This window comes from Daejeonella rubra (assembly GCF_900103545.1).
Classification (GTDB): domain Bacteria; phylum Bacteroidota; class Bacteroidia; order Sphingobacteriales; family Sphingobacteriaceae; genus Daejeonella; species Daejeonella rubra.
Genome location: NZ_FNHH01000005.1, coordinates 115,344 through 173,014, shown reverse-complemented (window position 1 = coordinate 173,014; position 57,671 = coordinate 115,344). Strand labels below are relative to the sequence as shown.

General features: G+C 40.2%; 51 protein-coding genes (2 of these 51 cut by a window edge). 27 read left to right on the top strand and 24 right to left on the bottom strand.

What is annotated here, in order from left to right:
• Both BLR27_RS05550 and gltX read right to left on the bottom strand, forming a co-directional pair.
• Positions 1–877: the 5' portion of an amidohydrolase gene (locus BLR27_RS05550; RefSeq protein ID WP_221406297.1), read on the bottom strand. The gene continues 818 nt to the left of window position 1, outside the view; only the first 877 of its 1,695 coding nucleotides appear in the window; its start codon is at positions 875–877; its stop codon lies beyond the left edge, outside the window.
• Between the two features lie 259 nt (positions 878–1,136).
• Complete coding sequence (gltX, locus tag BLR27_RS05545) at positions 1,137–2,675, bottom strand: glutamate--tRNA ligase (RefSeq protein ID WP_090701560.1); 1,539 nt, start codon at positions 2,673–2,675, stop codon at positions 1,137–1,139.
• Between the two features lie 168 nt (positions 2,676–2,843).
• On the opposite strand from gltX, the gene BLR27_RS05540 reads away from it, so the two are divergent.
• Genes BLR27_RS05540 through BLR27_RS05530 form a run of 3 tightly spaced genes read left to right on the top strand, consistent with a single transcriptional unit; the run spans position 2,844 to position 4,976 of the window.
• Positions 2,844–4,070, top strand: coding sequence for a sensor histidine kinase (locus tag BLR27_RS05540; protein WP_090701557.1), 1,227 nt, complete (start codon positions 2,844–2,846; stop codon positions 4,068–4,070).
• Positions 4,051–4,557, top strand: a complete 507-nt coding sequence (locus BLR27_RS05535; protein ID WP_090701554.1) for a DinB family protein — start codon at positions 4,051–4,053, stop codon at positions 4,555–4,557. Before BLR27_RS05540 ends, BLR27_RS05535 begins: the two co-directional genes overlap by 20 nt.
• The gene (locus BLR27_RS05530; RefSeq protein ID WP_090701550.1) at positions 4,554–4,976 is read left to right on the top strand and encodes a hotdog fold thioesterase; all 423 of its coding nucleotides are present in this window, start codon (positions 4,554–4,556) and stop codon (positions 4,974–4,976) included. Before BLR27_RS05535 ends, BLR27_RS05530 begins: the two co-directional genes overlap by 4 nt.
• Positions 4,977–5,039: 63 nt before the next feature.
• Here the strand turns inward: BLR27_RS05530 and BLR27_RS05525 are convergent, their stop codons facing one another.
• Entirely contained in the window at positions 5,040–5,396 is a 357-nt protein-coding gene (locus BLR27_RS05525) for a DUF6249 domain-containing protein (RefSeq protein WP_090701547.1), read from the bottom strand.
• Between the two features lie 173 nt (positions 5,397–5,569).
• Here BLR27_RS05525 and BLR27_RS05520 point away from each other — a divergent pair, with 173 nt between their 5' ends.
• The 5 genes from BLR27_RS05520 (at position 5,570) to BLR27_RS05500 (ending at position 8,239) form a co-directional block, all read left to right on the top strand.
• Positions 5,570–6,151 carry an RNA polymerase sigma factor gene (locus BLR27_RS05520; protein WP_090701543.1) on the top strand — a complete coding sequence of 194 codons (582 nt, stop codon included), beginning with the start codon at positions 5,570–5,572 and terminating at the stop codon, positions 6,149–6,151.
• Complete coding sequence (locus BLR27_RS05515) at positions 6,148–6,648, top strand: anti-sigma factor (protein WP_090701540.1); 501 nt, start codon at positions 6,148–6,150, stop codon at positions 6,646–6,648. The genes BLR27_RS05520 and BLR27_RS05515 overlap by 4 nt, the downstream gene beginning before the upstream one ends.
• Positions 6,649–6,837: 189 nt before the next feature.
• Positions 6,838–7,314: an RNA polymerase sigma factor gene (locus BLR27_RS05510; protein WP_090701536.1), complete on the top strand. Its 477-nt coding sequence runs from the start codon at positions 6,838–6,840 to the stop codon at positions 7,312–7,314.
• A gap of 2 nt (positions 7,315–7,316) precedes the next feature.
• Positions 7,317–7,934, top strand: coding sequence for a hypothetical protein (locus BLR27_RS05505; protein WP_090701533.1), 618 nt, complete (start codon positions 7,317–7,319; stop codon positions 7,932–7,934).
• Between the two features lie 44 nt (positions 7,935–7,978).
• Positions 7,979–8,239, top strand: a complete 261-nt coding sequence (locus BLR27_RS05500; RefSeq protein WP_090701530.1) for a hypothetical protein — start codon at positions 7,979–7,981, stop codon at positions 8,237–8,239.
• Between the two features lie 43 nt (positions 8,240–8,282).
• Here the strand turns inward: BLR27_RS05500 and BLR27_RS05495 are convergent, their stop codons facing one another.
• The 8 genes from BLR27_RS05495 to BLR27_RS05460 form a co-directional block, all read right to left on the bottom strand.
• Positions 8,283–9,986, bottom strand: coding sequence for a sodium:solute symporter (locus BLR27_RS05495; RefSeq protein WP_090701526.1), 1,704 nt, complete (start codon positions 9,984–9,986; stop codon positions 8,283–8,285).
• A gap of 108 nt (positions 9,987–10,094) precedes the next feature.
• The gene (locus BLR27_RS05490; RefSeq protein ID WP_090701523.1) at positions 10,095–10,277 is read right to left on the bottom strand and encodes a hypothetical protein; all 183 of its coding nucleotides are present in this window, start codon (positions 10,275–10,277) and stop codon (positions 10,095–10,097) included.
• A 5-nt stretch (positions 10,278–10,282) separates the two neighbouring features.
• Positions 10,283–12,724 (bottom strand): PIG-L family deacetylase, encoded by a 2,442-nt coding sequence (locus BLR27_RS05485; protein WP_090701520.1) that lies wholly within the window; start codon positions 12,722–12,724, stop codon positions 10,283–10,285.
• A gap of 470 nt (positions 12,725–13,194) precedes the next feature.
• Positions 13,195–15,561: a S9 family peptidase gene (locus BLR27_RS05480; protein WP_090701517.1), complete on the bottom strand. Its 2,367-nt coding sequence runs from the start codon at positions 15,559–15,561 to the stop codon at positions 13,195–13,197.
• A gap of 107 nt (positions 15,562–15,668) precedes the next feature.
• Entirely contained in the window at positions 15,669–16,202 is a 534-nt protein-coding gene (locus BLR27_RS05475) for a hypothetical protein (RefSeq protein ID WP_090701513.1), read from the bottom strand.
• Positions 16,203–16,210: 8 nt separating this feature from the next.
• On the bottom strand, positions 16,211–17,947 hold the full coding sequence (locus BLR27_RS05470; RefSeq protein WP_090701510.1) for a M14 family metallopeptidase: 1,737 nt from the start codon (positions 17,945–17,947) through the stop codon (positions 16,211–16,213).
• 38 nt (positions 17,948–17,985) lie between these two features.
• Positions 17,986–19,629 (bottom strand): M14 family metallopeptidase, encoded by a 1,644-nt coding sequence (locus tag BLR27_RS05465; protein ID WP_090701507.1) that lies wholly within the window; start codon positions 19,627–19,629, stop codon positions 17,986–17,988.
• Positions 19,630–19,731: 102 nt separating this feature from the next.
• On the bottom strand, positions 19,732–22,443 hold the full coding sequence (locus BLR27_RS05460) for a M14 family metallopeptidase (protein WP_090701503.1): 2,712 nt from the start codon (positions 22,441–22,443) through the stop codon (positions 19,732–19,734).
• Positions 22,444–22,613: 170 nt separating this feature from the next.
• Between BLR27_RS05460 and BLR27_RS05455 the strand changes: the two genes are divergently transcribed.
• Positions 22,614–23,378, top strand: a complete 765-nt coding sequence (locus BLR27_RS05455) for an EcsC family protein (protein WP_090701499.1) — start codon at positions 22,614–22,616, stop codon at positions 23,376–23,378.
• A gap of 87 nt (positions 23,379–23,465) precedes the next feature.
• Here BLR27_RS05455 and BLR27_RS05450 read toward each other — a convergent pair whose 3' ends face one another.
• Positions 23,466–24,011 (bottom strand): DinB family protein, encoded by a 546-nt coding sequence (locus BLR27_RS05450; RefSeq protein WP_090701496.1) that lies wholly within the window; start codon positions 24,009–24,011, stop codon positions 23,466–23,468.
• Positions 24,012–24,037: 26 nt separating this feature from the next.
• Complete coding sequence (locus BLR27_RS05445; RefSeq protein WP_143007703.1) at positions 24,038–25,270, bottom strand: hypothetical protein; 1,233 nt, start codon at positions 25,268–25,270, stop codon at positions 24,038–24,040.
• A 71-nt stretch (positions 25,271–25,341) separates the two neighbouring features.
• Here BLR27_RS05445 and BLR27_RS05440 point away from each other — a divergent pair, with 71 nt between their 5' ends.
• Genes BLR27_RS05440 through BLR27_RS05425 form a run of 4 tightly spaced genes read left to right on the top strand, consistent with a single transcriptional unit; the run spans position 25,342 to position 29,822 of the window.
• Positions 25,342–27,015: an amidase gene (locus tag BLR27_RS05440; protein WP_090701490.1), complete on the top strand. Its 1,674-nt coding sequence runs from the start codon at positions 25,342–25,344 to the stop codon at positions 27,013–27,015.
• 41 nt (positions 27,016–27,056) lie between these two features.
• Complete coding sequence (locus tag BLR27_RS05435) at positions 27,057–28,454, top strand: aldehyde dehydrogenase family protein (RefSeq protein WP_090701483.1); 1,398 nt, start codon at positions 27,057–27,059, stop codon at positions 28,452–28,454.
• 4 nt (positions 28,455–28,458) lie between these two features.
• Positions 28,459–29,274, top strand: coding sequence for a maleylpyruvate isomerase N-terminal domain-containing protein (locus BLR27_RS05430; protein WP_090701480.1), 816 nt, complete (start codon positions 28,459–28,461; stop codon positions 29,272–29,274).
• Between the two features lie 11 nt (positions 29,275–29,285).
• Positions 29,286–29,822, top strand: coding sequence for a YfiT family bacillithiol transferase (locus BLR27_RS05425; protein ID WP_090701477.1), 537 nt, complete (start codon positions 29,286–29,288; stop codon positions 29,820–29,822).
• Positions 29,823–29,876: 54 nt separating this feature from the next.
• Here the strand turns inward: BLR27_RS05425 and BLR27_RS05420 are convergent, their stop codons facing one another.
• Complete coding sequence (locus BLR27_RS05420; RefSeq protein ID WP_176767614.1) at positions 29,877–30,557, bottom strand: OmpA family protein; 681 nt, start codon at positions 30,555–30,557, stop codon at positions 29,877–29,879.
• Positions 30,558–30,647: 90 nt separating this feature from the next.
• Here BLR27_RS05420 and BLR27_RS05415 point away from each other — a divergent pair, with 90 nt between their 5' ends.
• The 4 genes from BLR27_RS05415 to BLR27_RS05400 all read left to right on the top strand — a co-directional run bounded on the left by BLR27_RS05415 (position 30,648) and on the right by BLR27_RS05400 (position 33,970).
• The gene (locus tag BLR27_RS05415; protein ID WP_090701469.1) at positions 30,648–31,475 is read left to right on the top strand and encodes an SDR family oxidoreductase; all 828 of its coding nucleotides are present in this window, start codon (positions 30,648–30,650) and stop codon (positions 31,473–31,475) included.
• A 199-nt stretch (positions 31,476–31,674) separates the two neighbouring features.
• Positions 31,675–32,895, top strand: coding sequence for a C40 family peptidase (locus tag BLR27_RS05410; RefSeq protein ID WP_090701465.1), 1,221 nt, complete (start codon positions 31,675–31,677; stop codon positions 32,893–32,895).
• Between the two features lie 26 nt (positions 32,896–32,921).
• On the top strand, positions 32,922–33,182 hold the full coding sequence (locus BLR27_RS05405) for an RNA recognition motif domain-containing protein (protein WP_090701462.1): 261 nt from the start codon (positions 32,922–32,924) through the stop codon (positions 33,180–33,182).
• A gap of 395 nt (positions 33,183–33,577) precedes the next feature.
• Positions 33,578–33,970, top strand: a complete 393-nt coding sequence (locus BLR27_RS05400; RefSeq protein ID WP_090701459.1) for a DUF1573 domain-containing protein — start codon at positions 33,578–33,580, stop codon at positions 33,968–33,970.
• A gap of 69 nt (positions 33,971–34,039) precedes the next feature.
• Here BLR27_RS05400 and BLR27_RS05395 read toward each other — a convergent pair whose 3' ends face one another.
• The 6 genes from BLR27_RS05395 to cphA all read right to left on the bottom strand — a co-directional run bounded on the left by BLR27_RS05395 (position 34,040) and on the right by cphA (position 41,996).
• A complete protein-coding gene (locus BLR27_RS05395; RefSeq protein ID WP_090701456.1) occupies positions 34,040–34,975 on the bottom strand; it encodes an SMP-30/gluconolactonase/LRE family protein in 936 nt (311 codons plus the stop codon).
• A gap of 17 nt (positions 34,976–34,992) precedes the next feature.
• Entirely contained in the window at positions 34,993–35,778 is a 786-nt protein-coding gene (locus BLR27_RS05390) for an SDR family oxidoreductase (RefSeq protein ID WP_090701453.1), read from the bottom strand.
• A 23-nt stretch (positions 35,779–35,801) separates the two neighbouring features.
• A complete protein-coding gene (locus tag BLR27_RS05385; RefSeq protein ID WP_090701677.1) occupies positions 35,802–36,503 on the bottom strand; it encodes an ABC transporter ATP-binding protein in 702 nt (233 codons plus the stop codon).
• Position 36,504: 1 nt separating this feature from the next.
• Positions 36,505–37,977 (bottom strand): DUF5687 family protein, encoded by a 1,473-nt coding sequence (locus BLR27_RS05380; RefSeq protein ID WP_090701450.1) that lies wholly within the window; start codon positions 37,975–37,977, stop codon positions 36,505–36,507.
• A 52-nt stretch (positions 37,978–38,029) separates the two neighbouring features.
• Positions 38,030–39,310, bottom strand: coding sequence for a replication-associated recombination protein A (locus tag BLR27_RS05375; protein WP_090701448.1), 1,281 nt, complete (start codon positions 39,308–39,310; stop codon positions 38,030–38,032).
• A 70-nt stretch (positions 39,311–39,380) separates the two neighbouring features.
• Entirely contained in the window at positions 39,381–41,996 is a 2,616-nt protein-coding gene (gene cphA, locus BLR27_RS05370; RefSeq protein WP_090701445.1) for a cyanophycin synthetase, read from the bottom strand.
• 492 nt (positions 41,997–42,488) lie between these two features.
• Here cphA and BLR27_RS05365 point away from each other — a divergent pair, with 492 nt between their 5' ends.
• The 5 genes from BLR27_RS05365 to BLR27_RS05345 all read left to right on the top strand — a co-directional run bounded on the left by BLR27_RS05365 (position 42,489) and on the right by BLR27_RS05345 (position 50,308).
• Positions 42,489–43,403, top strand: coding sequence for a cyanophycinase (locus BLR27_RS05365; RefSeq protein ID WP_090701441.1), 915 nt, complete (start codon positions 42,489–42,491; stop codon positions 43,401–43,403).
• Positions 43,393–44,241: an isoaspartyl peptidase/L-asparaginase gene (locus BLR27_RS05360; protein WP_090701440.1), complete on the top strand. Its 849-nt coding sequence runs from the start codon at positions 43,393–43,395 to the stop codon at positions 44,239–44,241. Before BLR27_RS05365 ends, BLR27_RS05360 begins: the two co-directional genes overlap by 11 nt.
• 117 nt (positions 44,242–44,358) lie before the next feature.
• Positions 44,359–45,444 carry a tetratricopeptide repeat protein gene (locus BLR27_RS05355; RefSeq protein ID WP_090701438.1) on the top strand — a complete coding sequence of 362 codons (1,086 nt, stop codon included), beginning with the start codon at positions 44,359–44,361 and terminating at the stop codon, positions 45,442–45,444.
• A 161-nt stretch (positions 45,445–45,605) separates the two neighbouring features.
• Entirely contained in the window at positions 45,606–47,759 is a 2,154-nt protein-coding gene (locus tag BLR27_RS05350) for a carboxy terminal-processing peptidase (RefSeq protein ID WP_090701435.1), read from the top strand.
• A gap of 65 nt (positions 47,760–47,824) precedes the next feature.
• Positions 47,825–50,308: a ligase-associated DNA damage response DEXH box helicase gene (locus BLR27_RS05345; RefSeq protein ID WP_090701433.1), complete on the top strand. Its 2,484-nt coding sequence runs from the start codon at positions 47,825–47,827 to the stop codon at positions 50,306–50,308.
• On the opposite strand, the gene BLR27_RS05340 is transcribed toward BLR27_RS05345, so the two are convergent.
• Positions 50,305–51,237, bottom strand: a complete 933-nt coding sequence (locus BLR27_RS05340) for an SPFH domain-containing protein (RefSeq protein WP_090701429.1) — start codon at positions 51,235–51,237, stop codon at positions 50,305–50,307. The genes BLR27_RS05345 and BLR27_RS05340 overlap by 4 nt on opposite strands.
• A 156-nt stretch (positions 51,238–51,393) precedes the next feature.
• Here BLR27_RS05340 and BLR27_RS05335 point away from each other — a divergent pair, with 156 nt between their 5' ends.
• The gene (locus BLR27_RS05335; RefSeq protein ID WP_090701426.1) at positions 51,394–51,582 is read left to right on the top strand and encodes a hypothetical protein; all 189 of its coding nucleotides are present in this window, start codon (positions 51,394–51,396) and stop codon (positions 51,580–51,582) included.
• Positions 51,583–51,634: 52 nt separating this feature from the next.
• Here BLR27_RS05335 and BLR27_RS05330 read toward each other — a convergent pair whose 3' ends face one another.
• Positions 51,635–52,180 (bottom strand): C40 family peptidase, encoded by a 546-nt coding sequence (locus BLR27_RS05330; RefSeq protein ID WP_090701424.1) that lies wholly within the window; start codon positions 52,178–52,180, stop codon positions 51,635–51,637.
• 277 nt (positions 52,181–52,457) lie between these two features.
• Here BLR27_RS05330 and pdhA point away from each other — a divergent pair, with 277 nt between their 5' ends.
• Both pdhA and BLR27_RS05320 read left to right on the top strand, forming a co-directional pair.
• Positions 52,458–53,453 (top strand): pyruvate dehydrogenase (acetyl-transferring) E1 component subunit alpha, encoded by a 996-nt coding sequence (pdhA, locus tag BLR27_RS05325; protein ID WP_090701421.1) that lies wholly within the window; start codon positions 52,458–52,460, stop codon positions 53,451–53,453.
• A gap of 37 nt (positions 53,454–53,490) precedes the next feature.
• Entirely contained in the window at positions 53,491–55,170 is a 1,680-nt protein-coding gene (locus BLR27_RS05320; protein ID WP_090701416.1) for a pyruvate dehydrogenase complex dihydrolipoamide acetyltransferase, read from the top strand.
• Positions 55,171–55,322: 152 nt separating this feature from the next.
• Here BLR27_RS05320 and BLR27_RS05315 read toward each other — a convergent pair whose 3' ends face one another.
• Entirely contained in the window at positions 55,323–56,066 is a 744-nt protein-coding gene (locus BLR27_RS05315) for a DUF4197 domain-containing protein (RefSeq protein ID WP_090701413.1), read from the bottom strand.
• A 48-nt stretch (positions 56,067–56,114) separates the two neighbouring features.
• Positions 56,115–56,846, bottom strand: a complete 732-nt coding sequence (locus BLR27_RS05310) for a DUF4197 domain-containing protein (RefSeq protein WP_090701409.1) — start codon at positions 56,844–56,846, stop codon at positions 56,115–56,117.
• Between the two features lie 168 nt (positions 56,847–57,014).
• Here BLR27_RS05310 and BLR27_RS05305 point away from each other — a divergent pair, with 168 nt between their 5' ends.
• Entirely contained in the window at positions 57,015–57,590 is a 576-nt protein-coding gene (locus BLR27_RS05305; protein ID WP_245704442.1) for an RNA polymerase sigma factor, read from the top strand.
• Positions 57,583–57,671 carry the beginning of an energy transducer TonB gene (locus tag BLR27_RS05300; protein WP_090701405.1) on the top strand. 841 nt of this gene lie beyond the right edge of the window, so 89 of the gene's 930 nt are visible here — the first part of the coding sequence; its start codon is at positions 57,583–57,585; the stop codon falls past the right edge of the window. The genes BLR27_RS05305 and BLR27_RS05300 overlap by 8 nt, the downstream gene beginning before the upstream one ends.

Below are 57,671 nucleotides of genomic sequence, written 5' to 3'. Positions count from 1 at the left end.
TTAATTTTTTCCAGGAATCGAGCGGTACAACGGCGTATATCCTTGTCTGCAGACTATCTTTTTTTGCGGCCCTTCTGTACACTTCCAGATCATCCCAGGTACCCATACTTTGCACGGAAGTGACTCCATTTTCAGCAACATATTTCATGGAGGCTTTCAAAGCCCGATCCTTTAATTCATCGGAAGGATCTGAAACGTTTTTAAAGATCAGACCCATCGCATTATCTTTAAAAATACCAGCTGGTATTCCATTTTCGTCCCTGATCACAGTACCACCTTCCACATCTGCTGTTGCCTTGCTGATCTTTGATAGCTTCATGGCAGCAGAATTTGCCAGCCCCATATGCCCGTCAAGTCGCTGAACAAAAACAGGATGTTCAGCGGTAACTGAGTCGATCCATCTGGCTTCAGGAAGCTCTCCACCCCAGTTGGTATGATCCCAATCGCCATTGAGGATCCAGGTGCCTGGAGGTACAGTTTTGGCAAATGCCGCTATTCTGTTAATGAATTCCTGTTTTGTTTTGGCATCCCGTAATGAAACGGATGAAAGCCCGAATCCGCCATCCATAAAATGCACATGCGAATCATTGAATCCCGGAACAACCATTTGGTTCTTCGCATCGATCAGAAGAGAAGATTTCGACATCAGTTTTTCAACCTCAGCAGAAGAACCTACATAGAAGATCTTATCACCACTAATGGCCATTGCTTTGGCCCACGGCTGCTCAGAATCACCTGTCCAGATACGGGCATTGATAATGCCCATGGTGGCGGTTTCTGTACTTTTACAACCGGTAATAAATAGGAATAGGGCAAGCAGAAACAAGCAGGATACTGTTCTGAGTCTGGCAGATATGATTAGAAAGATAGTGTCCACTTTGAAGGATTAGGTTATCTAAATATAACCACTGTTATCCGGATAATTAAATAGTAAACCCAATTCAGGACAACAAAAAACCTGTAAACATATTTCAGGATTAAATAAAACCTGTAAACTTTTTTTAGGACGATACAAATTTCCCTGGCCGTCCAGTATCCACCGCTGGAATTAAAGGGGGTGGTTCTTTCTTTTAGTAAAAGCACACGCGATACGCATGCACCAGCATTAGCCGAACGAAAATCCTCCTTTCCTCTTTTTATTCTTCAGTAAAAGCAATCAGTGCTTTCTGAATCCTCCTGATCGTTTCATCTTTTCCAATAAGCACAGCAATATCAAATACCCCCGGACCGAATTTGCCGCCAACAAGCATGACCCTGAATGGTAGCATCAATTCTCCCGGTTTGATACCTTTTTCTTCAGCTAATGCTTTGAAAACAGTCTCCAGATTCACAGTTTCCCACTCTTCGGAACCCGAGATTGCCTCATAGGTTTTGATCAGCTCATTAAAGAATTCGGTTTTAGCTTCGGTCCATTTAGGCTTTACGGCATTCAGATCGTAGGTTGCGGGCTGTTCAAAGAAGAAAGATGCCTGCTCCCAGAAATCCTGAAGAAAGATCATCCGCTCTTTTACAGCCGAAAGCACTTTTTCAAAGTATTCATTATCAGATATTTGAATGCCTTTCTCTTTAAGAATATTGAAAACCAGATCCCTGATATCTGCTACTTCAGATCTCTTAATATATTCATGGTTAAACCATTTTGCCTTTTCAAAATCGAATTTCGCACCTGCCTTACTGACCCTTTCGATGCTGAATTTTTCAATCAGTTCATCCATACTGAAGATCTCCTGCTCCGTTCCGTCATTCCATCCCAAAAGAGCAAGCATATTCACGAATGCTTCAGGAAGGTAGCCCATTTCACGGAAACCGCGGGTTGTTTCTCCTGTTTTTGGATCTGTCCAGTTCATGGCATAAACCGGGAATCCAAGTCTGTCGCCATCGCGCTTGCTCAGTTTACCATTGCCATCGGGTTTAAGTATCAGCGGAAGGTGTACCCATTCCGGCATATCTGCTTTCCATCCTAGATATTCCCAGAGAAGGATATGTACTGGTGCTGAAGGAAGCCATTCTTCACCTCTGAAGGCATGGCTGATCTTCATAAGATAGTCATCAACAACCACCGCCAGATGGTAAGTTGGCATACCATCGGCTTTTAATAATACTTTATCATCAACCAGATTCGTGTCAAAGCTGACATCTCCTCGGATCATATCCACAAAATGCAGCGTTTCATCTGCAGGAACTTTGATGCGGATCACATGAGGAACTCCCTGATCAAGTAATTCCTTGGTTTCTTCTGCAGAAAGGTTCAATGAATTCCGCATAAAACTGCGGTTTTCATGCCCATAGCGAAAGTTTGGTGTTTTTTGCCTCTGTTCATCCAGCTCCTCTGTGGTATCAAATGCATAATAGGCATAGCCATCTCTGACTAGTTGTTCTGCATAGATCCTGTAATTTGCCTTGCGCTCGCTTTGGCGGTAAGGGGCAAAGGGACCACCATTTTTCGGGCCTTCATCCGGATTTAATCCGCACCATGCAAGACAATCTAAAATATATTGTTCTGCACCTTCAACATAACGGTTTTGGTCAGTATCTTCAATTCTCAGGATAAAGTCGCCGCCATGTTTACGGGCAAATAAATAATTAAATAACACAGTTCTAACTCCTCCCAGGTGTAATCCACCGGTAGGGCTTGGGGCAAATCGTACTCTTACTTTTTTAGTGATATCAGGCATGAGGCAAAGATAAAAGAATGTTATCAGTTGTTGGTTATGTGTTGTCAGTTCGGAGTAAATTAGTGGGATTTCAAATCCGACAGTTTAGACACAGTACATTTCAAATACCATTATTTTCGTCTGCTATGGTATTACAATTGCATTTCCTTTTGTAATTTGCTGAAATATATGAATCCATACGAAAGGAAACGCCGCTGGAAGTTTATTTTACTGGCATTTGCAACAATAATTGTTGGGGCATCGCTTTGGTACACCGATTATCTGGTAAGGAATATATCAACCGCGGAGCGTACCAGAGCTGAATTATGGGCAAAAAGTACCCGTAATATTATCGCAATGCCCGATGTGAATGATGAGTATATAACCTTTATCTACAGTATGCGGGATAGTTTGGCAGTTCCTGCAATTGTGGTGGATTCTGCTGAAAATATCATCACCTGGCGCGGGCTTGACAGTACAAAAACAAATTTTGATCTGGAAGCTGATTCTAAGAAAAAGTACGATCCCAAATATTTTAAATCTCAGCTGAAAGCGATGAAATCCCAGCATCCTCAGCCTATTGTTCTCGAATTAAACAATCGGAATAATGAAAAATGGTACGTCTACTATAAGGATTCTACCTTATTAACCCAGTTAAGGGCCTTTCCTTATGTACAGTTGTCGGTAATCGCTATCTTTCTGCTGGTTGCATATGGGGTTTTTAATTCCTCCAGAAAATCGGAACAGGATCAGGTTTGGGTAGGTCTGGCGAAGGAAACAGCTCATCAGTTAGGAACCCCGATCTCATCATTAATGGCCTGGGTAGAGCTTCTTAAATCAAAATTTAATGCCCCTGATGATCCTCTGATCATCGAAATGGAGAATGATGTCAAGCGACTTGAAATGGTCGCGGATAGATTTTCCAAGATCGGCTCAAAGCCAATTCTGCATAATCATGTGGTATATGAAGTAGTTGAAGAATTTGTCAATTATTTCAGGGTGAGAGTGAGTGATAAGATTGAGTTTATTCTTTCCGGCGATAAGCATGTTGAGGCACTGATCAATGTTCCCCTGTTTGACTGGGTTATCGAAAATATTCTAAAAAATGCTGTAAATGCCATTGAGGGTCAGGGAAGCATTAAAATTGAGATTAAAGAAAACCTCGTTAAGGAGCAGGTTTTCATTGATATCACAGATACAGGTGCGGGTATTCCCCGGCTTAAATTTGATACTGTTTTCCAGCCCGGATATACTACCAGAAAACGGGGTTGGGGACTTGGCCTTTCCCTGACCAAGAGAATTGTAGAAAATTACCATCAGGGCAGTGTTTTTGTTAAGGATTCCGAAATAGGGAAGGGTACAACCTTCCGGATAGTTTTAAAAAGTAATATGACCTATGAAGCGACCACAAGCTGAAGAATTTCCCCTTTTTTATAAAGGATATGTCGATACTGTAAGCGATGATGTTTTGTCAGAACTCGAACATCAAATCGATTCATTTACTGCTCTGTTAAAGAATATCCCTCAGGAAAAGGCTTCATTTGCCTATGCTGAAGGTAAGTGGACGATAAAGGAACTGGCAGGCCATGTGATTGACACTGAGCGAATAATGTCTTATCGTGCCTTACGCATTGCCCGTAATGATACTACTCCCTTGCCGGGATTTGATGAGAATAATTATGTATCAAATGCTCACTTTGAAGACAGGAGTTTGGAAAGCCTTGCAGATGAGTTTGCAGCTTTGCGAAAGGCAAATATGTATCTGATCAGATCCTTTAATGAGGCTGAGACCGATCGCTCCGGAGTTTCAAATGAAAAGCCCATCAGTGTGAGAGCTTTGATCTTCATTATGGCCGGACACGTAAACCATCACTCTGCTATTCTGAAGCAAAGATATTTATGATCTGGTCAAGAGAATATACGGTAGAAGAACTCAACGGGCGCCCCAAAGGCCATATTGGAGATCTTTTAGGAATTGAATTTACAGAGATTGGTCCTGATTCTGTTTCAGCCCGTATGCCTGTCAATGAAAAGACCCATCAGCCCTATGGCATCCTGCATGGAGGCGCTTCGGTAGTTCTGGCCGAATCATTAGGTAGTGTGGCTTCAAATATGGTCATCAATTCTGATAAATATATTGGAGTGGGTCTGGAGGTAAATGCAAATCACCTCCGGCCGGTAAAATCAGGCTTTGTAACAGGTATTTGTACACCCATTCATATCGGTGGTAAAACCCATGTCTGGGATATTAAACTGTATGACGACCGGGGTAAAATGAATTGTATCAGCAGGCTTACTGTGGCTATAATCCCTAAAACATAAGATTACAAGCCACTCAACCGGAATCAAATCCAGGGTGAATGACTTGTTATGCTCATTACAATTCTATTTTTCTTCGTTTGCTTTTTTCTCGATCAGATGTGAGATGAACAGGCCCAATCCACCGAATATGGCGATCAGTGAAAAATAAATAGCAGCATTTTCATCATTATTGCCTAAATCTCCATGATTAAAGTTCAAAACTGTGTTATCAAGCACAAATGCCAGAAACAGGCCAAGTCCTGAACCTATCATTAATAAGCCCGCCTTCAATGTGGTAAATGACTGACCTTTTGGCCTGCGCACACTGGGATCCATCCCATTCTGGATCATCAGCATGTTTTCTTTGTTCTGCAGATAACGGATTCCGAATAGGGCAGCGAATAGGCCAAGGCCCAGTAAAATTGGTATTAAAAATTCCATGACATTAAGTTTATACGGTTAAAAATTAAAAAATTTCTTTGCAGATCGTTGAATCTGAAAACTATGACAACCACTTTTCTGATCAGGTTACACGTTTGCCTGAAAAATTAATTTTATATTCATAAAAGATGATGTAACCTCTACCATTAAACTAGCGTCAGAGATGATGATCGATGCAGGAGAATAAATCAGATATAGAGTTAATTAGCAAAGTGCTGGAAGGTGATAAGCAGGCTTATGCCCAACTTATCAAGCGTCATCAGCGATTTGTATTCACACTTGCCCTGAGGTTTTCAAAAAGCCGTGAAGATGCTGAGGAAATTGCACAGGATTGCTTTATTAAAGCTTATCGCGCTTTACATACCTTTAAGCAGACCTCCAAATTCAGTACCTGGCTTTATAGTATTGTTTATACCACCTCCATGACATTCCTTAGGAAAAAGAGGCTCGATACTCAATCTATTGACGATGAATCAAGCCTTCTTCAACTGGAAAGCCAGGTTTCTGATCTGTCATCAAATGAGGTGGAACATAAATCGAAAATGGTTTTTGTGAATTTAGCGATCTCCCGTCTTTTGCCGGATGATGCCGCGATCATAACTCTTTTTTACCAGGGTGAACAATCACTGGAAGAGATTGGACAGACATTGGGAATGGAAGCTAATACGGTAAAAGTGAAACTGCACAGAGCGAGACATCGTTTGAAAGAAAAAATTGAAAATATATTACATCAGGAAGTGAGGGAATTAATATGAACAATCTTGAACAGAGGATCTGGGACTATCTGGATGGAACAGGAACAGATCAGGAAAGAGAATTTACCAAACAATTGATCGGATCGGATTCTGAATTCCGGGCCTTGTATGAAGAATTAAGGTCAATACATTTAAGTGTTTCTTCATTGGATCTGGATGAGCCATCTATGAGTTTCAGTAGAAATGTAATGGATAAGATCCAGTTGGAGCCTGTTCCGGGCTCGGTCAAGTCTCTGATCGATAAAAGGGTCATTTATGGAATTACAGCATTTTTTCTGATCACGATCACTGCTTTGCTTGGTGTTTTATTTTATCAGACCGACTGGACTCAGCAAAGTGGATTGGATATGCCTGAATATAAATTGCCTGAATTTGACACGTCCAACTATGTTAACAGCACCACAATAAATATCTTCTTTTTCACAGATATAATTATTGTCTTATATCTTTTTGATGGATTTTTAAGTAAGCGCCCGAATTCGAAGGCTAACCATTAAAGCAATAGTTACACAAAAATAAATTTTTTAAGCCTGCTGTCCTGATGGAACTTTCATTGGGTTAGCAGGCTTTTGAAATTATTTACGATCCTTTGTAATTTCCTCTGCATTTCTGTTACTTATTGTATAGTTGGCATTCGTATTTAATTCCATCTATTTAAATTTAATCTTGAATTAAAAAATTATACTGTGAGTGAAAATAGATTTTTAACTCTAATAAAGGAAAATCAGGGTATCATTTATAAGCTGGTTAGTATTTACGCCAATGATGCAGATGAAAAAAAGGATATGTACCAGGAGATACTCTTAAATGCATGGAAGGGCTGGCCTGCATTTCGTGGCGATTCTAAATTCAGTACCTGGCTTTACCGGATTTCACTGAATACACTGCTGACATTAAGAAGGAAGCCAAGCCGGATCGATTACATAGATTCATTGAATGACATCTCCCCGCTAACGGATACTAATTCGACATATAATGATGATTCAATGCGGCTACGGCAGGCAATCAGATTATTGTCTGAAACGAATAGGGCGATTGTTTCTATGCACCTGGATGGATATGAAAACAATGAAATAGCAGAATTTATGGGGATATCCAATAATCATGTTTCGGTAAAACTTCATCGTTGTAAAGAACAAATTTCAAACCTATTAAAACGATAAAAATGAACGCAGAACAAAACTGGAAGCAAATGAATTATTTGCAGGATAATGATCTTTCCTCCTTGCTCAATATTCCTGCAATAGGCGGGGTGCATTCAAATAATCCCTTGAAAATGATCAGAAGAAGCTTTTTCTACAATATGATGTGGGCTACTTTTTTTAACTGTCTGTATCTGGTATTATTTTTTATTATTGATTTCTGGCAAATTAAGGCAGGAATTATTATTCTATTGATCGTACACATCTGGGGAATCCTAAGTGCTTTCAAGCAGTATAAAAGTATTAATCTCTCGATCTCTGCTGATCAGTCAGTTTTGGAAGTGTTAAAAGCTCAGCACAACTCTGTTAAACTCTGGACTAAAACACACCTAAGGATGGGTTTACTTATTTATCCATTTAGTATTACCGGCAGTTTCATACTTGGAGGAGCACTTGGTTCCTCAAAATCAATTGAGGCTTTTATGGCCAGACCTTACATGCTACTGATCCTAATTGTTTTATTAGTTGTTTTTATACCTGCTTGCCATTATCTGGCTAAAATATTGGTAAAACATAGCTTTGGTAAGCATCTCATACTACTACAAAAAAACATTGCAGATCTGGAATCTGAAGAATTTTAATTCGGGTCATATTTTAACAAACAAGTACAGTACAAACAGAAGAGATGATACAAACTCCAAATTCAATAAAACCGGAAACAAGGAAACATAATAGATTAATCTATATTATTTTCCTGATGCTTGGAATTATTAATCTGATTAATAAAGATCTGACAGTAGCAATTATTTTTCTTGCTTTAGCGATGGGATTCGTTCCCTTTAATCTTAGTAATTTTTCTAATGGAATGCCACTTTACCAGAAGGCTCTTATGATATTACATGGCCTGGTTGTAATAGGGCTAACGATTCTATTACTTGCCGGTTGATTCTCCGGAACATAATCGTTCAATGGATTGATTGATCGGACTCTTAAAACGCGGGTTTTTCTAATGCCTTTTTTTGGAATCCCTGTAGTATCATGGCTATCAGAACAACTAGAACACATCCTACCACATTCAGCCATAGGAAAGCCATGATGTCCATCATCCAGCAACTGAATACGATCACTTCAGTGATGATGGCTGCAATGAATGTGGCAGAGCCTCCAATCTTTTTCAGGTAAAAAGCAACCACAAAAATTCCGAGTATCGTACCATAGAATAAGGAGCCTAAAATATTAACCGCTTCGAGGAGATTACCCATTTTACTCGCATATAATGCCATCAGGATGCTTAAGAATCCCCAGATAATGGTGACCCATCTGGATACTGAAAGATACTTTTCATCTGAAGCGTTTTGATTGATCAGTCGTTTGTAAATGTCCACAACAGTTGTTGAGGCCAGCGAATTTAAAGCACTGGCAGTTGAACCCATAGATGCCAGGAAGATGATCGCAATAAGTAATCCAATGAGTCCCTGTGGTAGATAGCGTGTTACAAAACTTAGAAAAACATAATTATTATCATTTGTTTCGGCTTCAGGGTCGTTCTTTTTCATCAAATCAACTGCCTGCTGCCGGATCGCTTTTGTTTTTTTATCCGCTGCTTCCAGAATGGTCCTTTGGGTATTAATGGCCGTCTCATCCTCAGCATCAAGTGCAAGTTCGAGCCGGTTTATCTCAGCCTGTTTCTCAACAAAGGCATTAGAATAATCTGTTTTGATCTTCTCAAGATCTTTTCCGTAAGCGCTTTTTTCTAATTTTCCTAATTCATAGCTATTGAAGAAAACTGGTGGCTGGTGGTACTGATAGAATGTAAAAACAAGCACTCCAATAAGCAGGATCAGGAACTGCATAGGGATCTTTACCAATCCATTCATCAATAATCCCAAACGGCTCTGACCTATAGATGAGCCAGTGAGATAACGACCCACCTGACTTTGGTCTGTTCCGAAATAAGATAACTGCAGGAAAAAACCGCCGATCAGGCCACTCCATACCGTATATTGATTATTCCAGTCGAAGGAAAAATCAATGGCATTGGTGCGTCCCATTTTACCCGCTATCTGAAGTGCTTTTCCAAATCCAACACTCTCAGGAAGCAGCTTAACGACTAAAATTCCAGCAATTAACAAGCCCGAAAATATGACGGTCATCTGGAGCATTTGAGTATAGGAAACCGCTTTTGTCCCCCCGTAAACGGTATAACTAATTACAAGTCCGCCGATGAAAAGTGTGGTATAAGTGGTATCAATATCCAGAATGGTTGATAGAATGATGGAGGGGGCGTAAATGGTAATTCCAGTCGAAAGGCCGCGTTGAACAAGAAACAGGAATGCGGTCAGAGCCCTTGTTTTTAGGTCAAAGCGTTTTTCCAGAAATTCGTAGGCAGTATAAACCTTTAGTTTATGAAAAATGGGCACGAACGTAATACAAAGCACGATCATAGCCAAAGGCAGTCCGAAATAAAATTGTACGAATGCCATCCCGGATGAAAATGCAAGTCCCGGAGCAGAAAGAAATGTAATTGCGCTGGCCTGAGTAGCCATCACAGAAAGGGTGACACTATACCATGGAAATGATTTATTCCCAAGCAGGTAACCATCGATATTCTCTGTCCCCCGGCTCTTATAAATGCCATAAGCGACAATTATAAAAAGGGTAGCAAAAAGCACTATCCAGTCTATACCGCTCATTCAAAAGTTTTAGTGAACAGATAAAAAGATACGATCAATAGTACCAGCCATATTATCAGAAGATAATAAAACTGGTTCCATGTCTTAACAAAAGGAATATGTTCCTGATCAGGCTTCTTCATTATGCTGAACAACATTGATCCAGAAACCGGCAGAGAGAAGTCCAAATACCGCTCCTAAAATGATATGGCCTATGGATCCCGATACCACGCATGCAGTTAAAACACCACATAATACAGCCGGAATAATGTAATAGATACTATTGCTTGTTGAAGTGTTTTCGGTTTTCATTTTTTTTATCTTTTTTTAGTGATCAAATTTACAAATAATCTGTATGCACCGGGTATTCCTGCGGGTAATTCCCTGAAAAATACAAGGGAGGTATAAACAAATCTCCCCTTGCCATAATCCGCTACCAGTAATGAGCCATCTTTTGCCGGTTCTCCAGGGTCGTTCATACTTAAAATACGACTGTATTTAGCATCAGCGTCTGTAGTGAAATATAAACCTCTTTCCTGAATCCAGCCATCAAAATCTTTTTGACTGATTTTATTCGGATAGTTCAGCACCGGATGGTCTTTTTCTAGAAATGTAACAGCTGCATTTTCTTCTGTCACCCTGTCGCGGGAGATTTTGAAAGGGTAGGGTCCGATATTTTGTACTAAAAGAGGGTTATTCACATTATACTGCACCAGGTATGTGCCACCATTGTTCACATAATCCATGAGTTTTGGCTGCATCAGATTTAACCGTTCATTGACGTTATATGCTCTTAAACCGCTAATAATAGCATCATACTGTGCCAGATCGGTGTTCATGATCTCTGCTTCTGTTAGAATACTGACCTGATAGCCAATCTGCTGCAAGGATTCTGGAATCAGATCGCCGGCACCTGTAAGATATCCGATTTTTTTTCCTCCTGTTAATAAGTCAACCCGTTCAATTCTGGCTTCAGCTAATGGGAATAATGTTTGAAGTGGGATATGCTCATAATTAATTACTCTGTTGCCGCGGTTAAAGTTTCCCTGTGATGTTTGGATATTAAGAGCAAATACCCCCGAAATAGAGCCATCACTTGGGGTTATTTTAAATTGAACTGCTTTTTCCTCACCCTTTTTTGCAAAGTTGAACTCAATTTTTTCAGGCTCAACTTTCCATCCTGCCGGTATGTTGGGAATGACGGTTCCTGTATTTTTATCGCGATAACTTTTTAGCTGAATCTGTATTAATTTAGCAGTATTTCCTGTAAAAACATAGGCCTTGTCTGCAATACTTGCCGTTACCGGAGGAGCAATGATCAGTGGCTGATATACCTCTCCACGAACCTGATCGGTATATTTAAAAACTGCAGGACGCTGGTAGGAGATCTCTTTTCCAGCGATATTGAAACTGAAATTTATCAGAACCGGAGCAGGGTTCTCGGGGTGACCAACCAAGTTCTGGTCACTGATCATGAACATCCCATTGGGATGCTTCTCTTTTAACCAATAGGGTTCTGTTATTGATTCTGCAATTATGCTTCCTTCAATACTTTTTGAAAAACCGTTCTTAAGATCTGCAGATTGGTATTTCCCTCCAACAGAAAGGAATCTGACAGGCAATCCTGACTGGATAAGAACCTCAGACCGAAGTTTTATACTATCACCCAATGAATGTACAGGCTGGGTAGCATAGGTTTCAAACCAAAGACCGGCAGCGCCTGCGATCAGATCCTTCAGCTCTTTTGATTTCAGCTCTTTCCAATAACCGTCAGGCAATTTTTCCAATGATTTCAGAATACTGATCATGGCCGGAACCGAGGCTGAAGGATTGTCTGCATTGAAATTCTTATCGGCAAGACCGATCATCTTTCCAATTTCTTCGCCTCCCGGAATCCGGTTCCAGTTTGAATTAATATTTTCGAAAAGATCTGCTTTTGCAGATATGCCTTTTGTATGAGAAAAATATTCAAATGACTGTCCGCGTTGTTTTGCGCTTCCAAAACCCTGACTTTTATGGTTTGTACGACTTTCAGCTGCAATTTCGCCATACCCTTTTCCAAGTAATGGGTTAAATGCTCCAACATCCAACTTTAGCTGATCATCGGAAGTGGTGTTTAATCCGCCAAAATTATAAGTGTTCCAAACGATGCGCTTTGCCGACCAGACCTGAACAAATTTCAGTTGTTCAGGAAAACGTTTTGGATCGGCTGCTGCTAAAAATGCCTCACGGGCGATGATGGCTGATGCGGCATGCTGTCCATGACCTGCACGTGCATCTTCAGGAAAGCGTGTAATAATAACATCAGGCCGGAATTTTCGGATTACCCAAACGGCATCTGCCAGAATTTGTTCTTTATCCCAGATACGAAAGGTCTCTTCCGAATTTTTGGAGAATCCAAAATCAATTGCCCGGGAGAAGAACTGTTCAGCACCATCAGTTCGCCTGGCTGCAAGTAATTCCTGGGTGCGAATCAGTCCCAGTAATTCAGATTGCTCATTTCCGATCAGATTTTGGCCCCCATCTCCTCTGGTAAGAGAAAGATAGCCGGTTCTATATTTTTTTTCTTTTGCCAGAAATGCCAGCAGTCTTGTGTTTTCATCATCAGGATGCGCCGCAATATATAATGCGGAACCCAGTACATTCAACTTTTTTAGTCCGAGTTTGATCTCTGCAGAGTTATACTGCGCTGAGGTTTGCCCGGAAACAATTAAGGGAATGAGGAGAAATATACTAAATCCTAATTGGCGAAAATTCATAATTTACGAAGAGTGAATTTCGAAAATAACCAAAAAAGAATGCTTAATCAGGATGACACAAAAAATTTACTTAACAGGGGGTAGATAATATTTCTGGTTATAACATATTTAATAAGTGAACACGCGATACGCGTGCACAAGCGATTTGGACTAAAAATCCTACCTGTCCGGAGAGTTTCAATTACTCTTAAATGAAAAAAGCGGTCAGATATTAACTATCTGACCGCTTCCCCCAAAAATTACAATTAAAAACTTGTATACCTTAAAGCTTTTATCCGTCTCTCAGAGTACAATCTCTGCATGACTGAAAGGCGTTTAACTATTCGTTGAACAAATGGCCTTAAGTTTGATTAACCTTTATTTTATAAAATTACAACTTTTCATTATTTTTCTCAAATAAGTTTTCCACATTTTTATTTTCATTTATCGCTTGTCTAGCCGCCTTAAATGTGCTTTTTAAGCAATTTCACCTATTTTTTTAATGTATTCTCAAATAATTTAAAGATGCGTTTATATTCATCGGTCCAGCTCGAAGGTTCAACAAATCCATGATCTTCAACCGGGTAAACAGCAAGTTCCCAATTATCCTTTTTAAGTTCTATCAGGCGCTGGGATAAACGGATAATGTCCTGAAAGTGGACATTCACATCCACCATTCCGTGAGCCATCAGCAGGTTTCCTTTCAGTCCTTCTGCGAAATAGATCGGCGAACTTCTTTTGTATGCCAGTTCGTCATTTGCTGGTTCATTGAGAATGTTTGCAGTATAACCATGATTGTAATGAGCCCAGTCGGTAACTGAACGTAAAGCACCACCGGATTTAAAAACTTCCGGGGTAGTAAATAAGCCCATCAGGGTCATAAAACCACCGTATGATCCTCCATAAATTCCAACATTCTCCGGATTAACACCATATTTTTCAACCAGCATTTTTACTCCGTCAACATTATCAGTGAGGTCTTTTCCTCCCATATGACGATAGATCCCTGTACGGTGATCACGACCATAGCCTGAACTGGCTGTATAGTCAATATCGATCACTGTATAGCCGTTATCGGCTAATAAGTTGTTGAACATATACTCCCTGAAGTATTGGCTCCACCAATAATGTACATTCTGCAGGTACCCGGCACCATGAACAAATACCACAGCCGGCTTAGATGGGGCCGGTTTTTCAGGCTTGTAAACACGTGCATAGACATCTGAGCCATAACGGTTGGTGAATTTTACCATTTCCGGCTCTCTCCAGGCATAAGATTTAAACTCTTCACTTGGTGAATTTGTGATCTGCTCAGGTTTTGCCCCGGCTTTATTTTCCTGGATAAAAAGCTCCCATGGTTTATTAGAAGAGGAATGTCTGATTGCCAGCCATTTTTCATCGGGAGAAAGGCTAACCTCATTGCCGCCCTTCATGGAAGTCAGTTTAACAGATGTTCCGCCTTGTACCGGGATCCTGTAAAAGTGGGTGATACCCGGATGCTCCATGTTCGCACTTAAGTAAAAGCTCTTCTTATCATTTGATAACTGGAGGCTCTGTACTTCATATTTCCCGGATGTGATCTGTTTTTTATCTCCAGTATTCACATTCAAAGTATAGATATGTGAATATCCTGTTGCTTCGCTCTGGAAATAAATGGTATTGCTGTCAAGCCATCCCAGATTGGCACCGCCAAAAAATCCGCCAATACCCGGACCACCAATCCATGCTTCATCACGCTGACGGTCTAACAGAGATAGTTTTCCGCTTTGCTGATCCAGTTTCATGATCCAGCGATCCTTATTGTCCAATGACGAAACAACCACTACAGCATGTGATCCGTCCGCATTCCAGAAGGGGCCATTGATCGAAACTTTACGGTCCTCATTCTTCTTGGTTCGTTCTTCGAGTTGTTTGGGATAGTCTTTTAAATAATCAGGCAGGTCCTTAATCCCAGGGATGTCCTTCGTTATGATCGGATAAATAGTATCTCTTTTTATATCGTACACATAACTTTCGTTAACTGCCAATGCATTACCAACCTTGGTGCGACCGTTGATATCTTCGGTATATCCGCTTTCGGTGATATAATTCGGAACTATTGTATTCTTGTTTCCTTCGGCACGTTTCATTAAACGGAAGGCGATATATTTTTCATCCGGACTCAGGCGAACGCTCATTAGAAAACTACGCTCATCCAGATAGAATTCTTTTGGACCCTTTACTGCATCGGCCTTGTTTTTTTCTTCCCTGTTCTTACGATCTTCCTCTCTTTTTTTGATGATCTCGAACTCATTGATCTGGTCTTGTCTTAGCCACTGATCCTGTTTGCTCAAAGCACTTTCCGGACGTTTCCTTGTACGGGTAAAGTTGCTCAGCTGAACAAGTGTGCCACCATTTACTGCCATACTGAACAGGTTGTCGCCACGCTGGAATAATACTTTGCTTTCATCTGCATTAAATACCGGATTATTTTCCCGTTCCAAAGTGCTGGTGAGGGTGTTTTCCTGTCCCGAGCTCACATTACGGATAAAAATATCTCCGTTTCGTTCAAAAAGCACTTTTGATCTGTCTTTTGAGTAGCTTATGGATCCTTTGTTTAAGGATCTCTTAAAATCATCCGATGTTTTTTGTGGTTTGCGGCTATCGATAGAGATCTGGTATAACGGATCCTCTTTTACGCTTTCCGGATTCCAGTTAAAATAAACAGTACGGCTGTTGTTATCCCATTGAATATTTGATGGAGAAACACCCATCCATTTAGGATCACGCATGATCTTTTCCACACTAAGGGTGCCCAGATCCTGTGCATTTGCAGATAGATAGCTGGCGATCAATAAGAAGATTAATAGTTTTTTCATCAGAATATAATTTGTTTTTTAATGGTTATGAAGCTTGCATGAGCTTATTCATTCCGGTTTGTGAGCGGTAAGCTCATGCAGGTTTCATATTTTGTTATATAAGCTTTTTAGTTTTCTAAATTAAATTCAGCCTTGAACCGAAGTATATTATTGCGTTCAAGGATATAGTAAAATTTCTTTTTATCGGGGCTAAATTCCATGATCCAGCGGTTTGTTGCTGCTGCAGGAAGAAGTTTTGCAGTAAATTCATCTGCCGGAAAATACTGCGCCAGTGCTGTGCTTATCTTTATGTCAGAATCTCCGCCATAATTAGTGATACTATCCGGACTTCCATCATCATGGCGATGGTCGTGCTTCAGCTGTATTCCATTTTTGGTTTTTGTGAGAATCCAGGTGCGAGATTTATTTTCACCAACTTGAAAGGGCATGCGCAGCTCAGATCTTTTATGCTGATTTACTTTGAAGCTTAATTTTTTACCCCAAAAATCATTCGCTTTTATGGTATCGGGCATATATATAGCCTTGCCATAAAAAGTTTTACCTTTCAATGCTTCCAAATCTTTAAAAAAGGCTTTATCAGCTTGTGCGAATATCAGACTACTGATCAATAGTAAAACGGTGGTGATGCTTATAGCTCTCATATCTTTTTCTAGTTAGATCTGCTGGCAATTCCGCCTTTTTTGCTGTCAACCTTAACAGAATATTTACCGGCATTCTGAATGATCCAGCGAACGGTAACCGTGCTGTTTCCCGGAATATTCGGAACTCTGATATTTTCCGCATCATTCTTTTGTTCAGAGGTGATATTAAGATCCCGGTTATTGACGATCATACCTGCGATCACTTTCGGACCGGTCAGGCTGATCATATCAGGCACTTCGATCTTATATTTCAGATCCTGACTGGAATGAGTTGGCATTAACCGCTTATTTGCAATCACCGCAGTTACCTCTTTTAAGCCTCCGCCAAGATCCTTTTCAGAGATCTCTTCTACCGAAAGCTTTGGAGTATGGTAGGCATGGTATAAAGTGAATGACATATTTCGGTGCGCATCACTCTCCAGAAGAAATCCCGGATGTAAACGGCCAAAGGATTTTTTAAATCCACCAATTTCAATATCTCCATATTGGTGGTGCTTAAATGCTTTCCAGTTCACAAATGCATCATTAAATAACAGGTTGCGGTCAAAGGAATATTGAGTTGCCTGTGAATTGCTATCTCCCGCTTTATTATACATCAGAAAGTTGGTCCAGAGTTCATTGGAAAATGTATAAATACCACGGCCTCCGTAGAACCAATCAAGTTCGCCGCCGAATACAGAGTACAGATCCTTGTAAACCACTAAATATTTATAGCCGGGGATCAGTTCTTCTCCTTTATTTCCCAAAGCATCGTAAACCTGAACATCCTGTGCATTGTAGGTGTCAAGATCTTCGAGAGCACCAGGTCCGCGCAAGATCATTCCACCATTATTATGGTATGACTGACCTGCAGCAATATTGGGATGCTTCATTACGAAATCAGCGATGGACCGGTTTTCAGGCAATGAAAATGGATATTTATAGGCTCCGCTCTGGATATAGTTTGGCTGCCAGTTCCATGCCCAATCACGATTAGGATCATAAAATCCTTCACCATCTTCATTTACATCTCCATCTCCATCGTTATCAATGCCTTCATAGCCCAATAATTCATATTCTCCCTGCTGATCAACGCCTACACTGATCATTCTTCTCGGATCATCCTGGTCAGCTATGAAACGACCATTCGGATTTTTTCGGCGCATGAAAACGATATGTCCATCGCCATCAAGGTCATCGTATCCGTCCTCATTTATAGAACCATCCCTGTCATTATCAACCGGGATCATGCCCGAGCGTGGTGAGTTTGCATTGTTTGCAGCATGGATGAAGTTATCACGTGCATCCGGATTAATGGTTGGAGCTATGTAAAAGGTTTTATCAGCCAGAAGTTCCTGAATGTGCTTTGTGTCTGCAAATGATTCGGCAAGGTACCAGGCAGTGTACAGGGCAAACTCACTGCCCTGAATTTCATTCGAGTGGATATTTCCGTCAATATACATGGCAGGCTTTTTTGAAGGGTCGCCGGTTTTAAAGTCGGAAATGGTCATTACCCACATCTCTTTTCCCATAAAAGACTTACCCATCGATTCCACTTTAACGAGATCAGGGTAGGCCTTTGCTAATTTCTTACAGACTTCAGTGATGGCTGCATAATCATTGTAGCGGTTCCAGCTCATTGGTACTTTTGGATTCGCCGGACTTCCCGATGCCTTCAAGATCTGTTCAGGCTGCTGTGCAAATAAGGCAATGGCCAATGACAGCAGGGGAAGGGTAAAAAATATTTTTTTTATGATAAGTTTCATGTTTTCTCTTTATTAATTGTGAAAGATCAAGTGGAATATTACAAAGCTAATTCAATGCTTTTTGAGCCACTTGTTGGGCTGCCCGCATCAATGCTTAGCTTTCCTGATCCTTTGATCAGCCAGGTCAGTGTTTTATTACCCTGTCCTTCAATTGCATCTATCATCTGGTTCTTTCGCCCACTGATAATACTTTGATTTGCTGAAGGAATTAACTTAACACTGATCTTTTTTACCCAATAACTGCGCTCCCCGACTTTGGTCTGCGTGGCCAGGGCTCCATTATTTATTAGTGTTGCAGTTACCCTTGTAAGCCCATCTCCCAATTTTTCTTTTTTAATATTAATCAGGTCGATTGAGGGTGCATTTTTACTTAATTCAAGAATAAAATCATGATGTTTTTTTACCAGTCCTTCAACCAGTTTATATGGAGGATTTATTAATACGAATGGATCAATTCCACCCAGCTCAACATTTTGTCCGGGGAAATCCGGATGATCGATCTTTTTCCATTCTGCAAAGCTGCCTTCGATCTTTTCGCTTTTTGCCCATCGCAAATAATTGGAGACCTGGTCTTCAATTTTAAGATCCTTTTCCTTTCTGGCAGTATCTGCTTTAGCTTTTGGAACCCACCAGCCCGGCGTACTGAAGCTGTTTCTTCCATAATGGAAATAGGCCCAATTTGCGAAATCGCCGCCAGTGGCACTGCTTTTAGGAGCATCTTTTAAACCTGTTACTTTATTATAGAGCTCAGAAACCTGTGCATTGGTCTTTGAATCTGCTTCATAGTACCCGCTAATTACTCTTTTTGCAACAGCCGGGGCATTGAATGTAACCGGCACAGAAAGGTTGTTATAGGGCCCGAAAGTAATTACGGAGTGGATATTGAACATTTCAAACAGGTTATCCAACAAGGCTCTGTTCTCATTTTCTGATACCATATGTTCTCCTGATCCGGGAACAAAATTAGGATAGGCATAGCTCATATTCTTGTTAAAATGAACGCCACCCTCACCGTCTTCGTTGAAATTTCCGTCTTTATCATTGTCTAAACCTTCAGAAAAGAGAAGATATTTACCGATTTCTCCTTTGGATGGATCTGCCAGGATCATGGAACGTGGATCTTCAGGATTGGATCTGTATTTTCCTGTTGCATCCTCAACACGGATCCAGTTAATTTTCCCGTCTTTATTGAGATCTTCAAAAGGGTCTTCGTTTATTTTCCCATCGCGATCATCATCTGTAGGGCGGGCATTGGAGCTTCGTGCATAGCGAACCTGTGAAAAATATTGTTCAGTGGCATCAGGGCTCATATTAGGGAAAACATAAAATGTATTTTTTGCTAAAAGAGCCTTGATGCTATCCTGGGATGAAGCATTTAATAGTTTTTCAGCAAATCCAAGAGCAAGCTCTGTACCCAAAAGGTGGGATCCCTCAACACCTCCAACAATGGCAATTGCAGGCTTTTGGTCAGTCTGCCCGCTGCCGATAGTGAGCATCCAGATATCTTTACCGCCAAATGTTTTGGTCAGTGATTTTACCCTGACCAGTCCGGGGTAAGATTTAGAAAGTGCGTTTATCCGCTGGGATACTTGTGCATAATTGCTGTAATCCTGGGCATTTGTTTCTCCGTAAAAGAGAAAAATACCCATCAGCAAAACAATGGTTTTGGAAATATTATTCATGAAATTGATCGGTTAGTTTCAGCCGATTAAATTACATAAATAATTTAATTCCTTTGATCTATTCAGATTTCCTGTCTATAACCTTACACAGTATGTTCAGCATTATTTTTCCGCACCTGAGTATAACTGGTTAAAAAGCAGCTTAAATGTGCCATGTGTTTGTGCTCTGAAGGTAATTTCCGGTCCGAAGGCATACAGTTTACCTTTACCAACTTTGGCTTCAAAGGCAGTTATTCCATCTCTCAGGTAAGCCTGTCCCCATGCCCATCCACTGCGCAATGGTGCAGAGGTAGAAAACCATAATATTGGTTTGATATCTCCTTTTAAAATATCATCAGTGGAGATTCTGAACACCGGACTATTATTAAAATAGACATCCGCTTTTTTCGGCATTCCCCATGCTGATGCCAGATCGTTATCAACGCTCACACTCAAAACACTTCCTGGTACATAGTATTTTTCAGCTGGTAACCTGCGTTCCTGACCGTCTTTTCCCATCTCAACGATCGCATTTCTGACCGGTAGATCCAGATGATAAGCCAGATTTGTACTGCTTCCAATCGTAACGATCTTCCCGCCCTGTTCCATGAATTTCTTTAGTTCAGGAATAGATTTGTCCTGACTGATCCGGCCTAACTGAGCTCTGAATTCCGCTGGTATTGTTTCAGGTTTAGGGTCTGACATTCCAGCAGAAGGAGTACGGGTAGAAATGGCCGGTATTGCACCCGGAACGAATATGATCACATCATATTTCGAATGAAGGTTACCAGCATCAATATCCTGTGGATAGATAAGCTTTGCTTTAAACCGATATTGTTCCATTAATAACCTTACCCAGCCCGAAGACATAGAGCCTCCATAGGTATCCCATAATGCTATTCGTAATTCTGAAAGTTTGATAGTATTCTTAGGTATCTGTGAAGTGCCTCTAACCTCCAGCCCCGGATTTGAAACCATATCCTGAAGAATTTTTCTTGCTTTTGTACTACCCGGAATGAAAAAGTCACCTTTATTTTCGCCTTCACTGATCCTGAATATATTTTCTTTAGCCTGTAAAAGTTCGTTGACTGCTGTAAATGCGTTGTTTGCTTCTGCATTGATCAGATAGCCTTTTTCTGAAGCAATCGCTCTTTCTTCAGTACTTTGAAGTTCGCCATAAGGAATACGCTGGAAGGGTCCGTTAAAATCTTCCTGGAAGCGATCGAACTCAACATTCATCAAATACGCCAATGTCCATCCGGCTGCATCATATGGAGCAATTGGAGGGCCACCTTCATATTGAAAATCATTTGGGTGGTCTTGTGGTTCAAACATGTCCAGAACATGTGGCCTGAATGCCTGATTCGTTTTTACAATAAAAGAGCCTTTAGGGTATTTTTTATCATTCAGGATAAAATCTTCGCTTGCTTTATGTACAAGAATACCTGAACGGATCAAGGCGTTGACAAACTTAGTGGCAGTTTGAAAATCGGCCTGTCCTGCCGGTATGATATAACCTCTTGCATCTCTTTTTGCAGGGTCATGCATTACCTGGTCAAAATATTTTGTTGGGATAGTCTGTTTTCCGGATGTTCTGGTCCCTCCAAGATCTTTTTGATGAGCATCTTTAATGGCTTCAATCTTATTTGGTGACAGCCCCCAGGTATCTTTACTGCCTTTTTCGATAGAATTCTTTCCCATCAGGTAAATATTATAAAGCAATTCATCGCGGTGTCTCTGGGCATAGTTTAAAACCGCATAATTCATGGAAATGGAATAATCTATTGACTGCCTAAAATGCCATTTTTGAGGTGTCACCGGAAAGGTTGTTCCCGCATTCGGAATTAACCTTTCAGGAACCAGCGTGATCTCTGATGGAGTGGGTCCTCCTATAGTTTCAGTCAGCAATCCTACCATATTATGAAAATAGGTGATCGTTCTTAAGCCTCCATTATACCAGGTAGAGAATACTGATCCGTTCTTTTGGGTATAACCGGGTTTATTTTCAGTATTTAGCCTGCTGTTCATCGCTGCTCCAACCGCATCAAGGCTGGTCATCAGAATAGGATCGAAAACATAGTTGAAAGGATCACGGTAAGGTGCACCTGCCACAACTGAGCCTTCAGGGCCTCTCTGATGGTGATTATACATGATCTGCGGTAACCACTCAATAAATAATTGATTGCTGATATTTTGTGTCTCCTTCAGGTTCATCATGAAGAAATCACGATTGTTATCATGCCCCGCATACTTCTCATATAAACGCGGCAGATGTTGTAGTGAACGCTTTTCAGGTGTTTTTTCGCGCATATACCAGTCACTAACCAGCTCATGTCCATCGGGATTTGCATGCGTCATCAGGATGATGGTATTTTCAAGGATGCGCAAAGTCTCGGGATCTTTGCGGCTGGCAAGATTCCAGGCAGTTTCAATGAGTTGGTGGATCCCCAGAGTTTCAGTTGAATGTAAGCCTCCGTCAATCCAGACTATTGCTTTTCCTTTTTCTGCTAAATCCCTGGCTTCCTGTTCAGAAAGTCCCTCAACACGTGCCAGTTTTTGTGATATTTCTTTGTAATAGTCGAGTTTTTTTAAATTCTCAGGTGATGAAATGATCATCATGGGATGAGTGCGTCCTTCTTCTGTCTTTCCTATACCGAGTAGTTTTACACGGTCTGAGCTTGCAGCCAGTTTTTTAAAATACTCTTCGGTTTGAGTAAAATTGGCAAGCTGATAATCATCGCCGATAGTAAAACCGAAATGTTCTTTTGGAGATACCTGAGCAAATAAATTGCTTATCAGAAACAGACTGATGAGCAGAAAAGAAAGTTTACGCATGTTCATTGGTTTGGTTAATGCAAGTTAGTAAGTTCTGCATCAATTGAAAGCCATTGATTTTGGTATTTCATTCAAAGAAAAATGGCAGATTCAAATTTTATAGATTGAATATTCTGACAGATAATTTCAGTAAATTGCTTGAATTGGCCTAATCTTGAATATATAAGCAGATGCTACCTTACGAAATCAAAGCCTATAAGGAACTCGAACACTGGAAACTGAAGATTCAAAAAAAGCCTTCAATTCTGGATAAGCTCGCCAAGGGTATGCAAAGCCGTCTTAATAATCTGATCCCGGAGAAAGTTCATAATGCAATTACTATTGCGATTGAAAAGATGGTCAAAGCAGTTCTTTTTGGTGCAAAATATATCACTAAAGAGGCAAGGGAAGATAGTTCATTACAGCTTAGAGAAGCTTTTGTGAAGGAAAGGATTGAGTTTTACAGAAAAACAGCCTCAGCCGAAGGAGCTGTGACAGGTGCAGGTGGTTTTTTGCTTGGTCTTGCTGAATTTCCAATTCTGATCGGCATAAAAATGAAACTCTTATTTGACATTGCAGCCTTATATGGTTACGATGTGAAGGATTATAAGGAACGTTTGTACATTCTGCATATTTTCCAGCTCGCCTTCTCAAGTCAGCAGGGCAGGAATCAGGTGTTTAAGCGGATGTCAGACTGGGATTCCTATGTTAAGTCGCTCCCGGAGGATGTGGAGCATTTCGACTGGCGTACCTTTCAGCAGGAATACAGGGATTATATTGATCTGGCAAAAATGGCTCAGCTTATACCTGTTATCGGAGCAGCAGTTGGTGCCATCGTCAACTATAAACTGATCAACAAACTCGGTGAAACTGCTATGAATTGTTACCGGATGAGGAAGGTTAGCCCCTTGAAAATTTTAAATTCTGGAAATAAAAATCTTACACGAAACAGGTGATATATATCTCAGCTGCAAGAGTTGAACTAATCATCTGATAAGATTATTCGAACAGAAAAAATTTAATAAGGCAATGTATTCCTATTATCAGAATAATTTTTCATTGGGTGGCTTGATACCTTTTAATCTAAGATAGATCGTTGTTTGTGCACGGTGGTGGGTTTGATGTTCAAAGGCTTTATTCAACCATCCAAACTGGTCTGTCTCATAATTCCCCCTTTTTACCAAATTGTCCATTTTTGATGCATCCATATTCTTTATAGATTCAATGGCATAATCATAGCATTCAAGAACAACCCTGGTCAAAGCTGTTTTATTTTTATACTCATCCATTTTTTCAAGGACTTTCCCCTGGAAGATAGGCTCAGCCCCGGTTCCGATAGAGATTATACCAATTGTTCCCTGCGACATATGGAGCATTTGCTCTGCGAAACTGCGGATATCTGCCATAGGTTTAAAATTAATACCATCCTCTGGCATGGCATCAAGATATTCTTTGGTATAGGCTTTTGCTCTTTCCCAGTCAATGATCATGTTCGCTTTAACGACCTCATTGTTAAGGCCCTGTGCAATCAGAGAGTTACTGATAAGCAGTATCCCAAAGAAAAATAAAAGTGTTTTTAAGCTTTTCATAATTTCTTCTTTGAATTTTTAATAGATCAGCGTAATAAATTCCCGGATATATCCACTCGTATGTTATAGGGTTGAAGATATTTATCGGCCAGAATACCAAATTCTTTTCTGCTAATATTTCTTTTGGGATCATAGACACTGTTCAGTTTAAAGCTTACCTTCCAGCCTTCTTCTATCTCCTTATTGAGCTCATTCCCGCGGTTAGCAATGAATTTGAACAGACTGATCGCATCATCAATAGTTAAAGTATCTTTTTTATTATCCGCAAACCAAAGCTGACTTCTTGTGTAGAATTCTCTCATGGAGCTTCGTAGGTCTTCAGCTTTTACAAACCCGGCAGTGTCAAAATGTATCTTGCCATTTGTTAAACCTGATTTTATAAGTCCGCTAAGACCCAGGCGCTGAAAAGTGAGAAAATTAGGGTCTTTCAGCTCAATATCCGAATAAGGGATAAGTATTGCATCAAATGCCAGTAACTCGCCCTGTACTACCCGCACATTTATGTTTTTTGTGCTTGTATTGAAGAAAGCACAATAGGATGCAATGGTGCCTGCAGCTTGTCCCGCAGACATTTTTGATAGCTTTATTTTGCCGGTCTGTTTAGGAATGATGATGAAATTTTCTACTGCCTGAGGGATCAATGAACCCATAGGAATCGTAAAAGGGGAACTATCCTCCAGGTATCCAAGGGCTACCGAACTTCTGTAAAGTTTATTTTCAAAAGGATTAGTACTGTTGCCGGTGATGACCATAGTTTTTTTCACATCTATCTTAAGCATAGACGCAATAGAAAGATTTTCGGTTGCATCAACTACCACATCAGCCTTTATCTTCTGACCGCCTTTTAATCTTATTTCCCAGCCTTTCCCGTCTTTTTTGATATCATCAACTGCATTGTTATTATTAATAGTCAGGTTTTTAACAGAATCACTGATGCTTTTAATCAGATTAGAGGCCTGTTTAAGAATAACAGGTAAGGCAATGATCGAGTCTGTGGCTTTTGATCTCCTTCTTTCTTTCAGAGAATAATGATTTCTAATATTCTTTATAAAAGGCAGATCCTCTTCAGAAAATATTGCATTAAGGGATAAGGATTGAGTCAGATACATGGTCTTTGCACCTGATCGGGCAGATTGTATAGATGCCGCAACTGCTGTGGGTGTATTACCGATTACCAAAACACCAGTTTTTGTGGTTTGTGCCTGCAAGGAAATACAGGTACCCATTAGTATAAATAAGATGGAAAGTCGACGTGTCATATAAATATTATCTGAGGGCTTAATTTACTGTTTCTTTCATTAAATTTATGCTCAACCATAAATAACATCCTATGAAACTCATTACCCGCCGAAATAGTATCATTGCTATGCTTTGCCTTTTAAGTTTTACGCTTGGTGGTTTTATCACCCAAAAGGCAGAAGAAGAAAAGATCAGCATTTCTCTGGTTAAACAAGCTCAAAAAATCATGGGACTTGATTTTACGGATGTTGAGGCTGACTCTATGCTTACAGATCTGGAAGGACAGCGAAAAAGCTTGGTAGCAATACGCAAATTAAATATTCCTAATTCTGTTTCGCCGGCCTTGAATTTCAATCCGCTTCCGGTAGCGTACCAGTTCCCGGACAAGGCAAACTATTTTAAAGCATCATCCGAGCTGAATTTGAAAATGCCTGCAACAAAAGATGATCTTGCCTTTTTTACTGTCAGACAATTAGCTGAACTGATCCGTACCAGACAAATATCTTCTGTTGAATTGACCCGCTTTTTTATTGACCGGATCAAAAAATATGATCCGAAATTACTATTTGCAATAACAATTACTGAAGAGCGTGCCATGAGGAATGCAAAAAAGGCTGATGCCGAGATCGCTTCCGGTAAATACAGGGGATTATTACATGGAATTCCTTTTGGAGCAAAAGACCTTCTGGCAGTAAAGGAATACAAAACTACCTGGGGATCAGTTCCTTATAAGGATCAGAATATTGATGTGGATGCAACCGTTATTACCAAATTGGAGAGTGCCGGTGCTATACTGATCGCAAAAATGACTTTAGGCGAATTAGCTATGGGTGATGTGTGGTTTGGTGGCAAAACTAAAAATCCATGGGATCTTAACCGAGGCTCCAGCGGCTCTTCAGCAGGATCTGCATCAGCGGTGGCTGCCGGATGTATGCCCTTTGCTATCGGATCTGAAACTCTTGGATCTATTGTTTCACCTTCCTCAGAATGTGGCACAACCGGACTCCGTCCGAGCTTTGGCAGGATCAGTAAATATGGTGCAATGGCCTTAAGCTGGAGTATGGATAAGCTTGGCCCTATAACCAGAAGTGTGGAAGATTGTGCCATCGTATTCAACGCTATTCAAGGGGCAGATGATAAAGACCTGAGCCTGATTTCAGCGCCTTTCAACTATAGTTCACCCATTGGATCAAGTCTGAAGGGAATTCGGATCGGGTATATCAAGTCCGAATTCAGCAGAAAGTATGCAAATTCAGCAAATGACAGTTTAAGTATCCTAAAATTAAAAGAAATGGGGGCTGAGATGGTTTCGCTGGAACTTCCTGAATTGCCTTACAGAGATATGCTGATCGTTCTTTCCGCTGAGTCAGGAGCTGCTTTTGAGGAGCTGACTTTGTCGAATCGTGACGACCTGATGGTGAAACAGGATAAAAATGCCTGGCCAAGTGGTTTCAGGTCTGCTCATTTTATACCAGCTATAGATTATATTCAGGCCAACAGGGCAAGAACGATGCTAATTGAGCAGCTGAATAAAAAAATGAAGGGTATCGATGTTTTTATTGCACCTGCATTTGGGCAAAATTTGCTGGCTACAAATTTAAGTGGTCATCCCTGTGTAGTTTTACCCAATGGTTTCAGAAATGGCTTGCCTGCAAGCATTACCTTTACCGGACAGTTGTTTGGCGAGGGTAAATTATTGAAAATCGCACAGGCCTATCAAAAGGCAACAAACTTTAATCAGAAACATCCGGCAATGAATTTTTAGAAATCAGTACACCTGCTTAAAAGCTGGATTTATTCTCCATTATGCAAGAAAATCTCAACCAAATATTTGAGCTGCAAAGGGCTCATAGCTTAATTTTAAGAAATACCACTGCTTATGAAAGGAAGGAAAAGCTCAAAAAGCTAAAATTTCTGATTCAGGAGAATGAAAGGCTGATCTTTGATGCACTGGAGAAAGATTTGCGCAAGTGTGAATTTGAAGCTGCATTAACAGAGGTTTACTTTGTTTACGCTGAAATCGATTTTGCAATAAAGAATCTTTCCTCCTGGATGAAGCCCAGAAGGGTTTCTGCAAGTATGAGTAGTTTGTTCACAAAAAATCGAATATACTATGAGCCTAAGGGCGTTTCTTTGATCATTGCCCCATGGAATTATCCCTTTCAGCTTCTCATAGCCCCCCTGGTTTCTGCAATTGCTGCCGGGAATACAGCTATGCTCAAACCCTCCGAACTAAGTAGCGCGACCGCTGCCCTTGCCACAAAATTGATCAATGATCATTTTGAAAGCAGGGAAGCTGCCTGTTTTGAAGGTGATGCCACTTTATCTGAAGCGCTTTTAAAATTACCATTCGACCATATCTTTTTTACCGGAAGTCCGAAGATCGGTAAGGTTATAATGGAAGCTGCGGCTAAGCATTTGAGCTCGGTAACGCTGGAGTTAGGAGGAAAATCACCGGCAATTATTGCCGAAGATGCGAACCTGGAGAAAGCAGCAGAAAAGATAGTTTGGGGTAAGTTTATGAACTCCGGGCAGACCTGTATTGCCCCTGATTATGTTTTAGTTAAAACAGAACAGGAGCAGGAGTTTCTCAGGCTTGCATCAGAGAAGATCGATCAGTTATACCGTAAAAACAATATGCTTGATCGATCAAGTTATGGAAAGATCATTAGCTCAGGGCATTACAATCGGTTAAAGGATCTTAGGAATAAGGCTATTGAGGAGGGTGCAGTCATTGTGAAAGGGGGTACAGATAGCGATGAAGATCAAACTCTTGAACCAACTATTTTAAACAGGGTATCTCTTTCATCGGCAATTATGCAGGAAGAGATATTCGGTCCATTATTACCGGTAATTACCTATTCCTCTATTCAGGAAGCGATCGATCTGGTCAACCAAAGAGCAAAACCATTGGCCTTATATATTTTTTCAGGTTCAGATTCAATAGTTCAGGATACGATCAGGCAAACTTCTGCCGGCGGAACTTGTGTAAATGATGTGGTTTTGCATATTTCTAATCCCAACCTCCCCTTTGGCGGCATTGGCAACAGCGGGAATGGCAGCTGTCATGGTTTCTATGGATTTAAGGCTTTTTCTCATGAACGAGGGGTAATGTTTCAGTCAACCATGGATTTCAGTAAATTCGCATATCCTCCATATGGAAATAAAGGCGGATTGTTAAAATGGTTTAAAAAGATCCTCTGATCATATGATTGATGTCTTACCACTCTTTCCCCAACTTGATTCTTCACTGATTGAGGTTCTGTCTGGCTTAAGTCCGCAGCAATGGAATAATGATACCATTTGTAAGAAATGGAGAGTGAAAGATATAGTGGCACATTTACTTGATGGGGCAATAAGAAGATTATCCATCGGCCGTGATGGCTATAAGATGACTGTTGCTGAGATAAATAACCAGGCCGAATTACTTGATTACCTTAATAATTTAAACGCCGGATGGGTTAGTGCTTTTGAAAGAGTTAGCCCCATGATCCTAGTTGCTCAATTAAAAATAATTCAGGAGGAATTATACCTTTATCTGAAAGGTTTGGATCCTGACGATAATGCGATATTTCCGGTCTCCTGGGCAGGTGATGAAATTTCTGATAATCGTTTTGACATTGCCAGAGAATTTACTGAAAGGTGGTTACATCAACAGCAGATCAGGCAGGCTGTGGGTGCCCGCTTATTGCTGGACCGACACCTCTATAACCCATTTTTGGAGATATGTATGAAGGCTTTGCCCCATCACTTCAGAGACCTCCATCCTGTTGTCAACACGATAATTTCTGTGGAGATCGTTGGTGATGCCGGTGGGGTATGGACAATAATCAGGCGGGATAATAAATGGGAATTTACTCTTACAGAAGGGCCGTCAGATGCGCATGTTTATATTGATCAGAATATAGCATGGATGTTATTCTCTAAAGGAATTGACATTTATGAGGCCGGCCAGTATTGGCAGGTAACAGGTGATCAGGACTTAGGTCGCCATGCACTATTAATGCGGTCATTCATGGTTTAAAAATAATTAATATGAGTACAGATCTTGAAAAACTAAAATACCCTATTGGCAAGTTTACCTACAGGGAGCTTGAAGATGATGAGTATGCGATCCTGATTGACAGACTCGCTGAATTGCCGTCTAAAATCCGCCTGGCAGTTTCCAATCTGGATGATGTGCAGCTGGATACTCCATACAGAGAAGGAGGCTGGACCCTCAGGCAGGTTTTACATCATCTTCCCGACAGTCATGCAAATGCTTATATACGTTTCAAATTAGCATTCACTGAAGACAATCCTACGATCAGATTGTATCATGAAGAACGCTGGGCTGAATGTGAGGAGGCTAAGTACAGTCCGGTTGAAGATTCTCTTGACCTTCTGGATAGCCTTCACAGAAGGTGGGTTTCTTTTATAAGAACATTCAAACCTCAGGATTTCGCCAAAACTTATTATCACCCTGAACGGGGTAGAAATTATTCTCTGGCCGAAGTGCTAAGTATGTATGTCTGGCATGGAGAGCATCATCTTGCACATATAACAGAGACGAAGAAGTACAGAGCCTGGTAAATAAAAAAGCCGCATTGGAGTAATCCAATGCGGCTTTTTTAAAAAAATTATTATTTATTGAACACTTGATTTTGCTTCTTGTTTCATTGTTTCATTAGCAACGATCACGATCTCAACACGACGGTTTAAAGCTCTGCCCTCTTCAGTTGTGTTATCTGCGATTGCTTCACTTTCACCTCTTCCTTCAGTTGTTAAACGTGATGCAGTGATTCCCTGAGCAATAGTATAAGATCTAACTGCTGCTGCACGACGTTCTGAAAGTTTCAGGTTGTATGCATCTGTACCAGTAGCATCGGTATGTCCAACAATTAAAATTGTTGTTTCCGGATTGTTTTTAAGTGACGTTGCAAGACTCTCGATATTAGAACGTGCATTTGTTTTCAGGGTATTTTGGTTTACATCAAATAATATACCTGAGTCAAATTTTACAATAATACCTTCACCTTCACGGATAACTTCTGCATTTGGAATTGATTGTTTAATTTCTTCAGCCTGGCGATCCATTTTACGACCTATTAATGCACCCGCTGTACCACCGATTGCACCACCGATGATTGCTCCAACAGCTGTATTACCAGCTTTCTTACCAATTATGGCACCAAGTGTACCACCTGTTGCTGCACCAATTACTGCACCTTTTTGTGTTTTTGTGGCAGTTGCACAGCCTTGAAACAGCAATGTTGATGTAGCGATGGCTAATCCGAATGTTGCTATTCTTAAATTTGTTCTTTTCATGATGATCTGTTTATTTCTACCAGAATTGTTTCAAACCTAATGCCAAAAGCAGATTAAGGATTAATCGATGTACATTTGACATGAAAATAAATGGAAAATAAAGGAACAATAAGTCTATTGGGATGCGGATGGCTAGGTTTTCCGCTGGCTCTCAACCTTATTTCAAGGGGGTTTAAGGTTAAAGGAAGCACCACAAGTCCGGATAAACTAGCGATCTTTAAGGAGTCTGGTATTGACCCATATTTAGTACAATTTGATACAGTAAGCAATAATCCTGATCTGCATGACTTCCTGGATGCAGATATACTAATCGTTTCTGTTCCACCAGGACGAGGAAGCATTGATGGCATGGCTAATTATCGGAAAATGGCTGAAACTATTAAAGATCAATTAGTTAATAGCAGAGTATCCAGACTGATCTTCATAAGTTCCACATCAGTTTATCCCGATTCCAATTCTATACTCACAGAATTTTCATCTATAGATCCGGAAACTGAATCCGGAATTGTTTTAGCAGAAACAGAGGCCTTATTATCAAGCTTAAACATGAAGGTAATCCTGCTAAGATTATCCGGATTGATCGGCCCAAAGAGAATGCCAGGGAGGTTTTTTGCGGGGAAAACAAATATTCCAAACGGCTTGGCGCCTGTAAACATGATCCATCAGGATGATGTAATAAGTCTGATCAATTGCCTGATAGATTTTGAAACCGCAGAAGGGGTATATATTGGTTGTTCTCCATCTCATCCCAGTAAGGAAGAGTTTTATACCCTTGCTGCAAGTTCAGAGCAATTGAACCCTCCAACTTTCATCTCCGAAAAACTCAGGTGGAAACTCATTTCCAGTGAAAGAACTAATAGAGAATTGAATTTTACCTATAAATATCCATCCTTAATGGATTGGCTTAGGAAAATTTAGTCTCCAGTGCTGCTCTTTCTCAATCTTTGAACTTTTAGATCCTGTAATTCAAATGCTTAAAATTCAGGTTTACAAAAAGGTAACAACCCCGTATTTTTAATACTTATTTCATATTCTTTGTTTAAATTTATGAATTATATGAAATTGGGATATGTATCGTTCAGATTGAACAACATCCAATTTTCGACTTATTTGTTATATGAAGAAACTTTTTTTAATTGCGCTGATCCTATTTATCAGTTCGTCTATAGAAGCGGCCCTGCCTGATTCAACCCTTATCAGGAGAGTTAACGAGTTATCAGCTCAGATTCAAAAAAAATATGCTCCTGATAAAAGAACAGAATTTTTTCAGCTCAAACTTGAAACATCAGAACCTTTAGCATTCAATTTACAGGTGAGTAAGCCGGAAGCAATTCAGGAATTTAAAGCTCTATTAAAAGCAGAAAACATATCGGTGATCATCAATGATGAGATTTTACCTGCTAAGAATCTGGCGGAAAAGATCTATGGTGTTGCCAACCTTTCAGTGATTAATACCCGATACGCACCAAATCATGCGGCAGAGATGGCTACTCAGGCCACCTTAGGAACCCCGGTTAAAATTTTAAAAAAGGAAAAAGGTCATTTTTTTGTTCGTACTCCTGATAATTATTTATCCTGGACTGAAACAGGGGGAGTTACTCCTATGAATAAGGCAGATTTTGAAAACTGGCAGGCTGCAGAGAAAGTAGTTTATACTGATTTATTTGGATTCGCATATTCGGAGGCTTCTGAATCATCCCTGCCGGTTTCTGATCTTGTAGCGGGCAATATTTTACAGGTCTTATCTGAAGCAAACGGATTTTACAAAGTTTCTTTTCCCGATAAACGTATCGCCTATATTTCTATTAAAAAGGCTCAATCTTTTGATCAGTGGAAAAACCGCCCTGATCCTACTGCCGAGCAAATATTGAAAACAGCACGTAATTTTCTTGGCATTCCTTATTTATGGGGAGGGACATCTGTTAAAGGAATGGATTGTAGTGGGTTCACCAAAACCAGCTACCTGCTCAATGGGATAGTGCTTCCTAGAGATGCTTCACAGCAGGCCTTAGTTGGTGATAAAGTAGATATTCATGATAATGATACGCTAAGTATTTCAAAGGCATTGAAGAATTTGAAGCCTGGTGACCATTTGTTCTTCGCCGGTGATAAGCGGAATATGAGAGTAACCCATACTGCACTATATATTGGTAATGGTGAATTTATTCAGGCCGCAGGACTAGTCAGAATCAATAGCATGATCAGCGGATCAAAGAATTATGATGATTTTCAATCCAGAACGCTGGTTGGTGCCCGACGTGTATTAACAGCTATAGGTGGTCCTGAAATTACCAGGATCGACAAACACCCATATTACCAGGGGATGGTAAATCAATAAATAGAAACTAAACAATTAATAAACATATGAATATTTTCGTTGGAGGCCTTCCATTTAAAGTAGATGAAAGGGAGTTAAGAGAAATTTTTGAAAAATACGGTGAACCTACTTCTGTGAAGCTGATCATCGATAAACAAAGTGGCCGAAGTAAAGGCTTTGGCTTTGTCGAAATGGATGATGAAGCAGCCGGACAGCAAGCCATTGAAGCACTTGACGGAACCGAATTATATGGCCGGAAAATTGGTGTGCGGGTTTCTGAAGATAAAAAACCGGAACGACGTTTCTAAAACTTCATTTTTTAATATCCTTTACCTCTGAAAAGGGGGTAAAGGTTATGGCTGATATTTAAAAGAAATATCTGGAATTGTTTTATTACCACCTGATTTTAATGATATCTTGCTGTAGAGCATGATAAATTCTTTGTGCTTTGGCAATGTCTCAGGTAACATTTGAATAACAATTGTTGTTTATTTGATTTCTAATCACCTAAATTATTAATTTTGTTGATATTAGCTAACCCCGCTTTCTTTTAATCTGATTCGAATAGTATTCGGATTAGGGAAAACGTAAAACCAAAACCGTTTAATAATTATGAAACCTGCATGAGCTTATTGCTCGTATAACGAATTAGATATAAAAGCTAATGCAAGCTTCATTACCCTTAAAAAACAATTAAATTATTATGAAAAAGTTAATCATTCTTTGCAGCGTAGTATTTTTATTTGCGTCTGTAACAGCATTTAAAGTTGAAGAAAAAGCTGAATTCAAGTTTGAAAAGGAAACTCATGATTTTGGAAAGATCCCACAGGGTAAACCAGTAAGTGTTGAGTTTAAGTTTACAAACACTGGAGATGAGCCATTGATAATAAGTAATATAGAAAGCGTTTGTGGTTGTACTGTTCCAAAATACACGAATACACCTGTGTTAAAAGGTCAGTCTGGTACTATTACAGTTACCTATAACGCTGCTGCACTTGCTCCTTTCAGTAAGGGCTTAACCATCAGGTCAAATGCAAAAACACCGATTAAAGTAATTTACATCAAAGGTGAAGTGGTTGCAGCTCCTGCTGAATAAATAGATCTAAAAGTATTAAAAAAAGCCCTTTGAGTTAATCTTGAAGGGCTTTTTTGTGGATGAGCTTTTTTAAATACCCTTTACCCTCATTTGTAATGTGTACACAGATGTGCTTGAAGTCATGAACAGTACATCTCTGTTCTTTCCGCTGAAACAGACATTGGCTGTCCATCCCGGAATATCTATATGCTCAATTTGTTTACCTGAAGAATTAAAAACAGTTACACCCCGGCCGGTTAGATACAAGTTACCCTTGTTATCAAGTGTAAGTCCGTCAGAGCCCATTTCTGCAAACAATGTTCTGTTTATTAATGTTCCGTTTTTAGCGATACCGTATTTATAGGTTTTCTTGTCGCCTATATCGGCAACAAATAAGCTTTTTCCATCTGCTGACCCTACAATGCCGTTCGGTTTTACCAGGTTACTATCAACAATGACAGGAATTTTTTTGCCTTTTGCTAAATAATAAACATACTGTCCATCTAATTCAGTTTTCTTTCTTTCCCAATAGGGCCGCTGATAATAGGGATCTGTAAAATAGATACCTCCTTTGGAGTCGATCCACAGATCATTGGGCCCATTGAAAAGCTTTCCCTGATAGTTATCTAAAAGAACTGTTGTTTTTTTATCAGCACTGATCGACCAGAGTTCGTTTTTCTCATCTGCAGCAGTAATAAGATTGCCTTTCTTGTCGAAATACATTCCGTTGGAACGACCGGTTTTGTCAAGAAAGACAGTTAATTGTCCATCGGTACTGTATTTCCAAATTTTATCATTCGGCTGATCGGTAAAAAATACATTGCCTTTTTTATCAACCGCAGGTCCTTCGGTAAACTTGAACTGGTTTGAAATTAGCTTTAGTTTTGCGTTTTCAGCAATTATTTTAGTTTCAGTATCCTGATACCTTGGAGGTGAATTTAAATGTAATGGAGATACCCCTGCTAAAGTAAAACAGGCCGAAATTGGAATCAAAATGCTTAACTGGATTATTTTAAGTGTATTCATGGTTAATGAATTAAGATTTACAATGAAGGAGTTTTTCCGCCATCTACAGGAACATTGATTCCATTAATATAAGATGCTGCAGGGCTGGCAAGAAAAGCTATTGCTGCTGCAACCTCTGTGGCATCTGCAATTCTTCCAGCAGGGATAGTGCTTACCATTTCATTTTTTACTGCCTCAGTACTTTTGCCTTCCTTTTCTGCGATGGAATTGATCAGGAATTCCAGTCTCCCGGTCATGGTAAATCCCGGTAAAACATTGTTGACAGTAATTCCAAATGGGCCTAGTTCCAGTGCCAGGGTCTTTGCCCAGCTTGCAACCGCCCCACGGATAGTATTGGATACACCCAGTCCTTTTAATGGAGTTTTTACAGAGGTCGATATGATATTAATGATCCTCCCAAATTGATTTTTCTTCATTCCTGGGACAATTGCCTGAACAAGTATCTGATTGCAGATCAAATGCATGTTAAATGCATTGATAAATTCTTCCGTAGCGGCATCTATAGCTTGGCCGCCTGCTGGTCCGCCAGTGTTATTGATCAGAATGTCGACACTATTTTTTGTTGTATAATTTTCGATGATACTTTTAAGCAGCGTGGGATCTGTAAAATCAGCAATTAATAGATCATGTTCCTGACCTTTCTGAATAGGCAGTTCTTCTAAAACTAGCCGAAGTTTTTCTTCATTTCGTGCAAGCAGGGTGACATTTGCTCCCAATAGAGCAAGTTCAATTGCTGTGGCTTTTCCAATTCCCTGAGTACTTCCGCAAACCAGTGCTCTTTTTCCTGTCAGATCTAAATTCATTGTTAAAATGCTTCAATTAAATGCTAAGATAATACAGAAAAGTATTGTTCCAGCTCCTGAAGTGTATTTGAATTTGTAGCAATGTCCTTGATTATCTTTCCCTTTTCCATCAATAGTATGCGATCGCACACTTCAGTGACATGGTTCAGGTCATGGCTGGAAACAATGGTAGTGATCTGTTTTTCTCTGCTTAATTCCTTCACTATGTTTTTTAGACGGATCTGTGTGCTTGGGTCAATATTGGCGAAAGGCTCATCCAGCATCAAAACTTGCGGATTCTGTATCAGGCTTGCAGCAACACCAACTTTTGTTTGATTTCCCTTGGATAGGTCACGGATGTATTTTCCTTTTTTTAAGATCTCCCCATTGAAAAATTCAGTAAACTGCACTAGTTCTGAATCGATCTGTGCCTTGTTTTTATTGTGGAGTCCACCTATAAAATGAAAATATTCTTCAGGGGTAAGATAGTCGATCAAAAAACCTTCATCCAGATAGGAGGCAGTATAATCTTTCCATTCTTCATTATCAGCAACGTTTTTCTCTTTAGACAATACCTCACCTGCATCCGGTCTGATCAGGTCGAGCATCATGCGAAAGAGTGTTGTTTTTCCGGCACCGTTATTTCCCACCAGACCAATTGATTCGCCTTTTTTAATATTCAGCTGAGGGATGTTCACAACCGTTACCCCATTATATCCTTTTTTTAAATTTTTTATCTCAATCATATTATTCATTTCTAAATCCTTCAGCAATCGTGTAACGTTTTTCCTGAAATTGTAAAATTAGTTTGTTCATCCAAAACTCTCTGCTTAGGATAAATAGCAATCCTATGAGGCCTATTGTTGCAAGCCCTGCTTCTGGATAATCCAGCAGATTAAATGGCAGGTAAATAATGAAAGGCCCTAATAATAATGGAATAGATAATATCCATTGAGATGCACCAACCCCTTCCCAGTTAAATGCTGCCCCTTTACTGAGATCAATTCTTCGGTAATTCCGGTTCGCAAAAAATAAAACGAGAAGCGTATTTACACCAAGGTTCCAGGTGAACATAATGAAATGTATGACCAGGACCCTCCAGCCAAAATAAACATAGGGGATAGTCAGCAGAAAGCTTAATGTTGAGAACATAGTGAACAGCAAAAACTTGGCTTTGAAAAAATCTTTTGCTCTTACTTTGCTAACCAGGATACCATCAAAATGTGCGCTTTGCCAGCTAAACATGAACTGACCATAATTTATAATGAAAATTCCGGTCATAAACATGCCGCAAAATATGATCGGATAGGCCGAAAAATCAGGCCTGTTATAGAAAATCAGTCCGTAAAACATAAAAAACAAACTCATCGTGATCACCGAGCGTGGTCGTTTATTTCGAAGGATCAGTTTCAGCTCATTCGCAGCCAGATCACCAGCCATGCCGAATCTTCCTAAAAATGGAATCTCTGTGCTTGACTTATGCGAAACATCCGCAGAATGCAGTTCTTCCAGGTACAAATTACTCTTCAAATATCTGTAATTGATCAGGTAAATGATACCTGCAGCCAAAAGGAAAATAATACAATATAGGGGTGCAGCTATCAGTGAATTGAAGATCCGTGCGGATAGTGCAGAAATTGAAAAGAGGTTGAAATAAAAATCCAGAGAAACAAAAAGGATTAGTGTTCCAAAGAATATCAGCATCCACACAGCATTAAGATTAACCTTACGCTTTAGCCAGAGGCTGAAAAAATGATTCGTAAGGGTCAGTCCGATAATGGCTATAATATAAGCCGAGATCCCTGCAGGACCATGTTCAGGAAGTATGATCTTGATCAGGAATGGCAAGGTTAAGAGTAGTGGGGTGAGGTTAAATGCTGTTCCAAGTGATGTTAGTGAAAGGTAATTGATCAGCTGATTTTTATTGATGCGAAGGTGCAGATATGGCCTTACAGCAAGGGTTGGTAATTCCTGCATTTGGAAACGCATCAGTAGGTCAATTAAAAAATAATAGAGCAGCAGACTATTGAATGACTGGATGATCTCCTGATTCGGATAAGTCTTTTCAAGTATCCTGTCCATGAAGAACGCGACCACTAATACATTTAACAGAAGGTATAGGATCAGGATTCCCATGACTATACGCATGGCGATGCTTTTACCTGTATTTTTCGACCGCCAGAAGGCTTTAGACTGATGTATCAGGAATGTTAAAGTCATATTTAAAAATGAAATTTATTTAACTGGTGATTAATGTATGATTTCTCAGAGGTCAATATTTATATTTTCCCTTCCACAGAAATTTTAAGCGTTCCCGAATTTTTTCTTCTGCAGGGTTTTTCCCCGGATCATATAAAAGGGTTCCGCTTAGGTTTTCAGGGAGATATTCCTGCTCCGAAAAATTATTTTCATGCATATGTGAATACTCATATTCCTTGCCATACCCGATGTTTTTCATCAGTTTGGTTGGGGCATTTCGTAAATGAAGCGGAACAGATTGATCGCCTGTTCTGGCAACCAGCTCCTGAGCTTTAGCAATTGCTTCATAGCTTGCATTGCTTTTTGCAGAGGAGGCCAGATAGGTCACAGCCTGGGATAATATAATTCTGGATTCCGGCCATCCGATAACATTGACTGCCTGAAAACAGTTATTAGCTAAAAGCAGGGCATTCGGATTTGCGTTGCCGATATCCTCTGAAGCTAAAATCAGTAATCTTCTTGCGATGAATAATGGGTCTTCCCCACCTGCTATCATGCGCGCAAGCCAGTATACTGCGGCATTGGGGTCGCTACCCCTGATAGATTTGATAAATGCCGAGATAATATCGTAATGCTGCTCTCCTGCTTTATCATAGATCGCCATATTCTGCTGCACATGCTTCAGAACCAATTCATTGCTGATGATCACTTCAGCCTTATTCACCGCATTTACAACTAGTTCAAGTACATTCAGCAGTTTTCTTGCATCACCTCCCGAAAGACGCAGCAGGGCTTCATGCTCTTTAATGGTGATCTTCTTTTCCCGTAAATAACTATCCTGGGCTATTGCCTTATGCAATAATTCAAGCAGGTCATCTTCCGATAGATTTTGAAGAATATATACCTGGCTTCTTGAAAGTAATGCCGATATCACCTCAAAAGAAGGGTTTTCTGTAGTTGCACCGATCAGGGTAACCAAGCCGCGTTCTACCGCACCCAGGAGGGAATCCTGCTGTGATTTTGAAAAGCGGTGAATCTCGTCGATGAATAAGATCGGAAGATTTTCATTTTCCTGCTTTAGTAAAGCGGATTTTTCGATTACCTCGCGAATATCCTTTACACCCGAATTGATAGCGCTCAGACTGAAGAACGGGCGGTTTAACTGTCTGGAAATGATAAATGCCAATGTAGTTTTTCCTACACCGGGAGGTCCCCAAAGAATTAAGGACGGAAGTCTTCCATTTTCGATAGCGATGCGTAATATAGCGTCCTTGCCAACAAGATGCTTTTGTCCGACATAGTCGTCAAGCGTCTGCGGACGCATCCGTTCTGCCAATGGGGGTATTGTTGCCATTTAATTCTTTTTACTGTTTAGGCTGATGAAGCATGATCAATCAGACAGATCATGCTTCATTCCGCTTAAATTAAATGCCTATCTCTTTATCCTGATAATCCTGAACTAATTCTACTGCATTTGAAACAGAATCACCAATAATAGTTACAAATGAACCTGGTATAATATGTTTGACTGCATGATTAAATGCATCCTTACCTTTGTTAATTATTTGGATATCAATTTCAGGTTTTACTTCTTTTAGTCCTTCAATGATGAGTTTTACAATCTCATCTCTATCACGGCCACGGAGGTATTTTTCCTGACAGATGATCACATTGTCGAACATTTCAGCAGAGATTCGGCCTATCTCACGCAAGTCCTCATCTCTCCGGTCACCTGTACCTGAGATAATTCCTGTACTTCGCTTGATATCAAGAGTGGAAAGAAAATCTTTAATTCCTCTCAGCCCATCAGGGTTATGAGCAAAATCAACCATGATCTTGCATTCTTTAAGTTCAAAAATATTCATCCTGCCCGGGGTTTGTGCCGCGGAGGGAATGAAAGTTTCAAGCGATAAACGGATATCTTCAATCTTAAAGCCCCAAACAAAGGTTGCAAGACTTGCTGCAAGCACATTCTGGGTCATAAAGCCTACTGTACCATTAAAAGTAATCGGAATATGGGTCACTTTTTCAATTCTGATCTTCCAGTCGCCTTTTTTGATCGTTACAAACCCATTTTCATAGACTGCCGCTATACCTCCTTTGCGACAGTGTTCTTTTACTACCGGATTTTTTTCATCCATAGTAAAGTAAGCTACATTGCAATGCACATCTTTGCCGATCTTAACGCAATGTTTATTATCAGCATTTAAAATTGCCCAGCCATCATTTTTTACCGAGTTAACCACCACCTGTTTTACCCTAGCAAGATCTTCAAGTGTATGGATATCTGAAATACCTAAATGATCTTCCTGTATGTTAGTTATTACCGCAATGTCGCAAAGTCCAAAGCCGAGGCCGGATCTGAGAATACCTCCACGTGCAGTTTCCAGAACAGCAAATTCAACTGTTGGATCCTTCAGGACAAATTCTGCGCTTATTGGTCCGGTGGTATCTCCTTTTAGGAGCATGGAATTCTGGATATAAACACCATCTGAAGTGGTAAAGCCAACCCTGAATCCATTGTTTTTTACAATATGAGCAATTAGTCGGGTTGTAGTTGTTTTCCCATTGGTGCCTGTAACGGCAATGATCGGTATCCTTGCAGACTTGCCCGGAGGGTAAAGCATGTCAATAACCGGAGCAGCTACGTTTCTCGGGAGACCTTCGCTTGGTGCAAGGTGCATCCTGAAACCCGGAGCAGCATTTACTTCCAGAACAACCCCGCCATTCTCTGTAAGGAGTTCTGTTAAATTCTTTGCCATGATGTCAATTCCGCAAATATCAAGTCCTATGACCCTTGCAATACGCTCGCACATAAATACGTTCTGCGGATGAACCATGTCAGTCACATCAATTGATGTTCCGCCGGTACTCAGATTAGCAGTCGATTTCAGGTAAACGATCTCTGATTTAGGCGGAACTGTTTCCAAAGTATACCCTTTTTTATCTAACAGATCGAGGGTATCTCTGTCCACCGTGATTTCTGTCAATACATTTTCATGTCCATAACCACGGCGCGGATCACTATTCTCAATGTCTATTAATTTCTGAATGCTATTGGAACCATCGCCAACAACATTGGCAGGAACACGCTGAGCGGCAGCAACCATACGGTTATCGATCACCAATATTCTGAAATCATGCCCTGTGATGAATCGCTCCAGAATCACTCTGTGTGAATATTTCTGAGCATAGGCAAATGCTTCAATTGCCTCTTCACGTGTTTTTACGTTGATCGTTGCGCCTTTCCCGTGATTGCCGTTCAGGGGTTTGAATACCAGCGGGAACCCAATTTGGGTCAGTGCAATTTCAAGATCTTCATCAGACGAGATGGTCATTCCTTTGGCCACTGGAATAGCCTGCTCCTGCAGGATGCGTTTTGTTTCATCTTTATTACCAGCTATATCAACTGCAATGCTGCTGGTCTTATCTGTCATGGTGGCTCTAAACCTAACCTGATTCACACCATAGCCAAGCTGAACCAGAGAACTTCTGTTCAGTCTGATAAAAGGGATCTTGCGGGCTACAGCTTCATCAACAATGGAGGCTGTACTCGGACCAAAACGCTCACGTTCGCGCATTTTTTTCATCGTCATGATATCATTTTCAATATCATACTCATCGCCTGAAATTATTGCTTCTGCTATCCGGACCGATGCTTCGGCAGCATAAACACCTACAGTTTCTTCGATATAATTGAAAACTACATTATAAGTTCCAGGGGTCTTGGTCTCGCGGGTACGTCCAAAACCTGTTTCCATTCCGGCAAGCGATTGAAGCTCCAGGGCAATATGCTCAATAACATGTCCCATCCAGGTGCCTTCTTCCACACGCTCAAAGAAGCCTCCTTCATAGCCCGGTGAACATCTATGGGTAAATAGTGAGGGCATCAGCTTCTCTATTCTTTCTCTGAATCCTTCAATTTTATTTGTTGGGCGTTGCTCCAGATCTTCCAGATCGAGACGCATCTGAATCAGTTTTTTCCTTCTGGTCGACCAGATATTTGGTCCCTTTAATACCTGTATGCCTAATATTTTCATTTGATTATTTTTTGATTTTATAGTAATGAATCTTGCTTGAGCATTAGGCTAATGCTAGTTTCATTGTTAATGTTTTTTGTTGGTTACGAACCTGAATGAACAGGCAATGCATGCAATTCCGAATATTATATCTTGAGGGCTGTACTATTTCTTCAAGCTATCATAAATTTCTTTTAATGAAAACTATGAATATTAGAGGAAAAATACTTTTATATACCTTCAATGTAAACTGTTTATCTTAATTCAGAATTGATAACTTATTTAATTAGATCGACCATCTATTCTAAACGCTTATCAAAACATGTTCCACATGGAAAGTTTATCAATTTATTAAATTTTTATACCATATAATAATGTGATATGGAAGATAATACAAATTTGATAAAGCCCTTTCAATCTTCAATATGTGGATAAGTTTAGTAAGTTAAGTCTAAACTTATTATTGAGGTAATATATATTTGGTTTTCAAGTGTTGTAAAGATATTAATTACTATGATTCCAAAGGGTAAACTTATTATAATAGGAGGTGCGGTTGATCTGGGAAGTTCTCTGAACTTTAATGAAGATATTAGCCATCCTAATTATATTAAATTCTTTGAGCAGGGGATACTCAAGAGGATTATTCTGGAATCTGCCAAGGCCGAAAACTCCGTTGTTGAAGTTATAACTACTGCCTCTCAGGTTGCAGATCTTGTTAGTGAAGAGTATATCAAATCATTCAATCAGCTGCAGGTTAATAATGTCAGGGTAATGGATATCAGATCAAGAACTGATGTCGATACCAAAGAATACCTGGAGCGATTAAGCCAGGCAGATGTGATCATGTTCACTGGTGGCGATCAATTACGATTGAGTTCAATATTCGGTGGTACAGCTTTTTTAAGATTATTAAAGAAACGCTACCATGAGGATGATTTTTTAATTGCGGGGACTTCTGCAGGAGCGGCTGCAGCCTCATCTAACATGATCTATCGGGGTAGCAGCAGTGAGGCGCTGATCAAAGGCCATGTTCAGATGACTGCAGGTTTAGGCTTTATTGACTCTGTAATTGTGGATACTCATTTTGTTCAGCGTGGCAGAATCGGCCGTTTGTTTTATGCAGTAGCCAGTAATCCAGGGATGCTGGGGATTGGTCTTGGTGAGGATGCTGGTTTATTAATAACCGAAGGCTATTGCATGGAAGCAATAGGCTCCGGTTTAACTATTTTAGTTGATGGACGACATATCAGGGAAACCAGTATTTATGAGGTTGAAATGGGATCTCCTGTATCAATAGATGGTTTGAGAGTGCATGTAATGTCTTTATTTGACAAGTATGATCTTGATAAGCATGAACTTATCATTAAAAAGGTGGTAAAAGCAGAAAAGGGTATAAACCTTAAAGAAAAGGATATTAATGGGTCCTAAAATAATAATCCATGGAGGTTTTTTCAGTGAGTCCGGAACAAATTCGGAGATCAAACTGGCAAAACAAGAGGCCCTTACTGAAATTGTAAAAAAATCCTATTCTTATTTAGAATCCCATTCTGCACTTGATACTTCGGTGTATGCAGTTTCACTTCTTGAAGATTGTGAATTATTTAATGCCGGAATTGGCTCACAAATTCAAAGCGATGGCAAGATACGTCTTAGCGCCGGTTTAATGGATGGAAGCAGCGGCAAGTTCTCCGGTGTGATCAATATTCAGGATGTGAAGAACCCGATCCAAATTGCCGAAAAGTTAATTTCATATGATGACAGGGTACTAAGCGGAAGCGGTGCACTTGATTTTGCAAGAAAGAAGGGTTTTGAATATTTTAATCCCGAAACAAAACAGCGCAGGGAAGAATATGAAAAGAAATTAAATGCTTCCGCGGGACTAGGTACTGTAGGATGTGTGGCCTTAGACAAAAAGGGACGTATTGCCGCTGCAACCTCAACAGGAGGTAAGGGCTTTGAAATACCTGGCAGAGTGAGTGATTCAGCAACTGTTGCTGGCAATTACGCAAACCAGTTTGCCGGAATATCCTGTACTGGCGTTGGTGAAGATATTGTAACTGCGGGACTTTCAGTTAAAATAGTAACCCGTGTTATTGATGGCATGAGCCTTAAAGAGGCCACACTTAAATCATTTGAAGAGCTGAAAGTGATCGATGGTTTTGCCGGAATAATCGGAATTTCTGCTTCAGGAGAGATTTTTCACCTTGATTCCCATCCCTACATGGTTTGGGCTTCATTTGATCAGGAGCTTTCTGTATTCCCCTGATCTTTTTGAGATTGTATAATTTTTAGGATCATTGGACGTTTGAGATCGACATCTAAGGAGATATTAAATTCGTATATTAATAAGAATATCTCTCAAAACTAGTATCATTCATTTTAAATGAACTTTAAACCAATTTTTTATTTAATTCTTATAATAGGTTCTACTTCAGGTATCTGTTTAGCAGAATCTATACCTGTTAAATCAATCCCGGCTTATTGGAGTATTGTTCAAGTCCCTACCGGTTTTGATTCACTGAAAGTTAGTATCAAAAAGAAGGCGTCTCTTACCGGTATTAATGACGTCAAAGAATACCTGAATGCCCTGCAGTTCCGCGAGCAGCTTAAAGCTTCGGATAACCCTCCGCTTATCTTCCCTACATCTGCTGGTGTTTATAATGGTTCTCTGCAGAGTGATTCATTAAGTGCCTTTAACCAGCTTATATTTCTTTCCAGGAATCTTGGCGACCGGAATGCGGAAGCCGGAGTATTGCATTCATATGGTATCATCAATGCCCTTAAAGGGGATATGGATCATGCTCTTATTTTATTTAATGAAGCCCTGATCATAAATCTGGAACTCAATAATACCTCTGCAATTGTAAAAAATTATCTAAACCTTGCCCGGGTAAATAGTTTCAACGGGAATTTCACGGAAGCAATAAAATATAGTCACGCATTGGTGGATATCTCAACATCTACCCGCAGTAATTCCTCACTTGCTGAAGGGTATATGAGCCTCGCTAATTTATGGACTGTCCAGAAAAATTTTCAGGAGGCGGAAACAATGGTCTTGAGGAAGGCATTGCCGCTCTATTTTTATAAGCTAAAAGATAAATCCGGGACTATGAAATGTTATGATCAACTGGCCTTGATCTATCAGCAGCAGAAGCGGTTTTCAGAGGCAAAATGGTTCTATATTCAGTCGAATATGCTTGCCAGAAAAGTAAACGATCCATCTGGGATCGTCAATTCGCTTGTCAATCTTGCACATGTCAAAATGTCAATTGGAGATCATCTTTTAGCTTTAAGAGACATAAGGGAAGCAGAGCAATTGTCTGTAAAACACAAATACAATTACAAATTAATTGAAATAAAGAGCGATCTGGCTGAGTTATATACTAAACTGGGCGATCCAGTTGCGGCAAATTCTGCTTTTTCGGAGTTTTCTGTATTAAAAGACGCCTTATTAAGGAAAGCATTATAAATTAAGGTGCTTAGTTTATATGCGTCACTTTATGTATTTTCGATATATTGAGCTCAAATAAAAAACTTACACAAACATGTTACATGGTTTGAATGTCATTTTGATATTTGCCGTACATATGTTTTAAATTTGGTACCAATTTAGATACCATATAATCTACAATGAAGTTAAAATCAGTTAAAGAAATGTTAAAGAGATTATGTCTGGCCGTTTTTATTGTTGCAGCTTTATCCTGCCAGGCCGACCCGCGGGTAAATATAGTGGTATCAGTCAATGACCTGAAGCCTGATATGCAGCAATCAGTTGTGGCTAAATCACTGGTGGAGCTGATTGAAAATTTTCACTATCAGAAAGTTGTGGTAGATGATGCTTTTTCATCGATTGTATTTGATGAATATTTAAAGGCACTTGATGGTGGTAAAAGTTACTTTTTACAAAGTGATATTGCCGATTTCGAGAAATTCCGCCTTACAATGGATGATGATGTCCGCAGTGGAGACCTGAGTGTGCCCTTTTATATATTCAATGTATATCAAAAGCGCTATAATGACCGGGTCAATTTTGCTTTGAAGGAGATTGAAAAGAAATTCAATTTTACCAGCAATGATACCTATACCTATGATCGTGAAAAATTACCATGGCTGAAATCAGAATCTGAGTCAAACAGCCTCTGGTCAAAACGGATCAAATATGAGATGCTTAATCTCAGGATCACAGGTACAGAAGAAGCAAAGATCAAAGAAACACTAAAAAATCGCTACGAAAACCTGATTTCACAATCTACCAAGTTCAATCAGCAGGATGTTTTCCAGATCTTCATGAATTCCTTTACCGGAACTGTTGATCCGCATACAAGCTATTTTGTTCCTAACAGGGCACAGGAATTCAATGAAGACCTGGCCCGGACTTTCGAGGGTATTGGTGCTAGTTTACAACTGGATAATGAGGTTGTAAAGATCGCAGCGATCATTCCCGGCGGACCAGCGTTTAAATCAAAAGCAATACATGCTAATGATCGTATCATTGCAGTTGCTCAGGGTAAGGATGGGGAATTTGTTGATGTGATCGGCTGGAGACTAGATGTAACAGTCACAAAAATTAAAGGCCCCAAAGGAACAATAGTTCGTTTAAAGGTTATTCCTGCAGGACAGGAATTATCATCCACCCCAAAAATTGTGGAACTTGTTAGGGATAAGGTCGTTCTTGAAGATCAGTCAGCAAAGAAAATTATCAAGACCGTTAATTCCGGAGGCAAATCCTATAAGATTGGAATCATTCAGTTACCGGCATTTTATGCTGATTTTAAAGCAATGCAGGCGGGAGATCCCAACTATAAGAGTACCACACGTGATGTAAAACTTTTATTGGATACCTTAAAACAGGAGAAGGTTGATGCAGTTGTTCTCGATCTGAGAAGCAATGGTGGAGGTTCTCTTCCGGAAGCGATCAGTCTTACGGGATTGTTTATTAAATCCGGTCCGGTAGTACAGGTGCGTGATAGAAGAAATAAGATCGAGGTTAGTGAAGATGAGGATGAATCCATTGCATGGACGGGTCCTCTGGGTGTATTTCTGGATAGATTCAGCGCATCGGCATCCGAAATATTTGCAGGCGCTATTCAGGATTACGGAAGAGGTATAGTTATTGGTAATCAATCTTATGGAAAAGGTACTGTTCAACAGGGAATAGACATGTCAAGGGTTATCAGCACTACTGATAAATTAATGCTTAAAGGAGCACAAACTGTAAATACTAAAGGATCACAGTCTGATGCTAAAAGAGCCAATCCAACCAGAACCAATGCGCCTGAATTTGGTCAGATCAACCTGACAATGGCGAAGTTCTATCGTGTGAATGGCAGCAGCACCCAGCACAAGGGAGTTGTACCTGATATTGAATTCCCAACGGTATTCCCTAAGGATAAATATGGCGAAAGTTCTGAGCCAAGAGCACTGCCATGGGATACCATTTCTCCAAGCCAGTTCAATCCTGTTGCCAGCCTTGATGAAGTTAAACGTAAGCTTATTGCTTTACATCAGGAGCGTATGAAAACTTCAGTTGGTTTTAAAGATCTTCAGGAAGGTATCGCTGAATTTGCGAAACGTGAAGCAGAAACATCAATTACTCTGAATGAGGCGCAACTGAAAAAGGAACGTGATGAGCAGGAAGCAAAATCCTTGCTACGCGAGAACGAGAAACGTGCTGCTAAAGGATTGGCACCTCTTAAAAAGGGTGAGACTAAACCCAAAGAAGATATCGACTTTATTCGTGATGAAGGTCTGCAGATCATCGCAGATTTTATCCAGATAAAATAGTGAAAGCCCCGGTTCAGCCGGGGTTTTTTATGAGATATTGTTTTTAAAACAGACAGCTTGATCAAATGACCCGGGGTCAGAAAATAATTTCCGAATGGTATGCTAAAAAGGGATGGCAACAATTTTCTTTCCAGAAGGAAATGGAAATCGCCTTTCTTGATGGTTATTCCGGATTGTTGAATGCACCCACCGGTAGCGGCAAAACTTTTGCCATGTTTCTTCCTTTCATCGCCGCGTATATTGATGCCCACCCTGATGACTATCTGATCAGGAAAGATAATGGCCTTCAGCTGCTCTGGATAACACCCCTCAGGGCTCTCACAAATGATATCCGTAAGGCAATGCAAACTGTGGTTGAGGATCTTGGCCTGCCATGGAAAGTTGCTAGTCGTACCGGCGATACTTCCGCAAAGGAAAAACAGGAATTAAAGAAAAAGCAGCCCGAAGTATTACTCACCACTCCTGAAAGTCTGCACCTGATGCTGGCTCAAAAGGAATATCCTAAAATGTTTGCCGGACTTCAGGCGCTGGTTGTGGATGAATGGCATGAACTGCTTGGAACAAAGAGGGGCGTTCAGCTGGAGCTTGGTTTATCGCGACTAAAATATCTTAAGAGAGATACCACTCTGAAGGTATGGGGAATTTCTGCAACCATTGGTAACCTTGAAGAAGCAGCCGAAGTATTGCTCGGCAACGATATTCCTGCTGAGCGGATCTGTATTATTCGTGCAAAGCTGGATAAGAAAATTGTGATCGAATCGGTCATTCCAGAAAATATTGAGGAGTTTTCGTGGGCAGGGCATCTTGGGATCAAACTTTTGCCCCAGGTAATGGAAATAGTTTCCAAAAGTCGCACGACATTGATTTTCACCAATACCCGCTCTCAGTCTGAGATCTGGTATATGGGCATTCTTGATAAGTATCCTGAATATGCGGGTGTGATGGCTATGCACCATGGCTCACTTGATAATGATTTGCGGAACTGGGTGGAAGAAGCTCTCCATAATGAGATGCTTCGCCTGGTTGTTTGTACCTCAAGTCTTGATCTGGGTGTTGATTTCAGACCAGTTGATTCAGTTGTTCAGATCGGTAGTCCGAAAGGCGTAGCACGGTTTATGCAGCGTGCTGGGCGAAGTGGGCATCATCCGGGGGCAACTTCCAAAGCCTGGTTTGTTCCAACACATTCACTGGAGTTATTGGAAGGTGCAGCCTTAAAACAGGCCATTGCTGATGAGCTTTTCGAAAGCCGTGACCCCATTGTGCTTGCGATGGATGTTTTGATGCAATATTTGGTGACCCTGGCAGTATCGGATGGTTTTTATCCTGCTGAAGTTTTCCGGGAGATCAAAACAAGCTTTGCTTATGCAGATCTTGAATGGAAAGAGTTTCATCAGATTCTGGATTTCATCACTAGCGGCGGAAAAACACTTTCGCAATACGATGAATTCCTAAAGGTTGAAATTGCAGATGGACTTTACAAAGTAAATAGCCGCAGGGTAGCTATGCATCACAGGCTGAGTATGGGAACCATAGTTAGTGATGTGAATATCCGGGTCCGTTTCTTATCAGGAGGTAGTCTCGGAACAATTGAGGAATACTTTATTTCTAAACTAAAAATTGGGGATACATTCTGGTTTGCCGGGCGCAATCTTGAGCTTCTGAAGTTTAAGGATATGACGGCATTTGTTCGTAAATCTACCGGAAAGAAGGGAATTATTCCCAGTTGGATGGGAGGAAGGATGCCTCTTTCATCTCAACTTTCTTCCAAATTAAGGGATAAGCTGGATGAAGTAGCAGTCATGATGGATCATCAATCTCCTGAGCAGCACCAGGATATTGAAGTAAGGGCATTGAAACCTTTGTTTGAACTTCAGTCCAGATTGTCACACCTCCCCCGGAAAACTGAATTCCTCATCGAAAAATTCAGATCCCGTGATGGTTTCCATTTGTTCTTTTATCCATTTGAAGGGCGATTGGTACATGAAGGGATGGCTTCTTTATTTGCTTACAGAATTTCAAAGCTGAAACGTGTAAACTTCTCTTTAGCGATGAATGATTATGGATTTGAATTATTAACAGATGAGGAGATCCTGCTGGAGCAGGCTCTAGAAATGGACCTGTTTTCAACCGAAAATCTTTTGGATGATATTCAGCAGAGTTTAAATGCAACTGAAATGGCCAGACGAAAATTCAGGGACATTGCACATATCGCCGGACTCGTATTCACTGGTTTCCCTGGAAAGGGAATGAAAAGCAGGCACCTTCAGGCCTCAACATCACTGCTTTTTGATGTGTTCAGTGAATATGAAAGCGACAACGTTCTGGTTAAACAGGCTTACCAGGAAGCACTGCAGTTCCAGCTCGAGGAGTTCCGGTTAAGAGAAGCTTTGCAGCGTCTTCAGAAACTTAAAATTGTTATTACCCGGAGTGAACAACCAACGCCTTTCGCCTTCCCAATCCTTGTTGATGGATTGAGCAGGGAAAAGTTAATTACCGAAACACTGGAAGAAAGAGTTGCAAAAATGACCCTGAAGTATCAAAAGTCTTAAGACTTTTTCTTTTCCTGGGTATCCATAATGTTAATACTCATCATTTGCTCCATGGTACGTTTCATACCATCTGAAGAACCATCAAGGAAGATCACATTGCCTTTTCCATTTTCAGCAAAATGCTTGATCGCCTCTGTCCACATAGTAAATAATATAACAGATGTGTCGAGATCCGCAGTCTGCATTTCTTTTGCTGCATGGGTCATACCTTTTGCTACCTCCTCACGGAATAGAGCAATACCCTGCCCGCGTAACTGTGCTGCTTCACGTTCTGCATTTGCAGCAATCTTAATCGCATTACCATCAGCTTCAGCAGCCTTGGTTTTAGTGATTAAAAGTGCCTGGCCTTCATTTTCTGCTGCTGCCTTCAGGTTATTGGATGCAACAACCCGGCTCATAGAAGTCAGGATCACTTCATCAAATGTAATATCGTTTACCTGAAGATCCTGTAAGTGATAACCCCATGATTCAAGAACAGTATCTAACTGATCTTTTACGTGATCAACAATATCCTTTCTGAGGCTTAATACTTCTGCTTGTTTCTTGCTTGCCACAAACGCACGGATCGTTCCTTCAATGGTGCGAATAAGTGCCTGCATCAGGTTTTGCTCATTAATAAATTTAAAGGCAACATTTTTTATCGTCTCTTCATCAGGGTTGTTTACTGAATATAGCACCATGGCTTTGAAATAAACATTAGCCTGGTCAATGGTCACTGCCTGGAATTCCAGCTCAACTGCGCGGTTCTGAATGGATACGCGTGAGTGAATAACTTCGATCAGGGGAATTTTCAAACTCAATCCTGGTTTCAGAAGCCTTCTGTATTTCCCAAAAATGGTTATTACCCCAATGGTGCCCTGCCTGACTGTTACAAAGGAGCTGAACAGAATGACAACTGCTATGAATAATATAATATAGCTTGTATACATAGTTTTAAATTTATTGGATGAAATTCATTGAAGATAGTAAAGAATTTTCGCAATCATGAATTTTGTTAATTGAAAAGACTGGCAAGGATAATTGAACAAAACATCCCAATATTTTGTTGGCTCCCTATTTGCACACTTGTATTAAACTAAAAGGAAATGAACTTAAAAAGAATTTTTGGGACAATATTAACTGTATTGGGAATAATTGGCCTGATCTACGCTGCTGTTGGCTTTATACAAAGCTCAGAGGGATATAAATCACTGATCGTATTTGCTGTATTAGGAATATTGTTTTTTATTACTGGTATAGGATTGGTAAGAACTACTACGGATCAGTCTAAATAAAAAAAGCACCGTACTCTTTTTAGTACGGTGCTTTTATATTGTAATTATTGGTTTAGTCTCTAAATGAAGCAAGTAATCTGCCTCCTTTATAATAATATCTTCTCCAATAGGCTTCGTCCAGGTCACTGATCATTACTCCTTTGCTGCTTGAAGCATGAGCGAATTTGTTATTGCCCATGTAAACGCCCATATGAGTAATTGAACGGCTTCCTATTTTAAAGAAAACCAAATCACCCTCTTTCAGCTCATCTTTGCTGATCGGGTTAACCATGCTGAATATATTTCTCGAATTATTTCCGATAAGAGTGCTGAATACTTTATTATATAATTCAAATGCGAAGCCAGAACAATCAATTCCTTTTTTTGTTCCGCCTCCTAATCGATAGGGAGTTCCTATCCAGTCATAAACGAACTGATAAAGTTTTAAGTTTGAGGTGGCAGAAAGTGCGACACCCATAATTTGAGAGAAGTATTCAGTTGCCAGATTATCAGGATCCTCAATCTTTTCTGTAGCTTTTTGATCCTTAATAGCGGTTTGTGCCTGAACAGACACAAAAGAAATCATAAGTAGCAAGGCTACAATTACTTTTTTCCCCATTTTTAATTGGTCTTGGTTTATAGTTTAAATAACAAAACTATGAACGCATTTATACTCTTTATATTTCCAGAATGTTACAATAATAAGACATTTTCTCTTTAGAAACAAGTCGAAATGCTCAACTGGCATTTTAATGACATAGTTTAAAGGGTATTAAGATATAGAAATAAGGATAAAGAGTGTAAACAAAACACGTGGCTATTCTTTTTTTAGGAAGATATGGTTAGATTTGTCGTCCCTTGAAAGGACTAAACGAGATTTACACATACGATTACGAATGAGTTCAATAGAAATTACGAAAGAAACCTATCTTCAGTGGTACGAATCAATGCTTTTGATGCGCAAGTTTGAAGAGAAAGCAGGACAACTTTACGGTCAGCAAAAGATCAGAGGATTTTGCCACTTGTATATCGGACAGGAAGCAGTAATGGCTGGTGCAATGTCAGTTCTAAGACCTGAAGATTCTATGATCACTGCTTATCGCGATCACGCACATGCACTTGCTAAAGGTATGGGCGCTAATGAAGTGATGGCAGAATTATATGGAAAAGCTACCGGATGTTCAAAAGGTAAAGGCGGTTCGATGCACATGTTCAGCAAGGAAAAGAAATTTTTCGGTGGGCATGGTATAGTAGGCGGACAGATTCCTTTGGGCGCCGGTATTGCCTTTGCAGAGCAATATAATGGGACAGATAATGTTTGTGTTTGTTATATGGGTGATGGTGCTGTTCGTCAGGGAGCACTGAATGAAACCTTCAACATGGCAATGTTGTGGAAGTTGCCTGTAATTTTTGTTTGTGAAAACAATGGTTATGCAATGGGAACATCTGTGGCACGTACCACTAATATGGTTGATATTTACAAAATCGGACTTGGCTTTGATATGCCATGTGCTCCGGTTGATGGAATGGATCCAGTTGCTGTTCATAATGCGATGGATGAGGCAGTTCAAAGAGCCAGAAGAGGTGATGGACCTACATTTTTAGAAGCCAGAACCTATCGTTATAAAGGGCATTCAATGTCTGATCCTGCCAAATACCGGACTAAAGAAGAAGTTGAGGTTTATAAAGCAAAAGATCCTATTGAAGTTGTAAAAGCTGCAATTGAGGAGAAGAAATACGCAGATGAAGCCTGGTTTGAGCAGATCAGTGATAAAATCAAGGCAATTGTTGATGAATCGGTTAAGTTCTCTGAAGAGTCACCATGGCCTGATCCATCTGAATTATACAATGATGTGTATGTTCAATCAGACTACCCATATATCCGCGACTAATCTAAACTTTTTATAAAATACTAATCTGTAAATAATAATGGCTGAAGTAGTTAGAATGCCTAAGATGAGCGATACGATGACGGAGGGAGTTATCGCAAAGTGGCATAAAAAAGTTGGTGATAAAATTGGTTCAGGTGATCTGGTTGCTGAAATCGAAACAGACAAAGCTACAATGGACTTTGAGTCTTTCCAGGAAGGAACGTTATTATATATAGGAGCTAAAGAAGGTGAGGCTTGCCCGGTTGATTCTGTTATTGCCATCTTAGGTGAGCCAGGAGAAGATTTTCAGGCACTTTTAAGCGGAGCAAGTACTCAGGAAAGTGCTCCTGAAGTTAAAGCCGCTGAAATTAAACCATCCGAAGTTGTTGAGGAAGCCGAAAAGAAGCCTGCTGAAGTTTCTGTGGCAGCTGAAGAAGTTTCAGGCAACAGTGACGCAGATGCAGAAGCAATGGGTGCTACCATCATTCGTATGCCTTTGTTAAGTGATACAATGACTGAAGGTGTTATTGCAGAATGGCACAAAAAAGTAGGTGATAAAGTAAAAAGTGACGATGCCCTTGCTGACGTAGAAACAGATAAGGCTACTATGGAAGTGATCGGCTATGCTGATGGAACTCTTCTTTATGTTGGTGTTGAAAAAGGACAGGCGGCAAAAGTAAATGATATAATTGCCATTGTTGGTAAAGAAGGTACAGATGTTTCTGCTTTGCTAAAGTCGGGCTCAAAACCAAAAGCTGTTACTGCTGTTGTTGCGGCAGAAGAAAAGCCAGGTGCAGCAGCTGTTGAGTCAAAGCAAGAGGTTCATTCTGATTCTGATTCATCTTCACGTCTGAAAGCATCCCCTCTGGCACGTAAGATCGCTAAAGATAAAGGTATTGACCTGGCCCAGGTGAAGGGAAGTGCAGAAGGTGGAAGGATCGTTAAAAAAGATATTGAAGGATTTACACCTTCAGCAGAAAAGGCAGTTGTTGCTGCTCCTGCCGAAGCAAAATCAGCTGCAGTTGTTGCTGCACCGGTTCCACAATTTACCGGGGAAGAAAAATATACCGAGAAGCCGGTTTCTCAAATGCGTAAGGTCATTGCCAAACGTCTTTCAGAAAGCTTGTTTACTGCTCCTCATTTCTATCTGACCATGTCTATTGATATGGATAGTGCGATGCAGGCCCGTGCAAAGATCAATGAATTTGCTTCAGTAAAGATCTCATTTAATGATATCGTTCTAAAAGCTGTTGCTGTTGCTCTAAAACAACATCCAAATGTTAATTCATCCTGGTTGGGAGATAAGATACGCTATAATGAACATGTCAATATCGGCGTTGCGGTAGCAGTAGAAGATGGTTTACTGGTTCCTGTAGTACGCTTTGCAGATGGGAAATCACTATCTCAAATTTCGGCAGAAGTAAAAGATTTTGCACAGCGTGCGAAAACTAAGAAACTGCAGCCTTCAGACTGGGAAGGTTCAACATTCACTATTTCAAATCTGGGAATGTTTGGTATAGATGAGTTTACCGCTATTATCAATCCGCCTGATGCTTGTATTCTGGCAGTTGGTGGAATCCAACAGGTTCCGGTAGTTAAAAATGGTGCTGTTGTTCCGGGTAATGTGATGAAGGTTACATTAAGCTGTGATCACCGTGTTGTTGACGGTGCTACCGGCTCTGCCTTTTTGCAAACATTGAAAGCCTTGCTTGAGGAGCCTGTAAGACTGCTAGTTTAATTCCGGATCAAGTCCGGAATGACAAACAGGTCATAATGTTAATGACCTTATCATTCCGGACCTGATTCAAACCTAGTCATTCCGGGCCTGATACGGTCTTTAGTCATTCCTGACCTCATCCGGTCTCTAGTCATTCCGGACTTGATCCGGATTTAGTCATTCCGGACTTGATCCGGATACCCAAATACCTTCTTTAAAAGCGGGCTGCTTCTAAAACCTGAATTTTGACGGATCTTTAATTCTTCCTGCTCAATTTCATGAAATAAACCTTCCATGGCCTTTTGGGTTGCATAATCACTAAGGTCTGTATTTACCTTGCTTGCCAAAGGAACCTGATTGTATTTTGTGCTGAGGTCAGTCCAGTATCGTGTGGCTTCTGTTTTTGCCAGTGAAGCCTGTATGATGGGTTGAAATTTCGATCGGAGTGCAGCTCCAGTAACACGCTGAAAGTAAGTGGTAGCAGCATTTTTCTGTTCACTCAACAGAATAGCACTTGCATCCTGAATGCTCATTTCCTTCAGGGCAGAAATAAAGATTGGTTTAGCTTCTTTGGCAGCTAATTCAGCTGCGCGGTTCAGGCTGTGGATAAAATCATCACAGGCCTTGTTCATGCCTATGCTTCTTAATGTTTTTTCTACCTTCTTTGCCTCAGGTGGAAAAAGGAGTTTTACAGCCTCATTCCTTAAAAAACCATTTTCAAGTGATAAGCGGTTTGTACCCGCAGAAACGCCTATTTCCAGAGCTTCCTTTAAAGCCGATCCTATTTCAGACTGACTTGGTTTTCCTGGCTTTGCCGAATTTGCAGCATCCTTAATTACCTGAGGAACCTTAAACTGGGCGTTTGAACTTTGTATGAATAACAATAATATGATCGGTATAATGAGGATTATTTTCATTTTTTTATTTGACACTAAAAACGATTTGCCGATCAATATAGTATATTTCTACCCTTTATTTCTGTCGGCATATGCAAATACCTTTTGAAGCAAAGGCGTACTTCTGGCAGAGATCCGGGTACGTACCTTTAACTCTTCCTGTGCAATTTCATGGAAGATCCCATCAATGGCTTTCTGCGTAACATAGGCACTAAGGTCAGGGTTTACCTTTGATACAAATGGAATATTATTATATGCAGTTATTGCATCTGTCCAGTAACGTGTGGCTCCAACCTTGTTCAGGCTATTTTGTATGATAGGGTTAAATTTTTGTTGTAACTGTTCATTCGTAACTCTTCTGAAATAAATGGTGGCAGCATCCTGTTGTCCCGATAATAAAATATTGGATGCGTCAGAAAAGGTCATACCCTTAATAGCAGAAATAAATATAGGTTTAGCTTCAATTGCTGCTGCTTCTGCCGCTCTGTTCAAGCTCAGTATTACATTATCTGCCAGTTTATTTAAACCGACACTTCGAAGAGTTCTTTCCACTTTGAGGGCCTCTTCTGGAAAAAGAATTTTAACGGCCGCATTGGTAAAAAATCCGTCAGCCGCAGAAAGCCTGTCTGATCCAGCAGACGTTCCAAACTCCAGTGCTTGCTTGAGGCCCGAGGAGATCTCCATAGCACTAGGGTTTCCCAGGCCAGCTTCTGTCAGGATCTGTCCTGCCTGATTTAAAGTCTCACAAGCTGAAAACATAAACAGGGATGTTGATAAGAGGATTATTTTTATAGTTCTCATTTTTTATATAATTTGTTGAATGCCGGGAAACATATATTTCAGACACATTACCGGATTTAAATTCTTAATATCCTGGCTCTTTTATCTTGGTTCCTGTATCTACTATACAAATGCTCTGCCATAAATACACGAATTATTTTCAATAACTTAATAGTTAATTTAGTGCAATTGAAATTTCAGCAAAATAGACCCGGTAGTAAGCATATTGACGAACATGGGCTACTTACGGACTATCGTAAAACAGGGAACATCGAGCTTTTGGGTAAATTATATGAGCAGTATATGCCCCTGGTTTTTGGTCTTTGTCTGAAATACCTTAAAGATGAGGAGAAAAGCAAGGATGCAGTTATGCAGATATTTGAAGATCTGGTTAAAAAATTAAGGGTACATGAGGTCAGCAATTTTAAAAGCTGGCTATATTCTGTTGCAAGAAATTATTGCCTGATGGAAATAAGGACTTCTTCAAAGCATGATATCATTTCTATTGACGAGAACTTTATGGAAACAGGTGCATCAATGCATCTTAATATGGATGATGTTCCTGAAGAAAGGCTGAAAATAATGGAGAAGTGTATCGAAAGTTTGCCTTCCGGGCAAAGGGAAGTGATCAATCTTTTCTATCTGGAACAAAAATGTTATAAAGAGGTTTCTGAAATCACAGGTTTTGATCTCAATAAGGTTAAAAGCTATATTCAAAATGGGAAACGAAATCTGAAAATTTGTATAGAAAAGAACAGTGAGTAATAATTATCCGGACAGTCTTTTGATCCAGCAATACCTTGAAGGAAAGCTGGATCCTGAAATGATGCACCAGCTTGAGAAACA

Bases quoted from the DNA above. Each gene is read 5' to 3' on its own strand.
- gltX (WP_090701560.1), bottom strand. From the start codon at position 2,675: ATGCCTGATATCACTAAAAAAGTAAGAGTACGATTTGCCCCAAGCCCT.
- BLR27_RS05540 (WP_090701557.1), top strand. From the start codon at position 2,844: ATGAATCCATACGAAAGGAAACGCCGCTGGAAGTTTATTTTACTGGCA.
- BLR27_RS05535 (WP_090701554.1), top strand. From the start codon at position 4,051: ATGAAGCGACCACAAGCTGAAGAATTTCCCCTTTTTTATAAAGGATAT.
- BLR27_RS05530 (WP_090701550.1), top strand. From the start codon at position 4,554: ATGATCTGGTCAAGAGAATATACGGTAGAAGAACTCAACGGGCGCCCC.
- BLR27_RS05525 (WP_090701547.1), bottom strand. From the start codon at position 5,396: ATGGAATTTTTAATACCAATTTTACTGGGCCTTGGCCTATTCGCTGCC.
- BLR27_RS05520 (WP_090701543.1), top strand. From the start codon at position 5,570: ATGCAGGAGAATAAATCAGATATAGAGTTAATTAGCAAAGTGCTGGAA.
- BLR27_RS05515 (WP_090701540.1), top strand. From the start codon at position 6,148: ATGAACAATCTTGAACAGAGGATCTGGGACTATCTGGATGGAACAGGA.
- BLR27_RS05505 (WP_090701533.1), top strand. From the start codon at position 7,317: ATGAACGCAGAACAAAACTGGAAGCAAATGAATTATTTGCAGGATAAT.
- BLR27_RS05500 (WP_090701530.1), top strand. From the start codon at position 7,979: ATGATACAAACTCCAAATTCAATAAAACCGGAAACAAGGAAACATAAT.
- BLR27_RS05495 (WP_090701526.1), bottom strand. From the start codon at position 9,986: ATGAGCGGTATAGACTGGATAGTGCTTTTTGCTACCCTTTTTATAATT.
- BLR27_RS05490 (WP_090701523.1), bottom strand. From the start codon at position 10,277: ATGAAAACCGAAAACACTTCAACAAGCAATAGTATCTATTACATTATT.
- BLR27_RS05485 (WP_090701520.1), bottom strand. From the start codon at position 12,724: ATGAATTTTCGCCAATTAGGATTTAGTATATTTCTCCTCATTCCCTTA.
- BLR27_RS05480 (WP_090701517.1), bottom strand. From the start codon at position 15,561: ATGAAAAAACTATTAATCTTCTTATTGATCGCCAGCTATCTATCTGCA.
- BLR27_RS05475 (WP_090701513.1), bottom strand. From the start codon at position 16,202: ATGAGAGCTATAAGCATCACCACCGTTTTACTATTGATCAGTAGTCTG.
- BLR27_RS05470 (WP_090701510.1), bottom strand. From the start codon at position 17,947: ATGAAACTTATCATAAAAAAAATATTTTTTACCCTTCCCCTGCTGTCA.
- BLR27_RS05465 (WP_090701507.1), bottom strand. From the start codon at position 19,629: ATGAATAATATTTCCAAAACCATTGTTTTGCTGATGGGTATTTTTCTC.
- BLR27_RS05460 (WP_090701503.1), bottom strand. From the start codon at position 22,443: ATGCGTAAACTTTCTTTTCTGCTCATCAGTCTGTTTCTGATAAGCAAT.
- BLR27_RS05455 (WP_090701499.1), top strand. From the start codon at position 22,614: ATGCTACCTTACGAAATCAAAGCCTATAAGGAACTCGAACACTGGAAA.
- BLR27_RS05450 (WP_090701496.1), bottom strand. From the start codon at position 24,011: ATGAAAAGCTTAAAAACACTTTTATTTTTCTTTGGGATACTGCTTATC.
- BLR27_RS05445 (WP_143007703.1), bottom strand. From the start codon at position 25,270: ATGACACGTCGACTTTCCATCTTATTTATACTAATGGGTACCTGTATT.
- BLR27_RS05440 (WP_090701490.1), top strand. From the start codon at position 25,342: ATGAAACTCATTACCCGCCGAAATAGTATCATTGCTATGCTTTGCCTT.
- BLR27_RS05435 (WP_090701483.1), top strand. From the start codon at position 27,057: ATGCAAGAAAATCTCAACCAAATATTTGAGCTGCAAAGGGCTCATAGC.
- BLR27_RS05430 (WP_090701480.1), top strand. From the start codon at position 28,459: ATGATTGATGTCTTACCACTCTTTCCCCAACTTGATTCTTCACTGATT.
- BLR27_RS05425 (WP_090701477.1), top strand. From the start codon at position 29,286: ATGAGTACAGATCTTGAAAAACTAAAATACCCTATTGGCAAGTTTACC.
- BLR27_RS05420 (WP_176767614.1), bottom strand. From the start codon at position 30,557: ATGAAAAGAACAAATTTAAGAATAGCAACATTCGGATTAGCCATCGCT.
- BLR27_RS05415 (WP_090701469.1), top strand. From the start codon at position 30,648: ATGGAAAATAAAGGAACAATAAGTCTATTGGGATGCGGATGGCTAGGT.
- BLR27_RS05410 (WP_090701465.1), top strand. From the start codon at position 31,675: ATGAAGAAACTTTTTTTAATTGCGCTGATCCTATTTATCAGTTCGTCT.
- BLR27_RS05405 (WP_090701462.1), top strand. From the start codon at position 32,922: ATGAATATTTTCGTTGGAGGCCTTCCATTTAAAGTAGATGAAAGGGAG.
- BLR27_RS05400 (WP_090701459.1), top strand. From the start codon at position 33,578: ATGAAAAAGTTAATCATTCTTTGCAGCGTAGTATTTTTATTTGCGTCT.
- BLR27_RS05395 (WP_090701456.1), bottom strand. From the start codon at position 34,975: ATGAATACACTTAAAATAATCCAGTTAAGCATTTTGATTCCAATTTCG.
- BLR27_RS05390 (WP_090701453.1), bottom strand. From the start codon at position 35,778: ATGAATTTAGATCTGACAGGAAAAAGAGCACTGGTTTGCGGAAGTACT.
- BLR27_RS05385 (WP_090701677.1), bottom strand. From the start codon at position 36,503: ATGATTGAGATAAAAAATTTAAAAAAAGGATATAATGGGGTAACGGTT.
- BLR27_RS05380 (WP_090701450.1), bottom strand. From the start codon at position 37,977: ATGACTTTAACATTCCTGATACATCAGTCTAAAGCCTTCTGGCGGTCG.
- BLR27_RS05375 (WP_090701448.1), bottom strand. From the start codon at position 39,310: ATGGCAACAATACCCCCATTGGCAGAACGGATGCGTCCGCAGACGCTT.
- cphA (WP_090701445.1), bottom strand. From the start codon at position 41,996: ATGAAAATATTAGGCATACAGGTATTAAAGGGACCAAATATCTGGTCG.
- BLR27_RS05365 (WP_090701441.1), top strand. From the start codon at position 42,489: ATGATTCCAAAGGGTAAACTTATTATAATAGGAGGTGCGGTTGATCTG.
- BLR27_RS05360 (WP_090701440.1), top strand. From the start codon at position 43,393: ATGGGTCCTAAAATAATAATCCATGGAGGTTTTTTCAGTGAGTCCGGA.
- BLR27_RS05355 (WP_090701438.1), top strand. From the start codon at position 44,359: ATGAACTTTAAACCAATTTTTTATTTAATTCTTATAATAGGTTCTACT.
- BLR27_RS05350 (WP_090701435.1), top strand. From the start codon at position 45,606: ATGAAGTTAAAATCAGTTAAAGAAATGTTAAAGAGATTATGTCTGGCC.
- BLR27_RS05345 (WP_090701433.1), top strand. From the start codon at position 47,825: ATGACCCGGGGTCAGAAAATAATTTCCGAATGGTATGCTAAAAAGGGA.
- BLR27_RS05340 (WP_090701429.1), bottom strand. From the start codon at position 51,237: ATGTATACAAGCTATATTATATTATTCATAGCAGTTGTCATTCTGTTC.
- BLR27_RS05335 (WP_090701426.1), top strand. From the start codon at position 51,394: ATGAACTTAAAAAGAATTTTTGGGACAATATTAACTGTATTGGGAATA.
- BLR27_RS05330 (WP_090701424.1), bottom strand. From the start codon at position 52,180: ATGGGGAAAAAAGTAATTGTAGCCTTGCTACTTATGATTTCTTTTGTG.
- pdhA (WP_090701421.1), top strand. From the start codon at position 52,458: ATGAGTTCAATAGAAATTACGAAAGAAACCTATCTTCAGTGGTACGAA.
- BLR27_RS05320 (WP_090701416.1), top strand. From the start codon at position 53,491: ATGGCTGAAGTAGTTAGAATGCCTAAGATGAGCGATACGATGACGGAG.
- BLR27_RS05315 (WP_090701413.1), bottom strand. From the start codon at position 56,066: ATGAAAATAATCCTCATTATACCGATCATATTATTGTTATTCATACAA.
- BLR27_RS05310 (WP_090701409.1), bottom strand. From the start codon at position 56,846: ATGAGAACTATAAAAATAATCCTCTTATCAACATCCCTGTTTATGTTT.